At 35.3% G+C, this 57671-nt stretch carries 45 protein-coding genes, 2 tRNA genes, 3 rRNA genes and 1 pseudogene (2 of these 51 cut by a window edge); 16 read left to right on the top strand and 35 right to left on the bottom strand.

Going from position 1 to position 57671, the window contains the following annotated elements; all coding sequences use genetic code 11:
- The 4 genes in view from udk to scpA are tightly spaced (at most 22 nt apart) and all read left to right on the top strand, a layout consistent with a single transcriptional unit that may run on beyond the window.
- Positions 1-303, top strand: the end of a protein-coding gene (gene udk / locus BK054_RS09170) for a uridine kinase (protein WP_006257147.1). 306 nt of this gene lie to the left of the window's left edge; only the last 303 of its 609 coding nucleotides appear in the window; its start codon lies off the left edge, out of view; its stop codon occupies positions 301-303.
- Positions 304-320: 17 nt separating this feature from the next.
- On the top strand, positions 321-644 hold the full coding sequence (locus BK054_RS09165; RefSeq protein WP_006257148.1) for an FtsB family cell division protein: 324 nt from the start codon (positions 321-323) through the stop codon (positions 642-644).
- 22 nt (positions 645-666) lie between these two features.
- Positions 667-2037, top strand: coding sequence for a methylmalonyl-CoA mutase subunit beta (locus BK054_RS09160; RefSeq protein ID WP_006257149.1), 1371 nt, complete (start codon positions 667-669; stop codon positions 2035-2037).
- A 3-nt stretch (positions 2038-2040) separates the two neighbouring features.
- Positions 2041-4170 (top strand): methylmalonyl-CoA mutase, encoded by a 2130-nt coding sequence (scpA, locus tag BK054_RS09155; protein WP_006257150.1) that lies wholly within the window; start codon positions 2041-2043, stop codon positions 4168-4170.
- Between the two features lie 481 nt (positions 4171-4651).
- Here the strand turns inward: scpA and BK054_RS09145 are convergent, their stop codons facing one another.
- Complete coding sequence (locus BK054_RS09145) at positions 4652-5251, bottom strand: hypothetical protein (protein ID WP_006257152.1); 600 nt, start codon at positions 5249-5251, stop codon at positions 4652-4654.
- A gap of 201 nt (positions 5252-5452) precedes the next feature.
- Here BK054_RS09145 and BK054_RS09140 point away from each other — a divergent pair, with 201 nt between their 5' ends.
- Both BK054_RS09140 and BK054_RS09135 read left to right on the top strand, forming a co-directional pair.
- The gene (locus BK054_RS09140; RefSeq protein ID WP_006257153.1) at positions 5453-6700 is read left to right on the top strand and encodes a DEAD/DEAH box helicase; all 1248 of its coding nucleotides are present in this window, start codon (positions 5453-5455) and stop codon (positions 6698-6700) included.
- Between the two features lie 52 nt (positions 6701-6752).
- Complete coding sequence (locus tag BK054_RS09135) at positions 6753-7418, top strand: vancomycin high temperature exclusion protein (protein WP_006257154.1); 666 nt, start codon at positions 6753-6755, stop codon at positions 7416-7418.
- Positions 7419-7501: 83 nt separating this feature from the next.
- On the opposite strand, the gene BK054_RS09130 is transcribed toward BK054_RS09135, so the two are convergent.
- The 9 genes from BK054_RS09130 to recR all read right to left on the bottom strand — a co-directional run bounded on the left by BK054_RS09130 (position 7502) and on the right by recR (position 16729).
- A complete protein-coding gene (locus tag BK054_RS09130; protein WP_006257155.1) occupies positions 7502-8893 on the bottom strand; it encodes a hypothetical protein in 1392 nt (463 codons plus the stop codon).
- A gap of 21 nt (positions 8894-8914) precedes the next feature.
- The gene (locus BK054_RS09125; protein WP_006257156.1) at positions 8915-9850 is read right to left on the bottom strand and encodes a hypothetical protein; all 936 of its coding nucleotides are present in this window, start codon (positions 9848-9850) and stop codon (positions 8915-8917) included.
- A 7-nt stretch (positions 9851-9857) separates the two neighbouring features.
- A complete protein-coding gene (locus BK054_RS09120; protein ID WP_006257157.1) occupies positions 9858-10805 on the bottom strand; it encodes a DUF6175 family protein in 948 nt (315 codons plus the stop codon).
- Entirely contained in the window at positions 10795-11301 is a 507-nt protein-coding gene (locus BK054_RS09115) for a hypothetical protein (protein ID WP_006257158.1), read from the bottom strand. The genes BK054_RS09120 and BK054_RS09115 overlap by 11 nt, the downstream gene beginning before the upstream one ends.
- Before the next feature lie 45 nt (positions 11302-11346).
- Complete coding sequence (locus BK054_RS09110; protein ID WP_006257159.1) at positions 11347-11847, bottom strand: hypothetical protein; 501 nt, start codon at positions 11845-11847, stop codon at positions 11347-11349.
- Between the two features lie 427 nt (positions 11848-12274).
- The gene (locus tag BK054_RS09105; RefSeq protein WP_006257160.1) at positions 12275-12805 is read right to left on the bottom strand and encodes a hypothetical protein; all 531 of its coding nucleotides are present in this window, start codon (positions 12803-12805) and stop codon (positions 12275-12277) included.
- Positions 12806-13071: 266 nt separating this feature from the next.
- Positions 13072-15249, bottom strand: coding sequence for a ferrous iron transport protein B (feoB, locus tag BK054_RS09100; RefSeq protein ID WP_071307223.1), 2178 nt, complete (start codon positions 15247-15249; stop codon positions 13072-13074).
- Between the two features lie 24 nt (positions 15250-15273).
- A complete protein-coding gene (locus tag BK054_RS09095; protein ID WP_006257162.1) occupies positions 15274-15507 on the bottom strand; it encodes a ferrous iron transport protein A in 234 nt (77 codons plus the stop codon).
- A 601-nt stretch (positions 15508-16108) separates the two neighbouring features.
- Positions 16109-16729, bottom strand: a complete 621-nt coding sequence (recR, locus tag BK054_RS09090; protein ID WP_006257163.1) for a recombination mediator RecR — start codon at positions 16727-16729, stop codon at positions 16109-16111.
- Positions 16730-16895: 166 nt separating this feature from the next.
- Here recR and BK054_RS09085 point away from each other — a divergent pair, with 166 nt between their 5' ends.
- Positions 16896-18398 carry a sodium:solute symporter gene (locus tag BK054_RS09085; RefSeq protein ID WP_006257164.1) on the top strand — a complete coding sequence of 501 codons (1503 nt, stop codon included), beginning with the start codon at positions 16896-16898 and terminating at the stop codon, positions 18396-18398.
- A gap of 46 nt (positions 18399-18444) precedes the next feature.
- Here BK054_RS09085 and BK054_RS09080 read toward each other — a convergent pair whose 3' ends face one another.
- Positions 18445-18801 (bottom strand): CoA-binding protein, encoded by a 357-nt coding sequence (locus BK054_RS09080; RefSeq protein ID WP_006257165.1) that lies wholly within the window; start codon positions 18799-18801, stop codon positions 18445-18447.
- Positions 18802-19029: 228 nt separating this feature from the next.
- Here BK054_RS09080 and BK054_RS09075 point away from each other — a divergent pair, with 228 nt between their 5' ends.
- The 3 genes from BK054_RS09075 (at position 19030) to BK054_RS09065 (ending at position 23223) form a co-directional block, all read left to right on the top strand.
- Complete coding sequence (locus BK054_RS09075) at positions 19030-19740, top strand: OmpW/AlkL family protein (protein ID WP_006257166.1); 711 nt, start codon at positions 19030-19032, stop codon at positions 19738-19740.
- Between the two features lie 112 nt (positions 19741-19852).
- On the top strand, positions 19853-21175 hold the full coding sequence (locus BK054_RS09070; protein WP_006257167.1) for an MATE family efflux transporter: 1323 nt from the start codon (positions 19853-19855) through the stop codon (positions 21173-21175).
- Between the two features lie 95 nt (positions 21176-21270).
- Positions 21271-23223, top strand: coding sequence for a heavy metal translocating P-type ATPase (locus tag BK054_RS09065; protein ID WP_006257168.1), 1953 nt, complete (start codon positions 21271-21273; stop codon positions 23221-23223).
- Between the two features lie 40 nt (positions 23224-23263).
- Here the strand turns inward: BK054_RS09065 and BK054_RS09060 are convergent, their stop codons facing one another.
- The 10 genes and pseudogenes from BK054_RS09060 to BK054_RS09015 all read right to left on the bottom strand — a co-directional run bounded on the left by BK054_RS09060 (position 23264) and on the right by BK054_RS09015 (position 33170).
- On the bottom strand, positions 23264-23869 hold the full coding sequence (locus BK054_RS09060; RefSeq protein ID WP_006257169.1) for a hypothetical protein: 606 nt from the start codon (positions 23867-23869) through the stop codon (positions 23264-23266).
- Positions 23856-24296 (bottom strand): RNA polymerase sigma factor, encoded by a 441-nt coding sequence (locus tag BK054_RS09055; RefSeq protein ID WP_006257170.1) that lies wholly within the window; start codon positions 24294-24296, stop codon positions 23856-23858. The genes BK054_RS09060 and BK054_RS09055 overlap by 14 nt, the downstream gene beginning before the upstream one ends.
- An 80-nt stretch (positions 24297-24376) precedes the next feature.
- Positions 24377-25234: pseudogene (locus BK054_RS09050) on the bottom strand (TraB/GumN family protein).
- Positions 25235-25390: 156 nt separating this feature from the next.
- Positions 25391-25500: ribosomal RNA gene (gene rrf, locus BK054_RS09045) — 5S ribosomal RNA — on the bottom strand.
- A gap of 108 nt (positions 25501-25608) precedes the next feature.
- A 23S ribosomal RNA gene (locus BK054_RS09040) occupies positions 25609-28491 on the bottom strand.
- 151 nt (positions 28492-28642) lie between these two features.
- Positions 28643-28716, bottom strand: a tRNA-Ala gene (locus BK054_RS09035).
- 91 nt (positions 28717-28807) lie between these two features.
- Positions 28808-28881 (bottom strand) — tRNA-Ile (locus tag BK054_RS09030).
- Positions 28882-28960: 79 nt separating this feature from the next.
- Positions 28961-30478 (bottom strand): 16S ribosomal RNA (locus BK054_RS09025).
- The 16S, 23S and 5S rRNA genes sit together here with 2 tRNA genes alongside, the layout of an rRNA operon.
- 1104 nt (positions 30479-31582) lie before the next feature.
- Positions 31583-32125: a hypothetical protein gene (locus BK054_RS09020; RefSeq protein ID WP_006257173.1), complete on the bottom strand. Its 543-nt coding sequence runs from the start codon at positions 32123-32125 to the stop codon at positions 31583-31585.
- A gap of 49 nt (positions 32126-32174) precedes the next feature.
- Entirely contained in the window at positions 32175-33170 is a 996-nt protein-coding gene (locus BK054_RS09015; RefSeq protein WP_006257174.1) for an LLM class flavin-dependent oxidoreductase, read from the bottom strand.
- Positions 33171-33347: 177 nt separating this feature from the next.
- On the opposite strand from BK054_RS09015, the gene BK054_RS09010 reads away from it, so the two are divergent.
- Positions 33348-33689 (top strand): cupin domain-containing protein, encoded by a 342-nt coding sequence (locus tag BK054_RS09010; RefSeq protein ID WP_006257175.1) that lies wholly within the window; start codon positions 33348-33350, stop codon positions 33687-33689.
- Between the two features lie 111 nt (positions 33690-33800).
- A complete protein-coding gene (locus BK054_RS09005) occupies positions 33801-34742 on the top strand; it encodes an MBL fold metallo-hydrolase (RefSeq protein ID WP_006257176.1) in 942 nt (313 codons plus the stop codon).
- 55 nt (positions 34743-34797) lie between these two features.
- Here BK054_RS09005 and brnQ read toward each other — a convergent pair whose 3' ends face one another.
- The gene (brnQ, locus tag BK054_RS09000; RefSeq protein ID WP_006257177.1) at positions 34798-36123 is read right to left on the bottom strand and encodes a branched-chain amino acid transport system II carrier protein; all 1326 of its coding nucleotides are present in this window, start codon (positions 36121-36123) and stop codon (positions 34798-34800) included.
- A gap of 264 nt (positions 36124-36387) precedes the next feature.
- Here brnQ and BK054_RS08995 point away from each other — a divergent pair, with 264 nt between their 5' ends.
- Positions 36388-36915 (top strand): GNAT family N-acetyltransferase, encoded by a 528-nt coding sequence (locus tag BK054_RS08995; RefSeq protein WP_006257178.1) that lies wholly within the window; start codon positions 36388-36390, stop codon positions 36913-36915.
- On the opposite strand, the gene BK054_RS08990 is transcribed toward BK054_RS08995, so the two are convergent.
- Positions 36901-37215, bottom strand: a complete 315-nt coding sequence (locus tag BK054_RS08990; RefSeq protein ID WP_006257179.1) for a winged helix-turn-helix transcriptional regulator — start codon at positions 37213-37215, stop codon at positions 36901-36903. The two genes, BK054_RS08995 and BK054_RS08990, sit on opposite strands and share 15 nt — an antisense overlap.
- A 525-nt stretch (positions 37216-37740) precedes the next feature.
- On the opposite strand from BK054_RS08990, the gene BK054_RS08985 reads away from it, so the two are divergent.
- Positions 37741-38616, top strand: coding sequence for a helix-turn-helix domain-containing protein (locus tag BK054_RS08985; protein ID WP_006257180.1), 876 nt, complete (start codon positions 37741-37743; stop codon positions 38614-38616).
- 223 nt (positions 38617-38839) lie between these two features.
- Here the strand turns inward: BK054_RS08985 and BK054_RS08980 are convergent, their stop codons facing one another.
- The 11 genes from BK054_RS08980 to BK054_RS08935 all read right to left on the bottom strand — a co-directional run bounded on the left by BK054_RS08980 (position 38840) and on the right by BK054_RS08935 (position 55054).
- Positions 38840-39274 (bottom strand): FKBP-type peptidyl-prolyl cis-trans isomerase, encoded by a 435-nt coding sequence (locus BK054_RS08980; RefSeq protein WP_006257181.1) that lies wholly within the window; start codon positions 39272-39274, stop codon positions 38840-38842.
- 47 nt (positions 39275-39321) lie between these two features.
- Positions 39322-41067: a nuclease-related domain-containing DEAD/DEAH box helicase gene (locus tag BK054_RS08975; RefSeq protein WP_006257182.1), complete on the bottom strand. Its 1746-nt coding sequence runs from the start codon at positions 41065-41067 to the stop codon at positions 39322-39324.
- Between the two features lie 243 nt (positions 41068-41310).
- Positions 41311-42456, bottom strand: coding sequence for a cytochrome-c peroxidase (locus tag BK054_RS08970; RefSeq protein WP_006257183.1), 1146 nt, complete (start codon positions 42454-42456; stop codon positions 41311-41313).
- 28 nt (positions 42457-42484) lie between these two features.
- On the bottom strand, positions 42485-44014 hold the full coding sequence (locus BK054_RS08965) for a DUF6850 family outer membrane beta-barrel protein (RefSeq protein WP_006257184.1): 1530 nt from the start codon (positions 44012-44014) through the stop codon (positions 42485-42487).
- 12 nt (positions 44015-44026) lie between these two features.
- The gene (locus BK054_RS08960) at positions 44027-45259 is read right to left on the bottom strand and encodes a DUF4876 domain-containing protein (protein WP_006257185.1); all 1233 of its coding nucleotides are present in this window, start codon (positions 45257-45259) and stop codon (positions 44027-44029) included.
- A gap of 4 nt (positions 45260-45263) precedes the next feature.
- On the bottom strand, positions 45264-46160 hold the full coding sequence (locus BK054_RS18590; RefSeq protein WP_232234359.1) for a hypothetical protein: 897 nt from the start codon (positions 46158-46160) through the stop codon (positions 45264-45266).
- A gap of 150 nt (positions 46161-46310) precedes the next feature.
- Positions 46311-48008, bottom strand: a complete 1698-nt coding sequence (locus BK054_RS18585) for a TonB-dependent receptor plug domain-containing protein (RefSeq protein WP_232234358.1) — start codon at positions 48006-48008, stop codon at positions 46311-46313.
- A gap of 306 nt (positions 48009-48314) precedes the next feature.
- Positions 48315-49445 carry a cytochrome-c peroxidase gene (locus BK054_RS08950; protein ID WP_006257187.1) on the bottom strand — a complete coding sequence of 377 codons (1131 nt, stop codon included), beginning with the start codon at positions 49443-49445 and terminating at the stop codon, positions 48315-48317.
- A 16-nt stretch (positions 49446-49461) separates the two neighbouring features.
- Positions 49462-50979, bottom strand: a complete 1518-nt coding sequence (locus tag BK054_RS08945; RefSeq protein WP_006257188.1) for a DUF6850 family outer membrane beta-barrel protein — start codon at positions 50977-50979, stop codon at positions 49462-49464.
- Between the two features lie 10 nt (positions 50980-50989).
- Positions 50990-52213, bottom strand: a complete 1224-nt coding sequence (locus BK054_RS08940) for a DUF4876 domain-containing protein (protein WP_006257189.1) — start codon at positions 52211-52213, stop codon at positions 50990-50992.
- Positions 52214-52225: 12 nt separating this feature from the next.
- Positions 52226-55054 (bottom strand): TonB-dependent receptor plug domain-containing protein, encoded by a 2829-nt coding sequence (locus tag BK054_RS08935; protein ID WP_006257190.1) that lies wholly within the window; start codon positions 55052-55054, stop codon positions 52226-52228.
- A 270-nt stretch (positions 55055-55324) separates the two neighbouring features.
- Here BK054_RS08935 and BK054_RS08930 point away from each other — a divergent pair, with 270 nt between their 5' ends.
- Positions 55325-56329, top strand: coding sequence for a GlxA family transcriptional regulator (locus tag BK054_RS08930; RefSeq protein ID WP_006257191.1), 1005 nt, complete (start codon positions 55325-55327; stop codon positions 56327-56329).
- A 102-nt stretch (positions 56330-56431) separates the two neighbouring features.
- Positions 56432-57043, top strand: a complete 612-nt coding sequence (locus BK054_RS08925) for a DJ-1/PfpI family protein (RefSeq protein ID WP_006257192.1) — start codon at positions 56432-56434, stop codon at positions 57041-57043.
- A 233-nt stretch (positions 57044-57276) separates the two neighbouring features.
- On the opposite strand, the gene BK054_RS08920 is transcribed toward BK054_RS08925, so the two are convergent.
- On the bottom strand, positions 57277-57671 hold the 3' portion of the coding sequence (locus BK054_RS08920) for a hypothetical protein (protein WP_058699313.1). It continues 97 nt past the right edge of the window; 395 of the gene's 492 nt are visible here — the last part of the coding sequence; its start codon lies beyond the right edge, outside the window; its stop codon occupies positions 57277-57279.

The following is a 57671-nucleotide window of genomic DNA, read 5'->3' as shown; positions in this document are numbered from 1 at the left end:
GTAATGATCGTAGAAGGTATTCTTATTCTATGTCATCCAGAGCTACGCGATATGTGTGACATTAAGATATTCGTTCACGCAGATTCTGATGAGCGTCTGATTAGAAGATTAAAGAGAGATATAGCTGATAGAGGTAGAGATATGATGGAAGTGGTAAACAGATATCAAACAACTTTAAAGCCGATGCACGACCAGTTTATCGAGCCTTCTAAGGCATTCGCAGACATCATTATCCCTAATGATACCTATAATACTGTTGCTATCGATATTGTTCGTACAGTTATTAATGAAAAAATCGGTTAATTTACTATCTTTAGGCTATGAAAATAGTTGAGACCCTAAAAAATTATAAATATGTAAGCCTACTAAAAAATCCTTTTTTTTTAGTAGGTCTTTTATTTGTAATTTGGATAATATTTTTTGACAGTTCTTCTTTATTAGAACAGCGGGTTATAGATCAAGAGATTAACAAGCTGGAGGACAATAAGAAGTACTTCGAAAACGAAATAGCAAAAGATAGACAGGCTATCAAAGGTCTAAAAAGTGGAGACGCTACAGAAAAATATGCTCGTGAAAATTATTATATGAAGCGGGAGAATGAAGATGTCTTTATTATAGAGTTTGACACACTGTCTGCACAATAAGTTTCACTACCAACCAAAAATTATGACTAACCAATTATTCGAAGAATTTGAAAAAGTTTCTTCTAAGGCGTGGAAAAACCAAATACAGTTTGAGTTAAAAGGCGCTGACTACAATGAAACACTTGTTTGGGAAAGTTTAGAGGGAATTAAGGTAAAGCCATTCTATCACAATGATGCTGATCACCGTCCGATTCCTGTACAGACTAGTACCTCTCATTTTAACATTGTACAGAGGGTATACGTTTTTGATATTGAGAGATCGATAGCAAAGACGCTTGATACACTTAATAGAGGAGCTGAAGTGATCTACTTCACGATAGACAATCCTTCTATAGATGCTACAGAATTATTAACTGCACTACCAAAAACGCACCAATACTTCTTCGTATTTAACTTCCTAGATACTGCATATACTAGAAAGTTATCTACCTATGCTACTAGCAATGGATATCAGATAACAATCTTATTAGACCCTATACACCAACTAACAACTGATGGTAACTGGTACACTAACCTGAACAGCGACCTAAGTAATCTAAATGAATGTGTAGGTATAGCTAATAATGTAGCTATTCATGTGGATGCTACTGTGTACCAAAATGCTGGTGCTAATATGACGCAGCAGTTAGCATACGCACTAGCTCATCTAAATGAGTACCTCAACAGAGTAGAGCTAAAGAATACTCCTATTTATATAGAAACAGCTGTAGGAACCAACTATTTCTTCGAAATAGCAAAACTACGTGCACTTCGCTTACTAGCAGAGCTAGTAACTAAAGAATACAACACAGATGCGAAGATACACATCATCGCTATCCCTACTAAACGAAACAAAACATTATATGACTATAATGTGAATATGCTACGTACTACTACGGAGTGTATGAGTGCTGTATTAGGAGGTGCTGACTTGATTAGTAACTTAGCTTATGATGCTATCTATCACAAAGAGAATGAATTCGGAGATCGTATATCTCGTAACCAACTCTTAATCTTAAAACAAGAAAGTTATTTCGATGCAGTGGACAATCCTGCTGAAGGGGCATACTATATCGAATCACTTACTGCTCAATTAGCTGAGAAAGCATTAGAGCTGTTTAAATCAATAGAAAAAGCAGATGGATTAATCACTTCTCTAATCGAAGGAACAATCCAGAAAAAAATAAATGAAAGTGCTCAAAAAGAACAAGAGCTTTTCAACAATGGTAAAGAAGTCCTATTAGGTACTAATAAGTATCCTAATCCTCAAGATGTGATGAGTCACGACCTTGAGTTATTCCCTTTTGTTAAACAGAATCCTCGTAAGACGCTTATCGTTCCGATTATAGAGAAACGACTGGCAGAAAGCTATGAACAAAATAGATTAGAGGAAGAAAAATCAACTAAACAATAAGGCATGAAAAGAAAGGACTTACAACATTTGACTATAAATACCTCAACAGTGAGAACACAGTCAGAAGCATCTGACTTCACTACTGCTGAAGGTATCGATATAAATAAAGTCTACAGTAAAGCTGACTTAGATAAAGTAGAACACATAGGCTTCGGAGCAGGGTTTGCGCCTAACTTACGTGGTCCTTATGCTACCATGTACGTACGCCGCCCATGGACTATACGTCAGTATGCGGGATTCTCTACTGCGGAAGAGAGTAATGCATTCTACAGACGTAACTTGGCTGCTGGACAAAAAGGACTATCTGTAGCCTTCGACTTAGCTACTCACCGTGGGTATGACTCGGATCACGAGCGCGTAGTAGGTGATGTAGGTAAAGCTGGAGTAGCGATAGATAGCGTAGAGGATATGAAGATCTTATTCGATCAGATACCTCTAGGTGAGATGTCTGTATCTATGACGATGAACGGAGCTGTGCTTCCTGTTCTGGCTTTCTACATTGTAGCTGCTATGGAACAAGGAGTAGATAAGAGACTATTGTCAGGTACGATACAGAATGATATTCTAAAAGAGTTTATGGTGCGTAATACATATATCTACCCTCCTACTCCTTCTATGAAGATCATCGCTGACATCTTTGACTACACGAGTACTCATATGCCGAAGTTTAACTCTATCTCTATCTCTGGATATCATATGCAAGAGGCAGGTGCTACAGCAGATATTGAGTTAGCTTATACCTTGGCAGATGGACTAGAATATATCCGTACTGGACTTAATGCTGGTATGAAGATAGATGACTTCGCTCCTCGACTGTCATTCTTCTGGGCGATAGGAATGAACCACTTCATGGAAATCGCTAAGATGCGTGCAGGTCGTATGCTATGGGCTAAGTTGCTAAAACAGTTCGAACCTAAATCTGATAAATCACTAGCTCTGCGTACACACTGTCAGACCTCTGGATGGAGTCTTACAGAGCAAGACCCGTTTAACAATGTGGCTCGTACTGCTATAGAAGCTGCTGCGGCTGCGTTCGGTGGGACACAGTCTCTACACACGAATGCGCTAGATGAGGCTATCGCCTTACCAACAGATTTCTCTGCGCGTATTGCTCGTAATACACAGATATTCTTACAAGAAGAGACTAAAATATGTAAAACAGTAGATCCTTGGGCAGGTAGTTATTATGTAGAGAGTCTTACACAAGAGATCGCTGAGAAAGCGTGGGCGCTGATAGAAGAAGTAGAAGAGTTAGGTGGGATGACTAAGGCTATCGAAGCAGGTATTCCTAAACTTCGTATAGAAGAAGCAGCTGCTCGTAAACAAGCTCGTATTGATAGTGGACAAGATGTTATCGTAGGAGTAAATAAGTATCGTCTTGAAAAAGAAGATCCATTACATATCTTGGAAGTAGATAATCAGACTGTGCGCAAGGCTCAGATAGATCGTCTAAACCATATTAAAGCTACTCGTGATAATACTAAAGTAGCTGAAGCACTAGCTGCATTAACACAATCAGCTAAGACTGGAGAAGGTAACCTACTAGCTCTAGCAGTAGAAGCTGCTACACATAGAGCTACATTAGGAGAGATAAGTGACGCGTTAGAAAGCGTATTCGGAAGATTTAAAGCACAAATCCAATCTGTAAGTGGTGTGTATAGCAAAGAAATAAAAGATGATAAGAGCTTTAAGAAAGCTCGTGAACTAGCTGATAAATTCGCTGAAGTAGAAGGTCGTCGTCCTCGTATTATGATTGCGAAGATGGGGCAAGATGGTCATGACCGTGGAGCTAAGGTAGTTGCTACTGGTTATGCTGACGTTGGATTTGATGTGGATATAGGTCCGTTATTCCAAACGCCTGCAGAAGCTGCTAAACAAGCTGTAGAAAATGATGTACACGCATTAGGAGTTTCTTCTCTAGCTGCAGGTCATAAAACGTTAGTTCCTCAAGTAATAGAGGAGTTAAAGAAATACGGTAGAGATGATATTATGGTTATCGTAGGTGGGGTTATTCCTGCTCAAGATTACCAATTCTTATTCGATGCTGGCGCAGTAGCTGTATTTGGCCCTGGTACTAAAATCAGTGATGCAGCAATTACAATGTTAGAAATACTATTAGGTAATGATATGTAATCATCATATGGTTATAAAAAGTAAAAGCTCTTCAGTGATTCTGAAGAGCTTTTACTTTTTTATAATTCATCCGAATAAAAACTATATTCGTGATAAACAATGGACTTGTATATATCAGTATGACTAAAATTTTATACTGTATTATAGCCAAAATAATTGCAACTATAAATGGAGATAATAATACAGCTATCCACAACCATCTTTTTTTCATTGATACTTTTGCCAGACTATAAACGAGGTACTTTTTGTTAAGTTTATATAGGGTTAGAATAACAACACTTACCACTAATGTAAGCAATAAACAAAAAAGTATACCTGATGCCTCAACAAAGACACTAAGACCAAGTATAAAACTAACGATAACAAGGAAGTAGAATAATAGTACATAAACTACAGCGTAGAATAAGTCTTTCATAAAATAAATATAATACTAGTAGTTAGACTTTACAGTACTAATAGATTGTCTCCCTGATTATCTTCTTTAGAAAAGGCCTTTTATAGTATCTACTACATTATATTCTATCAATACAGATACTAAGCATATCACTACGATAACACTTAAGATATAGATAAACTTAAGCATCCATCCTAAATCTTCCATTACAAACTGTTTTGCTGTAAAAGTATCAGGTCTATCTCTATCGTAAGTAATATCGAACTCTTCTCCTACAGGGTTATAGTCTCGTAGAGCTATGTATTTTTCATTATAAGGGTACTCGAAGTCAGTATCTTCTAGTTCTGGTTTATTCAATTTATACTGCATAGGTTTACCACGCACTATTTTGTTGTCTTTAGTAGTGAACTCTACGATAAGAATCTCTTTTTTCACATCTCCTCTACGGCTAGTAGCTAGGTCTTCATCGAAGTTTAGGTATGATTCATATTGTACTATTTTAGCTGTTGTGGTTATCCCTGCATATTTTAAACGCTGATTAGTGGTGTAGACCTTAATCATTGCTAAAAGTAGTAATACAGGTATAAATAATAATAGATAAATCATATCCTGAATAGCTGCATATATAACTATGACAATCATAATAATTGCTGCAGGATAGTATATTTTTTCAAGTTGTCTGACCATAATAAAGTAATTTACATTACAATTTAATCATTTTTTTATTAATACGAAAAATAGATGCTTAGAAAATAGACTAGTTACTATACATACTGACAATAAAGAGCATTCCTCTACATACAATGCAAAAAGAAAAAGCTTATCAATAGCACTTCGTGTAATAAAAATAAAATAAAGTACCTTTGTATCCATAAATAGATGAAGTATATGACATTCGAAGACTTACAATTAAATAAGAATATATTACGTGCCATAGATGAGCTAGGTTACAAAGAACCTACTCCTATTCAACAAAAAGCAATCCCTTTTATCTTAGCTGAAAAGGATTTGATAGGATGTGCACAAACTGGTACAGGTAAAACAGCTGCCTTTGCAATGCCTATTATTCACTATTTACACAAACTTGGAAATACTAAAAAAGCAAAGAAAGCTAAAGTACTGATCGTAACTCCTACTCGTGAACTAGCTGTTCAGATAGGCGATAACTTCGAAAAATACGCTAAGTATACTAATGTGACGTATATCACACTATATGGAGGTATGTCTATCAAACCTCAAATAGAACAATTAAACAAAGGAGCAGATGTTATCATTGGTACTCCTGGTCGATTATTAGATCTATACAAACAAAAACATTTAGACTTAGATCATCTACACTTCTTAGTATTAGATGAAGCTGACTTAATGTTAGATATGGGGTTCATTGATGATGTCAAAAAGTTAATACAACTTACTCCTTCTAATAGACAAACCTTATTATTTTCTGCTACGATGCCACTCCCTATTAGAGAGTTAGCCCATGAATTCTTACAAAAACCAGAATATGTAGCAGTAGATCCTATTTCTTCAACTGCACAATCTGTTAAACAAAAAGTGTACTTCGTAGAGAAAGGTGACAAGAAAAAGTTATTATACCATATCATTCGTAACGAAAAGTTATCTGATGTACTTGTATTTACTCGTACAAAGGCAGGTGCTGATACTGTAGTAGAATCACTTAAAAAGAATGGTGTCAACGCTGAGCCATTCCATGGAGATATGTCACAAACAGCTAGACAAGCTGCTTTAGATAGCTTTAAAAACAAAGAAACAAAAGTACTAGTAGCTACTGATATAGCTGCACGAGGGATTGATATAGATAATCTACCTGTTGTAATTAACTACGACTTACCGAATATCCCAGAAACCTTTGTACACCGTATCGGGCGTACTGGTAGAGCTGGTAATGATGGAGTAGCTATCTCTTTCTGTGATAAATCTGAGAAGACCTATTGGGAGGCTATTTGTAAGTTCGGTAGATTACAACCAAAGATTGTTACGGATCATCCTTTCCCTTGGAAAGAGACTACTACTAAAGATGGTCAAACTCCTAAAAAAGATTATAGAAAAAAACCTGGTCAGAGCAATTCTCGTAAATCAGAAAACTCAAAAAAGAATAAAAAACGTTGGTATTAGTACTAACGTTTTTTGCTTTATATTTGATCTTAACAATTGCTATTATACAACTATGAAAAAGATCTTTAAATACACTTTCTACTTAGCACTACTCGCCTTATTCCTTATATGGTTTGCAAACTATAGAGTAACTAATACTACCAAAGAACAACTGTACAGCTCTGTTCATGAAATACCTCATAACAAAGTGGGTATGGTACTCGGAACTACTAAATTACTTGCAGGAGGCTATGTAAACTACTACTTCACCTATAGAATAGAAGCTACAGCAGCTCTCTATAAAGCAGGCAAAATAGATTATATCGTAGTGAGTGGAGACCACAGTCGCAATGACTATAACGAACCTAAAGATATGGAACAAGCCCTTATAGAACAAGGTGTTCCTAAAGAAAAGATATACCTAGATTATGCAGGACTACGTACATTAGACTCTGTCTATCGAATGCAAGCTATCTTTGGACAAGATAGTTTTACAATTATCTCTCAACCCTTTCACAATGAAAGAGCTGTCTACATAGCTAACCATCTTGATCTTAAAACAGTTGCTTATAATGCGCAAGATGTCTCTCGTAACTTTGGTTTTAAAACCATGCTTAGAGAAAAGTTCGCTAGAGTAAAGGTATTATTAGATAACCTAATCAATAAAAAACCTAAACACCTAGGAGCTCCTGTTCAAATAGGAGAAGGTATAATACAAGAAAGAGCTCAAGATAAATAACCTTGAGCTCTTTCTATAAAAACAAAGCCCCTGAAAGATCAGGGACTTTGTGCGCAAAAAAATATTAACAAAATACTCGAATGTTAATTAATTTGTCTAATTAACATACCTGGGTAAATGTTCTTAGCGTTACCAGAGAATGAAGTAGCTTTAATCTTTTGTACTTCACCTGCATTATTTGCAGCATTCTCAGCTTGTTCTACATCAGCCTCGAATCGGTTATCCCATATTTTATTTTTCTCAGCTTTAATAACTGTAACTCTTTTATATTTTGTAACCTTAGTTTCTGGATCTTCAGTTTTCTCTAATACTTCAAATTTATCACCAGCCTCTACATCTTCTTTCATACCAATGAATGCTGTAATCTCAGACTCAGTTGTAGCAAGAGGAGTTTTAGTACGGAAAGGCTCATATTTCTTCTGTAATTTAGCAATTACATTATCAATAGAACGAACAGCGGCACGCTCTACCAATTCTTTTTCAGAAACTTTAGAGAAAGTAGTAGATTGAATATCTGCCCAAGCAGTTTCTGTTCCTACTAATTTTAATTTAAACAATCCAGATTTGATAAACTGATCAGCGCTGTTTGCATTGTAGTATTTTGTATAGAATGTAGCTGCGGCTTCCTCAGTCCAATCTAATTGGAATAAGAATGCTGTCGCTTTTACCACATATCCTTTACCTGCAACAGAAGCTCCTGATTGTACCGCAGAGTTAGTAGTCGCAGCTGCTTTACCTCCAATTAATCCAGTAACAGCAGCAGTCGTAGCTGACAATTGTCTAGCCATTTCTTCTTTACTAATATAGTTAAAACGTACTCCTACTACGAATGTATTAGAAATTAAGTTCTCTCCTGCATCTTCTAACATTGCTTTACCTCTAGTTGATTTATCAGCAATATCTTTATCAAATACAGAAGCATTGTATAATCCACGTTCTTTGATCAGCTCCATATTATAAGGAGATTGAGTAGACGCATCATATTTACCTGCATTAAACCATTTAGCAACTAACTTATCTCCAACATTATTCTGAGCTAAGAACTTGATAAATTGAGCTGTTACTTTATCAGTACTAGTAGTATCTACCACACCTGCAGTGTTATCACTAGCTACACTCTTACCGAATTTACCTAGAGACTTACCTAACCCACCTTTTTTCTTACCAGAGTCTTCTTTTCCTCCAACAGCAGCAATCTCTGCTTCTGTTACTGGATATTGACTAGGTTTAAAAGAACGTAAAGACTTATCTAAGTTATGGTCATTAAACTTCTCTGGAAGAGGTGTTTTAAAGAATGTCTCTTTAATGATTTGTCCTTTTAAGTTTCCATTTCCATTAATACCGTGGTCATCCACGATGATAGTATATAATGAACTACGCATATAGTCATCAGCTACTTGTTTTTTATCTTGAGCAAAAGCTGCAATTGATGATACTACTAATGAAGCAGTAATCATAAATGTTATTTTATTCATATTAGTATTTTTTTTTGAGTATTATCTTCTTAAGACAACATAAGTGTCTCCTTTTCTTTTAGCAAATGCAGTACCAACAGCTTTCCATGCCTCGATTCTTTGTTGCTCTAAACTTACTGCATCATTGTACATTTTAATTTCAAAGTCTAGATCAGCTTTTACCTGTGCCTTCATCTCGCGTTGTAAAGCTATCGCAGCTGAATAACACTTAGATTCTGGGAAAATAGTTACTAAGTATTGACCAGCTTCATGTGCTCCATAAGCATCTTGCTGTGCATTCCATGCAGCCTTAGCCTTATTAAAGTTTTCCATACAAGCATGATCTACATACAACTGATAAACTTTTTCAGCAGCTTTCATACCTGCATCATAACCTTTACTACACTCTGGAATCGCTGTTAATAAAAACATCGCTTCTTCAAAGTTTTTTTGGTTAGCTAAGCTTTCTGCTTTCTTGATTATAGTAGTATAATTCCCATCATAGTATGCTATAATCTTCTTCTTACTATCTTCTATAAAAGCAACTACATCTTTATTCTTTGCATTTAGCTTTTTAAATGCATTGATATAAGCCTTAGTTTCACTCTCACCGACTCCTTTTAAGTTTACTGAAGTTGATGCAAATACCTTTTGCCCAAAAGAATCACCAATGAATAAATTCATCTCTAAGTCTAATACAAAAGATCTGGGTGGGCCAGGTAGTATATTCTTTTCTACTACATTAAACTCAGGTGTAATAGCGAACTGAGCATAACCATCTGAAGAGCCTAATCCATTAGCTGCAACTATACTTTTTAACTTAGTCTTTAATTGTCCCTCTGCTCCAGAGTATAAACCATCTGTCTGCTCAGGTATAGAAGCCATTAATGATATCTCACATTTATCTGTTTGACCATATGTAAACAAACTCGCGAATAACAATAAGGCTACAGATATTTTTCCTATAACTCTATTCATAGTGCTCTTATTTCTCTCCGATTACTAAAGCAGCTCTTCCTAATCCTCTGTTGATTAATTTAGCATCTAAATTATATGGTGCTTTCTTTAAGAAAGTTCTTAACTCACGAGCAAAACCATCGGTGTCCTGAGCCATACCATTAGCTTTATAAAGAGGAATACGTACACTCTCATATAAAGTCATTGTCTCTGTAGCATCTGCTTTACTAAAACGGTGATTAACTGTTTTCTCTGCTAACCAGTTATCAATAACCTCTGTTAACTCAGTTCCATCAAACTCAGTTTCTAAATCAACACCTGATCCATTGTCAAATACTAAAATATCTAGTGTTACCTCTCTTCCGTTTGTTAATAAGTCATCGAAGTGAGCTTGTAACTGATTAACGAAACTGTCCATATTCACTAATACAGCTTCTTCTAATAACACAGCTACATCAGCTGAGAAAGATGGTGCTCCAGTACCTTGAGCACCTGCTACTTGTTTACTTGTATAAGCATCTAAAGCTCTTAAGTTATAAGTAATAGACTTCTTAGGTCCTGTAGCATTGATAGTCCAATCTACCTCTAATATAATATCAGACTTAGCTGTACGTCTTACTCTATCTAATGGGCTTTCTGCTAATGCTGCACCAGAAGCTTTACTTGTAATCAAGTTATTCTCAGCATTAGTTTTATTAATAGCTTTCATCGTTGCAGATAAGTCTTTAAGAGGGAATCCTCTATCTGCCATTAGAATATTAATCTTAGAAATTACATTCATCAAATCAGAATGTAAAAGTGCTAATTTATAATCTGGAATATATTCTTCTACCCCTTGGTTATAATATACTTCCATTACTCTATTCTTTGTACACCATGAGTCAGAAGGAACCACCATTAAAGATGGTTTCTTAGCTTGTGCAAACATTCCTACACTCAAAAGGCATAGACAAATAGTCAAAAATTTATTTTTCATAGCTTTTTATTTTTACAATTTTATCTTTTTCAAGTTTTTTAATTATCTCTTTGCGAGCTACAGTTACCTCTACACTATAAGATTCATAACTGATTCCGTGTTTAACCACATTACTTTGAAATGCTGCTCTCTTTACAGAGGTATACTTTCTATTCTTACCTCCTTTTTTAAAGAATTTGTCGAAGTACTTTTTATACTTCTCTTCAGCATTAGGCTCAGTTACGATAGGTTTTACAGAACACTCTCTTTTATCCGTTACGATTCCCTGAAACATTACTGTTTTTATAGCCATCTCTTTAGCTTCAGCGATAACCGCACTCCTATTCTTACCAGTAGCATATACTTGTACTACTTCATTACCGTACATATCTGCACTCACACACTCTACTGTCTTACCAGTATAGAAGCTAGCCATAGTATTAGTAGGCTTGCTTTTACACGACAGAACTAAGAGTATTAGAGATAGTACGGATAACCGAATTACTTTATTGATCATCCTATTATTTTTTTAATTAGTAGTACCAGCGTACATATAAGTTGATTAGAATCCAGCAGATAAACTCTTAACGATACCTGCTACTTCTAAGTCTTTACGTAATAAATCTTTAGATACAGATACCACATATCCTACTTTGTATTCTTTTTTACTTACCTTGATTACTTCTGGAACTGAAGAAGAAATAGAAGCATATTTTAAATAAGGACTTTCTTTACCAAAGAAAGTATTGAAGTAATCTGCTTTTTCATGTTGAACTGAAGCATCTTTTATAAGAGGACGTTGAGAAACACACCCTACTCCATTCGCTGCAAAACCACGAAACAAAACTCCATGTACAGCATTTTTCTTAGCTTCTTCATTAGGAATTACAGCCTTATTACTGTACGTCCATATCTTTACTAAGAATGTTCCTTCACTTCCTGTACCTGCACACTCAATATCATATTTCCATTGAGCTGCTTCTTTTTTAGGATTAGAAGCGAAACTTATATGAGCAGAAAAAGTTAATACTGCACATACTAAAACAAGTAGATATCTATTCATTTTTTCAAAACTTTATATTATACAAATATTTTATCTTATATTTTTAACACAAATTTATACCATATAAATAAATAAATTACAAAAAACACTTATACTATTCAAACACATCGTATCAAAGCCAATAAAACCATAATCAAATGGGTGAAAGAATATTTTTTATGAGTAAACCATATAACTATTCACCTCTTTCCTTGTATTATTCAACTATATTATACAAAACAACTAAGAAGAATATCTACTAAATATTTGATTTACTTCATTACATAATTAAACAGATGAATAATAAAAATCTCAATACAGACTAATCAGCACATTATTCATGTACATTATGCACATTTTTTAGCTATATATTAAAAACAAATACCCCCTAACAAACATATTGTCTATTAGGGGGTATCCTATACCTTACTCACTTAACAAAGCGATGCTATAGCTTATCTTTTTGTCTCTTAAGTATCGCTTTCTGTTGTTTATATTCCGCTTTTCTATTATTCTTTGCTATCTTTCTTTTAGAATCATTGTCCTTATAGATGATTTCGATATTTTTAATATCTCTTTCATACTCTATCTCTAACATATCTAACTGGTGCTCTATATCATTCTTATAGCTTTTATTTTGATACTTATGATGAGATGCCTTATCCCACTTCACCTTCTGAGAGTCATTAAGGATAATATAAATATCCTGTCTAAAACTCCTTGCTAACTCTCTCTTTTTTAAACCTTTTTCTCTACCTGACAATGAACGGTCACGTCCTATCGCTTCAAACTCTCTGCCGATAGTACGTTTTCGTTCTATAATCTTAGTCCTTTGACTTTCTGTTAGTTTGTAATACTCTCCTTTATCTAATAACTCCGAAGCACTTACTTCATAATCTGTCTGTTTACTATTCTTAGGTGATTGTGCATATATACTAGTAAAGACTAGCAATGCTCCTAATACTAAAACTCGTCTCATAGCTCATTTTTTTAAAATTAAAAAATGACCTCTATCTCTATAAAGATCATTAGTCAAATAAAACAATTCGCATACAAGGTGACAAACATAAAGAGTTAATTCACATAAAATATGTACTTACACTAAGAGAACCTATATTATCCATCATATAATCTCGTGATTCGCCCAATAATAAAGTAATTCTATAATCATATAAAGAAAATCCCCTTCTCCATATCAAATGAAGAAGGGGATACTATAATAAATATAATTATACTCTTACTAAATTAGGTAAATAAATACCATAACTGCGCTACGACAAAACACACAATAACTCCAAAAAGAACTGGTAATAATGAAGCTATAGTAGTCCACTTCACACTATTCGTTTCTTTATATATCGTATATATCGTAGTACTACATGGATTGTGCAGTAAACTGAACAACATCAAGTTCACTCCTGTCAATGTAGTCCACCCTGCCATGTGCAAGATAGTCGCTATCTCTCCATCCGATACCTCAAACATCACACCAGCGCCTTCACCGATAGAAGCATCTCCTAATACCATAGCAGTCAACATTAATACCGTAGGAATAACAATCTCATTAGCAGGAATAGCTACGATATAAGCTAATAGAATAACTCCATTTAACCCTAAGAAGATACCGATAGGATCTAAACCTTGTATAGTCCATAATGCTATACTCTTATCTCCTATATCAATATTACAGATCAACCAAATAACTGCTCCTGCAGGTGCTGCAAATACAATAGCTCTCCATAATACAATAAGTGTTCTATCAATTAATGATGTATAGATCGTCTGTAATACTCTCGGCGGTCTATAAGGAGGCAATTCTAAGGTAAAGAAAGAAGCCTGCCCTTTTAGCATAGTCTTAGACAGCATCCATGAAGTAAAGAATGTAAATCCTATTCCTAATACCACGATTCCCACTACTGCAAGCGTAGAGATAGTATTAGACAAATACGATGGTACTAAGGCTCCGATAAAGATACTTGCCATCAATATCTGTGTAGGCCAACGACCATTACACAGCGAAAAGTTATTCGTAATGATAGCGATTAGCTTTTCTCGAGGACTATTAATAATACGAGTAGAGACCACTCCAGCAGCATTACATCCGAATCCCATACTCATTGTCAAAGCTTGCTTACCATGTGCTCCTGCCCCTTTAAAAAGTCGATCTAGGTTAAATGCTACTCTTGGTAGATACCCAAAATCTTCTAATAAGGTAAACAGAGGGAAGAATATAGCCATAGGTGGTAACATTACTGCTATAACCCAAGCTGTAGCTAGATATACTCCATCTACTAAAAACCCTGATAACCACCATGGAAAATGAAGACTCTCTGCTCCACTCTTTAATATAGGATATAACTCTTCTAATAACAATGTTGATAATGCACTAGATGGATAGTTAGACCCGATAATAGTCAGCCATAGAATACCTCCAAGCATCAATAACATAATAGGAAAGCCAAATCGCTTACTCGTCACTACATTATCGATCATTCGATCTACTCTGAACGCGCGCTGATTCATATCTGATTTTACAGTGCTCTTCACTGTCTTCGATACTTGAGTGAAGATAGCCCCAGCCACATTATCAGAATAGTCTAATCCTAGCTTCTCATGATAATGAGCTGCTAACGTTATCACCTCTTTTATATTTTCATTATTGACTTTAGTAGATAACGTTTGGTTCACTAAAGCGGACTGAATAGTAGTATCTTGTTGTATCAATCTCATCGCTAGCCATGACGGACTAGGCAAATCCGCATCTATAGCTAATAACTTAGAAGCTACCTGCTGTACTGCCTCATGAGATTCTCCAGATATACCAGATATTGTCTTATGCTCAGGCACATATTTACCTGTTGCTACTTGATCTATTGCTACTAATAAGTCTGTAATACCTTCTTTTCTTCTTGCAGAAGTAGGGATCACAGGTACTCCTAGATCACGAGATAACCCTCTCACGTCTATTTCTACACCATGGCGCTGAGCCTCATCCATCAGATTCAGACACACCACCACCTTATTCGTAATCTCCTGTATCTGTACTACTAAGCTAAGATGACGTTCTAGTCGACCAGCATCTACCACTACTACAGTGACATTAGGGCGACCAAATAAAATAAAATCTCGTGCTACCTCTTCATCTTCAGAAGTAGACATCAGTGAGTAAGTACCCGGAAGGTCGATTATCTTATACTTACTATCCTTAAACTGAAAGTTTCCTTCTGCACGTGTAACTGTTTTTCCTGGCCAGTTTCCAGTATGTTGTTTTAGACCAGTAAGAGCATTGAAGATTGTGCTCTTACCTGTATTTGGATTTCCTGCTAGAGCGATAGTATAATCAAACTTACCAGATGACTCCCCTAGTTTTTTTAATTCTGCTGTTGCATTAAGATCACAAATATCACAGGCTGATTGCGCCATAATTTTTTTCCCTTCTTTTATAATTTAATTAGCTAAAGTCACTAATACCATCTCTGCATCCTCTTTTCTCAACGAAATGATAGTATTATAGATAGAATAAGCTACAGGATCCTTTAGTGGGCTGATATTATGGATATATATTTCAGCACCAGGAACAAACCCTAAGTCTAAGAAACGCTGATGTACCTCCACAGGACATCCTCGCTTTATACCTTGTATAGTAGCTTTTTCTCCTTTAGCTAGTTCTGATAAATTCATTACAATTTTCTTTAGATGTGTAAAATTACAAAATTAGACAAGCCTAACAATTAATTTAGTGTTAAAACCTCTATATAAAAACATTCTAATTTAAGGTTATGAGTCTATTTATAAGCTAGAAAGCCAATACAGCTATCATAAACAAGCCTTTCATACTATCTTATTATAATACAATTTATTACTCTACCATTATACACATCATTACAAAGCTACTTTATATTCTACCATACTTATAGGGTAATGATCGCATAGTGGTCGCATTAAAAATAGCCAAAACTATGCGACCATTATGCGACCACAAGCCGACCACTATGCGACCACTGCCTGAAAAATAGGGTCACGTCCTACTATAGCTGTACAGATCTTGTTTATAATCCTGCTTTTAACTGTACACTTGTTTTTATAATCTTATGATCTACAAAACAACCTATATAAAGTTAGGATAAAGTATATTATTACTTACTAATCTCAATGTATCTATGCTCTAAAAAAACTTTTCTAAACGAGACAACGTGTATCTCAGACTTAAATCCATAAAAAAAGAGTAATTGGTATGAATTACTAATTACTCTTCTATGATTAACTTTTAAAAATTGTACTACTATACAGCCTTAAATGCATTCTCAAAAGGTACACGGTGTACTAAACTTCTACCTAAGGTCACTTCATCTGCATACTCTAACTCATCCCCTACTGCTATACCTCTAGCGATAGTAGAGGTGATGACACCCGTATCTTTTATCTGTTTATAGATATAAAAGTTGGTCGTATCTCCCTCCATAGTAGAACTCAACGCAAAGATGATTTCTTTTACCTCCCCTGCTTTTACCTTTTCTACTAGAGATTGAATATTTAACTGGCTAGGTCCGATACCATCTATAGGAGAAATCTTACCTCCTAGCACATGGTATATTCCTTTAAATATCTGAGTATTCTCTAACGCCATTACATCGCGTACATCTTCTACGACACATATCGTCTGGTGATCGCGTGCTTCGTTAGCACAGATATCACATAGCTCTGTATCTGATATATTAAAACAACTCTTGCAGAAGATAATATCTTTTCTAAGCTTTAATAGGGCTTCTGCTAAGTGTAGAGTTTGTTCCTCTGGTTGTTTTAATATATGTAACATTAGTCGTAATGCGGTACGCTTACCTATCCCAGGCAATTGTGATACTTCTTCGACTGCTTTTTCTAATAATTTTGAAGGAAATTCCATAACTGCAAAGATAAAAAATAAACTAATAAATAACTCTACTCCTCTAAACTACTACTAGACTTATGCACTCGCCCTATTCTATAATTGATAGCTGTAAAAGCAATAGTTGATATTTCTAAAAAAGAATTACTTTTGGATTCTAAGCATATAAAACAATTAACTTATTATGACTCCAATAACCATTATCACGATTATTATTATCTACTTCGGAATACTGATAGGTATATCTCATTATATCAGTAAAAAAGATAGTAGTAATGACGCATTCTTTAGTGCTAATAAAAATGCTAAATGGTATTTAGTCGCTTTTGGGATGATAGGGACAGCCTTATCAGGGGTAACCTTTATATCCGTGCCAGGAGAAGTAGGCTCTCCTAACGGTGAACAGTTTAAGTATTTTCAATTTGTTTTAGGTAATGCTGTCGGTTTTCTATTAACTGCCTCTGTTTTACTTCCTTTATATTATAAGTATAACTTAGTCTCTATCTATACCTATATAGAGAAGAAGCTTGGGCATTATAGTTATAAGTCTGCGGCTTCTATATTTTTGTTGAGTAGAACGATTGGTTCTGCATTTAGACTATACCTAGTCGTTATCGTATTACAGCGATATGTATTCGATTATTTCGGAATACCTTTCTTTGCTACAGTACTGATCGCCCTATTACTGATCTATGCTTATACTTATAAAGGTGGGTTAAAAACCATTATCGTTACAGATACGTTACAGACCTTCTTCTTAGTTGCCTCTGTTATCTTTACCATCATTTTTATCTGTCACAGTCTAGACCTTTCGGCCGTAGAAGCCTTCGAAACCATAAAAAACAGCAATTATTCTAAGATATTCTTCTTTGAGGATTTCATCTCTTCTAGATACCATTTCTTAAAGCAGTTTATAGGAGGAATATTTGTAACGCTAGCGATGGTAGGATTAGATCAAGATCTTATGCAAAAAAATCTAAGCTGTAAGAACATCAAAGAAGCACAAAAAAACATGTATTCTTTCACAGCTATCTTTGTGGTGATTAACCTATTCTTCTTAGGTGTAGGAGCATTATTATACATCTACGCAGAGAAGAACGGCATCCAAGTACCACTAGATCTAGCTACTGGTAAGCCTAGAACAGATTTACTATTCCCAGAGATTGCTTTTAACTATCTAAATATAGTACCTGCTATCATATTCTTATTAGGGTTGACAGCGGCTACATTTGCTACTACAGACTCTGCTCTGACGGCATTGACTACCTCATTCTGTATAGACTTCTTGCACATGGATAAGAAGAAAGACGATGCGTCTAATGTATGGAAGAGAAAGGTAGTACACCTAGTGTTCTCTTTATTAATGTTCTTAGTGATTATATTATTCAATGCTATTAACGATGCCTCTGTAGTAAGTATGATTTTCAAGATAGCCTCTTATACATACGGACCGCTATTAGGCCTTTTTGCCTTCGCCATTCTATTTAATAATAGAACTGTCAAAGATAAGTTAGTACCTATTATATGTATACTAGCGCCGTTTTTGACGTTATGGTTGAGTAACAACTCTGCTACTTTATTAGGTGGATATGTTTTTGACAATGAGCTAATACTTGTCAATGGATTAATCACAGTACTATTATTACTCTGCACTAGTCAAAGCAAAGCATTAAACAAAATAAATTAAAACAATAAAGGTCTTATGCATTCATAAGACCTTTATTGTTTTATCCCTAGAACTGCTCAGTACGTAGTAGTACTAATGTACAGGCTTCTTCAGACTTAATACCAGCATCAGATAGTTTCTGAACAAACTCATTATTCTCCGTACCCGGATTAAAGATTACACGTCTAGGCTTTAGTTTAATAATCTCATCGTAGTACTCTACTTGCCTTGCAGGATTAAGATATAAGGTCACTGTATCGATATCTTCTCCTGTGTACCATTTAGTATGGATATTGACATCCTCTACCATTCCTTCTCTTAGTCCATGGGCTATTACCTCATGTCCATATTCTCTAAGCATCTTTATTGCTTTATTAGAATACCTTTCTTCTTTTAAAGAAGCACCTACAACTAATGTTTTCATAATTTTTATATTTTTAACAGATTAATCACACAAATACATAAATTAAACCATAGATATATCAAAACATATTATATTTAGAAGCTAATCTACTTAGTTTAATAAATTATATTTTATAAATTTAGCTAATATTTAAACTTTTTTTACAACAAAAAGTATATAAATGATAAAAGTCATATTTCAGATATAAATTTAACAGTAATTTTACTCTAGAAATTTAAAATCTCAATTATGAAAAAGTTACTACTTTCAATTTTAGGAGCTGCATTATTCGTAAGCGGTTCTACATTCGCACAAGAAACGACTAGTGCACCTGAGAAACAAGATTATAAATGGCAAATGCGTCTACGTGGAGTAGGTGTTATTCCTCATAACAGAGCAGATATCGGAATCATCGGTGGACAAATCGATGTAAATAACAACTTTATTCCTGAATTAGATTTCACTTACTTCTTTACAGAAAACTTAGCTGCTGAGTTAATCTTAGGTACTACTAGACATACTGTAGGAACTATTGGGTCAAGTTTAGACAACCCAATTACTCAAGGGCCTAGCACAGCTAACGTAGATTTAGGAAGTGTATACTTATTACCTCCTACATTAATGTTCCAATACCACCACAAATTTGGTGAAGTATTTAAACCTTATGTTGGGGTTGGGGTAAACTACACTATTTTCTATAACGAAAAATCTGGTGTAGCGAAAGATATAAAATATGACAACAAATTTGGTTGGGGTTACCAATTCGGTTTTGATATTGATTTAACAGAGAAATTCTTTATCAACGTTGACTTCAAAAAGTTATTCTTAAAAACAGATGTTACTGTTGATGCTACTAACTTAGTGGCTCCAGGTGTAACAGGTGTTGATCAGTTAAATATTCCTGCAAAAGTAAAATTAGATCCAATGTTAATTGGTTTTGGTGTAGGAATGCGTTTTTAATTATTTAATGAGACATTTTTTTTTACCAGCCTTCTATGTACTGCATAGGAGGCTGGTTTTTTATTGTCTATTATTTAACCGACCTTTGCAACTTTATTGAAAACAATAAGATATGCAAACTACAATCAGTTTTAAAGAAATTAATAAACTAGCTATACCCGCTATTTTTGCAGGGGTATCAGAGTCTTTAATTTCTCTAACTGACATCGCCATCATCGGTAATGTAAAAGAAAATAGTGTAGAGGCATTAGGTGCTGTAGGCTTAGTAGGTTCTTTTCTATCTGCGATAATATGGATCGTAGCACAAACTAAAACTTCTATATCTGCTACCGTATCTCAACATCTAGGAGCCAATAGAATATTCGCTGTAAAGACCCTAGTACCACAGGCTATACTGTTTAACTTTTGTCTTAGTGTTCTGCTATTCATATTCACTACTTTCTTCGTACACGAAATCTTTATCGCTTATAATGCAGAAGGCTTATTACTAACCTATGCTAAAGAATATTACTTAATACGTGCTTGGGGATTTCCGCTTACTCTAATTACCTTCGCTCTATATGGGGTTTTTAGGGGATTACAGAATACAATGTGGGCAATGAAATGTAGCTTAACTGGAGCTATTATCAATGTTGTATTAACGTACTACTTTGTCTTTGGTATAGAGGGGATATTGCCCGCTATGCATATCAAAGGGGCAGCTTATGCTAGTGTGATTGCACAGACGATTATGTTACTTATGGCATTCTATTACTTCTTTAAGCATACTCCTTTTAACCTAAAAGTAAGAAGAACGATTAACCCTTCACTAAAGCCATTAATCATTATGAGCTTTAACTTTATTATTCGTACAGCAACACTTAATGTAGCTATATATTTAGCTAATGCTTATGCCACAGGTTATGGCAAGAGTTACATCGCAGCACAAAGTATACTGATGAATATCTGGTTATTCTTCTCTTTCTTTATAGATGGCTATGCAAGTGCTGGTAATGCAATGTCAGGAAGGCTAGCAGGTGAAAAAAACTACCAGACGATGTGGTCACTCTCTAAGAGTATCAGTAAATACGCTATTATTATTTCACTGATCTTAATCGCTATCTGTGCGATTTTTTATAGACAAATCGGCTTACTCTTCAATCAAGATCCTGAAGTTATCAAGGTATTTATAAGCGTGTTTTGGTTAGTTCTCTTTATGCAACCTATCAACTCTCTTGCTTATATCTTTGATGGAATCTTTAAGGGAATGGGAGATGCTAAAGTACTTCGCAATAATTTACTGTTTGCTACCTTCTGTGGGTTCATCCCTACTCTATTACTGTTTGATTATTTAGATTTCAAATTATACAGTGTGTGGATTGCTTTCGGAGTGTGGATGTGCTGTCGTAGCTTCCCTTTAATGTACTTATTTAAAAAGAATTACGTAGATAAGTAAGCAATGCAACAGCATTGCAAACATGGCTTGACATTATTTATAATGATTATAAGGTGGTACATTTGCTTTAAACAAAAACAAAAAATCATCAAATTATGTGTCAAGAACATTCAAATCATAATCACTCGCATAACCATAGTGATCATAATCATGGACACGACCATGATCATGACCACAGCCACGGAGGAGAAAACACGAAGCTCTTTGTTGGCTTCAGTTTAGTTATGTTTTTTATAGGAGTCTTTCTTGCTAATATTATAAAAGCAGATTGGTTTATCAACAATAATACACTGAGGTTATCTTGGTATATCGTCGCTTATCTACCAGTAGCATTCCCTGTTCTAAAAGAAGCTGTGAAGTTAGGAGGCAAAGGAGATTTCTTTAATGAGTTCTCATTAATGGGAGTAGCTACGCTAGGTGCTTTCTTTATAGGTGAATACCCTGAAGGAGTAGCTGTAATGATATTCTATACCATCGGTGAAATATTCCAAGAGAGCGCTGTAAATAAAGCTAAAGGTAATATCAAGGCTCTACTAGACATACGCCCTAATGAAGCAACAGTATTTAGAAACAATGAATACACTGTTGTCAATCCAGAACAAGTAAGTATCGGAGAGATTATCCAAGTAAAAGTAGGTGAAAAGATTCCATTAGATGGAGAGCTATTAACGGACAAAGGTAGCTTTAATACTTCTGCCTTAACAGGTGAAAGTAAGCCAAGTACTTACGAGAAAGGAGAAACTGTTCTTACTGGGATGATTAACTTACAGAATGTAATCGAGGTTAAAACAACAAAGTTATATCAAGATAGTTCTCTTGCTAAAATCCTTCAAATGGTACAGGAAGCAAGTGCTCGAAAGGCTACAACAGAACTTTATATTAGAAAATTTGCTAAAGTATATACTCCTATCGTATTCTTTCTAGCTGTAGCTTTGACGATTATCCCTTATTTTGTATTAGGAGAAGGATATGAGTTTAAAACATGGTTAGAGCGTGCACTAGTATTCTTAGTAATTTCTTGTCCTTGTGCTTTAGTAATCTCCGTTCCATTAGGATACTTTGGAGGAATCGGGGCTGCTTCTAGAAACGGTATCTTGTTTAAAGGATCAAATTACTTAGAACTAATGGCTAAATTAGACATCGTAGTAATGGATAAAACAGGTACACTTACAGAAGGAGTTTTTAAAGTTCAAAAAGTAGAAACTACAATTGAACAGACAGAATTTGTAAGTATTGTGTCAGCTATTGAAAAACAATCTACACACCCTATTGCGAAGGCAATTGTAGAAGCTTATCCTACTTCCAAAACTGCAGAAGAGGTACATGAGATATCTGGAAAAGGATTAATGGGTAAAGTAGATGGCAAAGAAGTACTAGTTGGTAATACAGCTCTTTTAAAGCACTATAACATTAATTACCCAACAGCGATAGATGATATCGTAGAAAGTATCGTTATCGTTGCTATAAATAAAGAATACAGTGGATATATAACAATTGCTGATCAGATTAAAGTTGACTCTAAGGATGCAATCAAGCTGATGAAATCTCTTGGAGTGAAGAAAACTGTAATGCTAAGCGGTGATAAAAATACTATCACTCAAAAAGTAGCCAAAGAAACCAATATAGATCTAGCATTAGGAGGTTTGCTACCTGAAGGTAAGGTAGAGCAAGTAGAAAAGCTTAAAAAAGAACATCCTAATATGTCTATCGCATTCGTAGGAGATGGAATAAATGATGCACCTGTACTTGCGCTAAGTGATGTAGGTATTGCAATGGGAGGATTAGGAAGTGATGCAGCTATAGAAACAGCTGATGTCGTGATACAGACTGACCAACCTTCTAAGATTGCTACTGCAATGCATATAGGTAAAGAAACACGTAAAATAGTCATTCAGAATATTACACTAGCCTTAGTGGTTAAAGTCATAGTACTTATACTAGGTGCAGGTGGAGTAGCTACGATGTGGGAAGCTGTATTCGCAGATGTAGGAGTTGCCTTACTAGCAATCCTTAATGCTGTTAGAATTCAAAAGATGAAGTTTATATAGCTTAATACAAACAAAAATCCCGATAGTAATCGGGATTTTTTTATTCTTGTTCCTTAAACTGATTTAAGGTATCTTCTATCTGTTTCAGGTATTGTCCATATAGTTTTTTAATCCAATACTTGGCAATAAAATAAATTAGAACAACCATAATAATAGACACTATTCCTAAATACTTTAAAGCATGTAAATCACCTCCCAAAATAAGATCTAATTGAGATGAAGGAGATACAGCTAAAAGCAATAGAATACCAAAAGGAATAAGAGAATAACAAAAGTTCTCATACATTTGAATATACAACTTAACATTGTAATAGCTATCATATAAACTGTCTCTACTGTTTAATTCCAAAGAAGCAGATGTTTTATAAAAGCGATACATCTTCAAAATATAATATCCTGTAATAAGTACAAATATTCCATAGAATAGATAAAAACCTCCTATTCTAGTATCATCTATACGTAACAAACGAGGAGTAAAAGCTATAAAAACAATACTCAAAACCTGTATCCAAATCTCTTTTTTGACATTCCCTCTTATCTTGTCTAATGGTAAACAACCTACTTTTTCATTAAGCTTCTCAGACGCTACTATATCATTAGGCAGTTCCTGTTCCTGCCATGACTTCTTTAAATCATCTAAATTCATAGCCTTGATCTTTAATAATTTCTTGTAATTTACTTTTTGTTCTATTGAGTTTTACCCTAGCATTTCCTTCAGAAATACCAAGATTTCTTCCTATATCTTGATGAGAGAATCCTTCTAAATACAAAAATACGAGTGCCTTCTCTACGTCATTTAATAAATAGATAGCCTTATACAAATAGTGTACTTGGCTTTCTATATCCATATCAACTTCACTTGATTGCATACTTTTCATTTTCTCATCAAAAGCTTCATTTCGTCCAACTACTTGCTTAGCTTTCTTAAAATAAGTAATAGCTGTATTTAAAGCCACTCTATACATCCAAGTAGAGAATTGACTCTGCCCTTGAAAACGAGTATAAGACTTCCACAATTGTAAAACAATTTCTTGATACAAATCGTTTTGATCCTCTTGGTTATCCATATACATCTTAGATACTTTATATAAAATACCTTTATGCTTTTCAATTTGATCTAGAAAAGTTCGTTCTAAAATCTTGCTCACCTTAACTAATTATAAACAGCTTTTACTTGATATCCTTCTTTTTCTAATAACTTCAGAACTCCATACTCTCCACCAAGATGTGCGCTTCCTACAGCAAATACTGTTGACTTCTCCTTCATTATTTCTGGCATCTTAGCTACCCATTTAATATTTCTATTATCTAATAAGTCTTTCTTAAACTCAATTGGTACAAACTTAGGGTCTGTTCCAAACTCATACAATGCTTCAATATCCTAATCTAAGAAAGATTGCTTCATCTCGTTATAATTCTCCTTATATGCGTTAACTTCTTTAAATTGATTGACCAATTCTTTAGGAGAATACATACTTTCCATCACTTTCTGTTGATCAATGAAATATTCTAAACCAATTATTGATTTATTAGCTTGCAATGCTTTCTCAAAAAGTTCTAAATCATATCCTTTAACTTCACATGACACTAACTTAGACATCATTAATCCAACTAAAGCTATAGTTGAAAAGTTATTTACTTGCTCTAGTTCTAAATTATATTCTTCCTTCAGAATAGCCCCAAACTCAGCTAACTCTTCCTGGGACAATTGAGAAGATAAAGATTGCTCTGAAACAAACATTTTTTGCATATATGCCAATTCAACAGGATCACTAAAGTTAACCTCTAAAGTTAATTGCTCTGCGCTATCTAAAGCTTTTTGAACTTTGTCACTAATAATTAATTCATCCTTGCACAAAATGTGAAATGTACCTAAAACATAAGAAGGCTTGTTCAAGCCCTTTCCAGAAACTTCCCATAATAAACTTTTCTCTGATACATTAATATCTTGGGCAATACACTGAAAACTAACTAAAACAAATAATAAAATAAAAGAAAATACACGCTTCATAATTATATAGTATTTATAGGGTTATAATATACATAGTAAGTATAAAATAGAATGAAACGTTACAAAAAAAGATTACTTTTTTATAAGTTCTTTTAAAAGGAATAATATACAAACAAAAAAATCCCCAACCTCATACGAGATTGGGGATTCTATAAAGAAAGGCGGCGACATACTCTCCCACTGGTTAGCAGTACCATCTGCGCTAGCGGGCTTAACTTCTCTGTTCGAAATGGGAAGAGGTGAGCCCCGCTGCAATAACCACCTTAAATCGGTTGTTACACAATTAGCGTAACTAATATTTTTAACTATATTGATATTTTTAACTTAACTATACTTTAGAAAGTTGCCCTCCCCTTGAATTAACAAGGGGAGATTCACATAAGCTTACGGGTTATTAGTACTACTCGACTTTGACATTACTGTCTTTACATCTATAGCCTATCAACGTTGTAATCTCCAACGACCCTTTAAAGAAATCTCATCTTGTGGTGGGTTTCGCACTTATATGCTTTCAGCGCTTATCCCTTCCCAACGTAGCTACTCTGCGATGCCCCTGGCGAGACAACAGATGCACTAGAGGTTGGTCCAATTCGGTCCTCTCGTACTAGAATCAGATCCACTCAAATTTCTAACGCCCACAGTAGATAGAGACCGAACTGTCTCACGACGTTCTGAACCCAGCTCGCGTGCCACTTTAATGGGCGAACAGCCCAACCCTTGGGACCTTCTCCAGCCCCAGGATGTGACGAGCCGACATCGAGGTGCCAAACCCCCCCGTCGATATGAGCTCTTGGGGGAGATCAGCCTGTTATCCCCGGCGTACCTTTTATCCTTTGAGCGATGGCCCTTCCATGCGGAACCACCGGATCACTATGCTCTACTTTCGTACCTGTTCGACTTGTTAGTCTTTCAGTCAAGCTCCCTTATACCATTGCACTCTACGCACGGTTACCAAGCGTGCTGAGGGAACCTTTAGAAGCCTCCGTTACTCTTTTGGAGGCGACCACCCCAGTCAAACTACCCACCAAGCAATGTCCTCCGCATCGCGGAGTTAGATCTCAAATAAGCAAAGGGTGGTATTTCAACAATGACTCCACAACGCCTAGCGACGCCATTTCACAGTCTCCCACCTATCCTACACATCACTTATCCAAGAACAATACTAAGCTATAGTAAAGGTGCACAGGGTCTTTTCGTCCCACTGCGGGTAATCGGCATCTTCACCGATACTACAATTTCACCGAGCTCATGGCTGAGACAGTGTCCAGATCGTTACACCATTCGTGCAGGTCGGAACTTACCCGACAAGGAATTTCGCTACCTTAGGACCGTTATAGTTACGGCCGCCGTTTACTGGGGCTTCAATTCAATGCTTCTCCGAAGATAACATCTCCTCTTAACCTTCCAGCACCGGGCAGGTGTCAGGCCCTATACGTCATCTTACGATTTTGCAGAGCCCTGTGTTTTTGATAAACAGTCGCCTGGACCTTTTCACTGCGGCCAGCTTGCGCTGGCGACCTTTCTCCCGAAGTTACAGGTCTATTTTGCCTAGTTCCTTAGCCATGAATCTCTCGAGCGCCTTAGGATACTCTCCTCGACTACCTGTGTCGGTTTACGGTACGGGTACTAATAATCTAAGTTTAGAAGCTTTTCTTGACAGCCCTTAGGCACACTATCTCGTTGTCCGAAGACTCAAAGTACTATCGCATTTCTCCAAGTCTGACGCATTTTACTATCAAACCTATAGGTACGTGCTTCAACGAACTATTCCGTCAGTTCGCGGTGCTTTCATCACTGTGTCACTCCATCACAATTATCAGTAGTACGGGAATATTAACCCGTTGGCCATCGACGTCCCCCTTCGGGTGTGCCTTAGGTCCCGACTAACCCTCAGCTGATTAGCATAGCTGAGGAAACCTTAGTCTTACGGCGGGGGTGTTTCTCGCACCCCTTATCGTTACTTATGCCTACATTTTCTTTTCTAAAAGCTCCAGCAATTCTCACAAATCACCTTCTGCGCCGTTAGAATGCTCCCCTACCACTCACGCAACTAAATGCGCAAATCCATAGCTTCGGTAGTATACTTATGCCCGATTATTATCCATGCTCGATCGCTCGACTAGTGAGCTGTTACGCACTCTTTAAATGAATGGCTGCTTCCAAGCCAACATCCTAGCTGTCTGGGCAATCAAACCGCGTTTTTTCAACTTAGCATACATTTGGGGACCTTAGCTGATGGTCTGGGTTCTTTCCCTCTCGGACATGGACCTTAGCACCCATGCCCTCACTGATGACTATCATTACTTAGCATTCGGAGTTTGTCAGGAATTGGTAGGCGGTGAAGCCCCCGCATCCAATCAGTAGCTCTACCTCTAAGTAACTATCGATCATCGCTGCACCTAAATGCATTTCGGGGAGTACGAGCTATTTCCGAGTTTGATTGGCCTTTCACCCCTACCCACAGGTCATCCGAAAACTTTTCAGCGTTAAACGGTTCGGTCCTCCATTTAGTGTTACCTAAACTTCAACCTGCCCATGGGTAGATCACACGGTTTCGCGTCTACCACTACTGACTTAAGCGCCCTATTAAGACTCGCTTTCGCTACGGATCCATGACTTAATCACTTATCCTTGCCAGCAACGGTAACTCGTAGGCTCATTATGCAAAAGGCACGCCGTCACCCCACAAAGGGGCTCCGACCGCTTGTAGGCGTATGGTTTCAGGATCTGTTTCACTCCGTTATTCACGGTTCTTTTCACCTTTCCCTCACGGTACTGGTTCACTATCGGTCTCTCAGGAGTATTTAGCCTTAGCGGATGGTCCCGCCAGTTTCAATCAAGGTTTCACGTGCCCCGACCTACTCAGGATACCACTATTCTTATCTTCTCTTACTTATACGGGACTATCACCCTCTTTGGTTTACCTTTCCAGGTAATTCTAATTAAATCCGCAAGAAATCTCGTGGTCCTACAACCCCAAAATTGCCGTAACAACTTTGGTTTGGGCTTTTCCGCGTTCGCTCGCCACTACTTACGGAATCACTTTTGTTTTCTTCTCCTCCGCCTACTTAGATGTTTCAGTTCAGCGGGTTCGCCTCCATATTGGATAGTATGTCTTCAACATACTGGGTTGCCCCATTCGGATATCTACGGATCAATTCGTGTGTGCCAATCCCCGTAGCTTTTCGCAGCTTATCACGTCCTTCTTCGCCTCTGAGAGCCTAGGCATTCCCCATACGCCCTTATTTTGCTTATGTGCTTACAATTCTTTCGAATCGTACTTTCTATATATTTCTATATCTTTTTTATTCTTTCTAACTGTTTTGTTAGTTAAGTTTTATCAATATGTCAATGAACTTGTGGCGAATCGCCACTGATAATTAAACCAGCTTTGATATTATGCCGTAGTGGAGAATATCGGAGTCGAACCGATGACCTCCTGCGTGCAAGGCAGGCGCTCTAGCCAGCTGAGCTAATCCCCCATATCTAGTGTTTGGTTAACAGCTTACAGTTAACAGTAACTTTTGGGCGGTTAGTTTAACCTCTAGTATTTCCTTTGAATTAGTAATTTAGTAGTCCCGGGCAGACTCGAACTGCCGACCCCTACATTATCAGTGTAGTACTCTAACCAGCTGAGCTACGAGACTCTGTATTACTTAATTCTTTATTCTTTTTTTGGTATTAACAGCGAGAGTAAAGTATCATACTTCTATAATTATTCTCTAGAAAGGAGGTGTTCCAGCCGCACCTTCCGGTACGGCTACCTTGTTACGACTTAGCCCTAGTTACTAGTTTTACCCTAGGCAGCTCCTTGCGGTCACCGACTTCAGGTACCCCCAGCTTCCATGGCTTGACGGGCGGTGTGTACAAGGCCCGGGAACGTATTCACCGGATCATGGCTGATATCCGATTACTAGCGATTCCAGCTTCATAGAGTCGAGTTGCAGACTCCAATCCGAACTGAGACAAGCTTTGGAGATTCGCATCCTGTTGCCAGGTAGCTGCTTTCTGTACTTGCCATTGTAGCACGTGTGTAGCCCAGGACGTAAGGGCCGTGATGATTTGACGTCATCCCCACCTTCCTCACGGTTTGCACCGGCAGTCTTGCTAGAGTCCCCGCCTTAACGCGCTGGTAACTAACAATAGGGGTTGCGCTCGTTATAGGACTTAACCTGACACCTCACGGCACGAGCTGACGACAACCATGCAGCACCTTGTAAATTGTCCGAAGAAAAATCTGTTTCCAAATCTGTCAATCTACATTTAAGCCCTGGTAAGGTTCCTCGCGTATCATCGAATTAAACCACATGCTCCACCGCTTGTGCGGGCCCCCGTCAATTCCTTTGAGTTTCATTCTTGCGAACGTACTCCCCAGGTGGGATACTTATCACTTTCGCTTAGCCACTCAGTCCGAAAACCGAACAGCTAGTATCCATCGTTTACGGCGTGGACTACCAGGGTATCTAATCCTGTTCGCTCCCCACGCTTTCGTTCATCAGCGTCAATAAATACGTAGTAACCTGCCTTCGCAATTGGTATTCCATGTAATATCTAAGCATTTCACCGCTACACTACATATTCTAGTTACTTCCATACTATTCAAGTTAAGCAGTATCAATGGCAGTGTCTTAGTTAAGCTAGGAAATTTCACCACTGACTTATAAAGCCGCCTACGAACCCTTTAAACCCAATAATTCCGGATAACGCTCGGATCCTCCGTATTACCGCGGCTGCTGGCACGGAGTTAGCCGATCCTTATTCTTACAGTACCGTCAAGTCCCTACTCGTAGGGAGGTTTCTTCCTGTACAAAAGCAGTTTACAATCCATAGGACCGTCATCCTGCACGCGGCATGGCTGGTTCAGAGTTGCCTCCATTGACCAATATTCCTCACTGCTGCCTCCCGTAGGAGTCTGGTCCGTGTCTCAGTACCAGTGTGGGGGATCTCCCTCTCAGGACCCCTAATCATCGTTGCCTTGGTATGCCGTTACCACACCAACTAGCTAATGATACGCATGCCCATCTTATACCGATAAATCTTTATTATCAATACGATGCCATATCGATAAACCATGGAGCATTAATCCGAATTTCTTCGGGCTATTCCCCTGTATAAGGTAGGTTGCATACGCGTTACTCACCCGTGCGCCGGTCTCAAAAAAGCAAGCTCTTTCTACCCCTCGACTTGCATGTGTTAGGCCTGCCGCTAGCGTTCATCCTGAGCCAGGATCAAACTCTTCATCGTATATTTTTAATTTCGTAAATTAAAAAAGTATAATTCCAAATCTTGCGATTTGCCTTACTCTCTTATTTGTATGCTGTCAATCCAATATGTTTATGAACGTTGTCTTCTTATTTCTAAGTCTCACTTGTTTTTCAAAGCGAGTGCAAAAGTAAAAACTTATTTTGAATTAGCAAAACTTTTCTAGAAAATATTTTTCTTTATTTTTTCACTCAACTCCCGTTTTTACTGAAGCGGACTGCAAAGATACTACCTTATTTTTTACTTATCCAAATTTATTTTTGTAAATTTTTTAAAGCTTATTTTTTAGTCGCTCTTGCTTCAATTTTTGTTTATGATCGTCTGCCTCTAGAGTCGTTATTACTTCTCTAATGCGGATGCAAAAATAGTATCTTTTCCCTTACTTCCAAACTTATCTTTGTCTTTTTTTAAAGGTTTTTAAAAAGTATTTCATAACTCATTATTATACCACCTTTTACGATCGAAAGTTTTTTTATCTTTTTTTAAAGGTTATAGCGTTATGGCGTCTCTATACTATATATACGTAAAGAGCAGTACTTAATATTGTACTCTATTATATATATGTAATAATTGAGAATATGCCTTCTTATGCCCTTTCTGTCTACTTCTAAATGTTACTTTATCCTATATAAAGGTGTTTTATCTACTTTTTTGTAGTTGATCTACTTATATAGGTATGCTTTTTTAGAAGAAAAGTCCCTTATTATATGGCTATTATCTTGTTTCGAAGAAAAACAGATGTACTTTTTTTATTCTCATATTGAGCAATTATCCTCACAAACAATTATATACCAGCAAGTAAAGTAAATTACCACTATTATCTTTCTAAAGCCAAAACACTTCTGTATCCCAGTAATAGCAAGCCTTTATGCCTACTTCTTCAACACCGCTTCAACATTTCTCCAAGATTGCTCTATCTGAGCACCTCTTTCTTGAAGCAATATTGAAGAGGTCTTGTCGCACTCTTGAAGAGGGGGCTTAAAATATAGTAACAAAAAAGCCCTAGACTATATGATCTAGGGCTGCGGGTAATACATTCTTTAATGAAAAAAGCTCTTACCTACTGACAAGAGCCTTACTCTATAATTATTTCTTTTCTTTAAAGGATTCAAGCATTGAAGTCATCACGCTCTCATATTTCTTCTTTTTAACCATAGTAGTCCAGCTCACTATTTGATAGTATCTATCTTTTCCTTCTATACAAGCTAGTTTATAATGAACGAGAGTCCCATTTAAATCTCCATCATAACTAGTCAAATAAGCAGGTAGTCCATTCACACTAGTCTGTTCTAGTTCTGTATCTTGTTTTAAATTCAAACTAGAAGCGATAGAAGAATTCGCTAATTCAGCATAAACTTTAAAGTTAGGAGCTGGATTGCCATAAACCTCTTCAACAATCTCTTTAAACTCTACCTTATTATCTTCCACTATCACTACATAGAAATCATCCTTTTTGTTTTCCATTTGAAGGACGGCATCTTTATTCAGATTTTTAGCAAGAGAGAGTTCACTAGGAACCTCAATCGTCCCCAAATCACCAATATTTACTTCTTTTGGCACTGTAGACTCACTACAAGAAATCAAAAAGAAAGTAAATAAGCTCATCATTATAACAATACTTCTTATCATCGTTATTCTGTTATTTTAAATATTATAGGATTGTAAAGGAACAAAACTTTTATTTGTTTTTCATAATCTCTGAAAACAATTCAACACTTCTTATGCGTTCCTCTACTCCATAGATCGGAGTAGTGATCATAATCTCATCAACCTCAATCGTATTAAAGAAATCTGTTAAACCGCTTTTTATTCCTTCTTTGTCTCCTATAAAAGAGAAAAATGTTTTTTGCTTTACAATGAACTCTTCATAGTCTGTCCAATTGCCCTCCATAGATTCACAAGGTCTCTGAAGAGGTTTTCTATCATTTCTAATAATTCCTAAAAACATTTTATAAAATGATGTAGCTAGTTGTTCAGCTTTTTCATTCGTATCTGCAACTATTGCATTCACACAAGGCATAAAATAGGGTTTATCTAATTGTGCAGATGGTACAAAATTCTTTCTATAAATATTAGCTGCTTGTAATAAATGATCTGGAGCAAAATGACTTGCAAATGCATACGGCAAACCTAACTCAGCTGCTAAATATGCACTATCTGTACTAGATCCTAGTATCCACATCGGTATATCACATCCTTCTCCAGGAAATGCTCTTACCTTAGCTCCTTCATTTACTTTAAAAAAACGCTTTAGCTCCTCTATCTGTTGTGGGAAAAAATTAGCTGCATGTACGTCATTACGTCTCAAAGCAAGGGCTGTAGCCTGATCGGTACCTGGTGCCCTACCTAATCCAAGATCTATTCTACCTGGATATAACGCCTCCAAGGTTCCAAACTGTTCAGCAATAACTAAAGATGGATGGTTTGGTAACATCACCCCTCCTGAACCTATTCTCAATGTAGATGTCCCTCCTGCCAAATATCCAATCAAAACAGATGTGGCGGAAGAAGCTATATGTGGCATATTATGATGTTCTGCCAACCATAGTCTATTAAAGCCAACTTTTTCAATATGTTGTGCTACTTTTAAAACATTCTGTAAAGTTTCAGTCGTTGTTTTATCCTCACCTATAATCGCAAGATCTAAGAATGAGAATGGTATATTATGATTCATATAAAAATTCAATTAAAATGATATGACACAAGATAACATTAATAAACAGAATGCTATTCGCTGTTATAAAAAATTAACACCATGAGTTATATTAACTTATTAATAAGCTTATAAACAATAATTTATACCAATAAAAAATCGTAAATTTATAACACTAATCATTACTTAAATAATATGATGCACATACAGAACTTATTAGAGCAGATAGAGTATGGTGAGAAGAAACCAGCTATCAAAATACTAGTGGATAACGACTTTTCTAAAGAAATCAGAATTGTATTCAAAAAAGGACAAGAGATGAAAGAACATAAGACATCCTTCCCTATAGTCGTGGAAATCGTAAAAGGAGCGATAACATTCGGGGTGGAAGGAAAGCCTTATGACTTAAAAGAGGGACACTTAATCGCGCTAGAACCTAATATCCCACATGACCTAACAGCTCTAGAGGATAGCATAGTACGACTAACCTTACATAAATCTGATCAGGTCACAAGAGTGATGAATGTCATCAAGGACTAAGTATAGTTATCTTCTACAAGTATTACTACGCCAATACCTGCTAAAATATATTGCTTATTAGATAACAAAGAATCCTTATAAGTACAGTAAATTTGCACAAATCAGAAAAAAATGAAAAAAATAATATCTAGCATACTGTTACTATCAAGTACATTCTGTCTGGCACAAAATCTAGAAATTATCCCATTAGGAGTCTATGGCGGTGGAGATGAAAGCAACTTATCGTCTTATCTTATCGGAGTAGAAAACACAAATAGCTATATCGCTCTAGATGCTGGTACTATACATAGTGGTATCAATAAAGCAATCGAAGAAAAAACATTCTCAGCAGATAATGGTACGATACTACGCGACTATATCAAAGGGTATTTTATATCACATGGGCATCTAGACCATCTATCAGGACTGATTATAAACTCTCCTGAGGATTCTTCTAAGCCTATATATGCGTTACCATTTGTCATTGATATTTTTAAGAATAACTATTTCACTAATGCTTCATGGGCTAACTTCGGTAATGAAGGAGAAAAACCTATACTAGGTAAATACAAATATACAAGAGTAAAACCAGCACAATCCTTCAATATAGAGAACACTTCTCTATCTGCTGAAGTATTTGAACTTAGTCATGTAAATCCACAGTTAAGCTCAGCTATATTAGTAAGAAATAATGATGAGTATGTACTCTACTTCGGAGATACAGGAGCTGATAGAGTAGAGAAAACGACTAAACTTAACTATATCTGGGAGTACATAGCACCTCTAATCATTAATAAGAACCTTAAGACTATATTAATAGAAGTATCTTTTCCAAATAGCCAACCTGAAGATAAACTATTCGGACACTTAACACCCAAACTGTTAAATGAGGAATTAGGTAATCTAGCAAATCATGTAGGTAAAGAAAACTTAAAAGATTTAAATATAGTTATTACACATCTAAAACCTAGTGGGACAGCTATAAATACTATCAAAGAAGAATTAGCTAATCAAAACGAATTTAAAATCAACTATATCTTCCCTGTACAAGGGCAAAAAATAAAGTTACAATAACCAAAAAAGCCGTCTGCGTAGACGGCTTTTTTGGTTATATACTATATCCTTATCATTAATTTGATTTTTGTTTAAAGAACATCTTGTCTACAATAAACACAAGAAAGAATGCTACTAACGATGGAATCAACCAAGGTACGTCATAACTACTCAATGGCAATGACTTAATAAATTCTGCAGATGACTGAGAATACTCTATAAAGTCATATTTAAAAGCAATAAAAGAGCTAAACTGAATCAATGCTACAACTGTAGTAGTTAAGATTGCTCCAACGAAAGGAGCTTTTCTAGTCACAGATTTACCAAAAGCCACCATATAAATGATCAATGTCAATGTAATAGGATATATGATTCCTAAAAATGGGGCTGCATAATCAATAATACTATCCACTCCTTTGACTGCTAATACTGCAGAAGAAATACAAGTAACTACAACCACAAACTGATAACTAAGTTTTCCTTTCGTTAATTGGCTGAAGAAGGTACCAGTAGCACACACTAACGCAATCGCAGTGGTCAAACAAGCTAAAGCTATACATAATGATAATGCCAGAGTCCCTTGACTACCTAATACTCCATTAGAGATATGCAACAATAACTCTGTTCTCTTTAAATCATCTGTAATAGGGTAACCTGAGGTTGCTCCTAAGTATACTAATCCACCATATATGAATAATAAACATGAGATAGCAACAACACCTGACATATAAGTAACCTTTGTTTTCTCTTTAGAACTCACATAGCCAGCAGCCTTCACTGCAGAGATGATAATACCAGCATAAATCACTGATGCTAATACATCCATAGTCTGATATCCCTCAGCAAATCCAAGTCTAAATGGATCTGGATAAGAAGTATTAACTAACTTAGAAGTATCTAAAGGATTGACTATACCAATCACTACCATCGCTACCAAAAGAACTAACAACATAGGTGTCAAATACTTACCTATAATATTAACTACCTTAGACGGAGATATCGAAAGTAACAACGTAATCCCAAAGAAAATAACAGAAGACCATACTGCACTAAAATCAGGAAAGACAGATAATACCCCTATCTCAAAGGTTGTTGCTGCTGTACGAGGAATAGCAACCAATGGTCCTATACTAAGAATAATAGCTGTAGCTAATACCCATCCTAATGTACTATTGATCCGTTTACCTAAGTCTGTAAATTCGTCTCCAGAAATCAATACAGCAACAATTCCTAAAAAGGGTGCTAGTATTGCGGTGATAGAAAACCCTGTAACAGCCGAGGTCCAAGAACCTTCTGTAAACAATCCAATAATAGGAGGCAAAATTATATTTCCAGCACCAAAAAACATGGCAAACAATGCAAAACCAATAGTTACTGCATCAAAGATGGATTTTTTATTCATTCATTAAATTTTAGGTAGTTAACATTTGTTTTATTCTATAGTAAAATCAGTAAAATTTCTTAAAATTTGTACTTAAAAATAACATTCAATATCTTTAGTTTTACTTAAGAGGAGCACAATATATAAAATAATAATCGGCTTAGATATATACATACCAATATTTTACACCATATTCATTTAGATTCAGTGATAATTTAACACCTTCTAGAATATGTTAAAAAAAACAACACCAATAACCGAATTAGAAACAAAAAAAACTAAAAAATGATTCTTTTTACTACCAATAACTTAAAAATAGAAACAATTCAATTAGGAGAAGACTTAAATGACCTATTAAAGATTCATAACTGTCCTGACACAATGAAATGGATTCCATCTAGGGCAAATCACTGGGATTCTGATGCTTTAAGAAATAAATATGCAAAAAACGATCTCCTCTATTCTCAAGGATTAGGAATCTATAAAATTTCTTTAACTCATAACTCACGAACTAATATAATAGGAGAAATACTCCTCCTTAAATACACAGACCAAGAAGAAAAAATAGAGATAGGGTACATTATATATAAGGATTATTGGCAAAAAGGTTATGGTACAGAATTACTACATGGTATAGAACTCTTCATTCAACAAAAATATGCTTCGAAAATCCTTATCGCGCAACTCTATGAGAGTAATATATCCTCACGTAAGCTATTAGAAAAAATGAATTATTCACTTATAGATAGACAAGAACTGGATAACAACACCTACAAGTTACTCTACCAGAAAGAAATCTTATCTACTCTGTAGGGCATGATACAAATTATCAAATACTGGTATCACTAGTCTAGCTCTCTCTGTAAGAGAGTACTCAATATGCAATGGCTTTTGATTAATTATACTCTTAATTAAGAAGCCATCCTCTTCCAACTCTTTTAAAGCTACAGAGACAGATTGTTTATTAGCACCTTCTAATAAACGCATATAATCTCTAAACCTCCTAGGCTGCTCTTCTGTAATATGAATGATATGAACTTTCCATTTGCCACCAAGCGTTTTTATTAGTTCTTCTGCTGGGCACTTAGTAGTTTTCTCATCGTTGTTAACCATAATTCATATTTATTTAGTTACAAAGCTACACAATTCCCTTTATAATGGAAAAACTAGTGTAATTGATATTCTTTTAATACTACAGAATATTAAAATATAACATCACTTCCAACAATTTCTCATTTCAGACTAAGCAAATGGTCAAAAAAGTCTCATTTTTTGCTTTATTATTTTATCATATAAATTACAAAATAATATGTTTCAAATATTAAATTATAATCAATCATATGTAATAAATCGTAAAAATAAAATACTCATATATATAAATCAAATGAATAAATAACAATTTTAAAACACAATAAATATAATAATCAATTTATTTTAAGTAAAAAAGACAATAAAAAACACTTTTTACACAACATTGATATATTTCATATTATTAATTTTACACTAACAAAACATCAACATATTATTAACATAAAATTTAAATATGATTAGCCATTTAAAAAACACGACTTAGTATAAACCTAATACACAAAACTCACACTCCCCAACCGAGTTTGCGTATTAAAAATCACCTACATCATGACAAGCACAGCATCAAAGATCGTAATTCCAACTAAAATAGTGGAATTTAAGAATCCACCTAAAGATGATTTTATCATTTTTCAACAAGGGGACGAAACAAAGAAAATATCTCCATATAACAAAAGGAGTTATTACAAACTTTCTTATTTAAAATCAAAGAGTAAATTCTTTGATGGAAATAAAGTGATTGAGTTAGAAGGTCCATCATTATTCTTTTCTAACCCGGTATCTCATTATACATTCGAACCAGTATCAGAAAAACCGGAAGGATACTACTGTTTATTTAACAGCAGCTTCTTAGGCTATAAAAGTCACTTATTAAAAAGCATTCTTGCCCACTTACACGAGAATCCTATTTACCTTTTAACGCCACAACAAGATGAGTTTATTTCTTATGTATTTAAGAGAATTGAAGAAGAAAACAATCAAAAGTATGCGCAGAAATACGAATTAATGCGTAACTATATTGAAATCATAATACATCAAAGCAATAAACTAAATGCTACTTATACTGTAGACCAGAGTGTAAATGCACCACAAAGATTGTGTTCAAAATTCTTAGAATTATTAGAAAAGCAATTTCCGATTGAAAAAACAAATACAGTAATCAAATTGAAAACGCCTAATGATTTTGCAAAAGTGCTGAATGTACACGTAAATCATCTCAATCATACTTTAAAGAAAACAATAGGAAAATGTACTAGTGACTGTATCCAAGAGAGACTATTAATAGAGTCACAAAAATTACTAAAGTCTAAACCATGGAGTGTAGCTGAAATAGGCTATTGTTTAGGATTTGAATACCCAACGTATTTTTCTAGCTTTTTTAAGAAATATACTTTACTTACTCCTAATCAATATCGCAAAAATTAAATAATGATACAAAGATGTTTGAATTGTTTTACAATCAATTGAATAACTCAACTTAACTTTGTGGAAGAACATAGAAAACAACTTTACTAAAAATTACAATTGCAGAAAACTGCAAAAACACATTGCTTATCTTCAAGCTAAAAAAATGAAGAATAGTAGCCCTAAATCTTTTTTATTGTTAAAAAAGCCACCTTTTAGAAGGTGGCTTTTTGTTTTGTCACTATTAAAGTTTATTTACTAATTCTACTTCAAATACAAGAGTGCTATAGGGACCAATCTCTTTACTAATATGCTCTTCTCTATAAGCGTATTCTGGAGGTGTGACCATTCTAAACTTAGTGCCTATTGGCAATAATGGAACAACCTGTTGATAGGCTAGAATTAATTTGCTCAGGTTGAAAGAAGCGGTCTTCCCTCTAGCAATAGAACTATCAAAAACTTCTCCATTGATATTAGTACCATGATAATGACATTCTATGCGATCAGAAAGTTCTACTTTGTCCCCTTCACCTAATGCTATAATCTCATAAGCTACACCTGAGGGCAATAAGATCACTCCGTCCTTCTTTACATATTCTTCTAAACACTTAGCTCCTTCTTCTTTATTCTTCTGTTCTAACTGCTCTTTCCTTTTTTTTAATAACTCTGCGACACTCATAAGTATTACTCTATTTTAAACTTACCTGCAAAAATAATAGATAATTTCTATCCTTCATGCTCTTTATAAGTATGTAATTGCCAAATACTAAGGTTATCCATAGCACGTGTACATCCCACATACCATTCATAAGGAGTTAGTTTATTCGGTTTATCCACTACAAGAATAACATTCTTACGTTCTAATCCTTTAAACTTAACTGCTGTAGTATACTGGAGTTTCTTAGGCTTTAATGTAAGATTCTCAACTGTAAGCTCCTCCATTCCTAATTCTAGAATTAAATCAGCAACGTTATTACGTCTCTGCCACACTTTACTTTGTACCAACACAATTACATCCTCAGCGTTTAATGAAGAACTAGGGTCATTAATACTGCGTATCACTTCTTCCATTGCTTCTTTAATCGTCACTTGGTCATAGAATGAACGCAATTCAATTTCATCATACTCTTTCTGATGCACACTCACCTCATCCCAATCATCAGGATGCGTTTGAATATGTTCTGAAATCTGACGAATCTGTGACTTCTGTGCACTTCGTCGTATTTTGTGTAATTTAAAATGAGTAAAATACTCTTTCAAGAAATAAGCATAATCAGAAACATCACGTCCAAAAAGAGAGAAGCTTTGGTCTAGATCATAAAGAAGCATAATATTCCCTTGTTTCATTCCATTATGATTACCACATAACTTATGCATCATTAAGTGAAGATTACGATCAAACAAATCTTGTGCTTCGTCTACAATCATATAATCATAATTAGGAAGCTTATCTATTTCTTCTAAATGAGTAATCGTCTTTCTAATATAGTCTGCAAATTTCTCTGGTTCTATATATAAAAGATCACGCTCAGTAACACCAGGTAAATACTTCATCACAAACTGTGTGAATGTAATGCAGTCTATACGAACATTACTCGCCTTAAACCTCTGTGCATTATAAGCACATAACAAAGAGTTCCAGCACAAATAAATACCGTGTCTTCCCACCTGCATCTCACTATACGCCATCGCCATAGTAGTCTTACCTGTACCTGGCGCTCCTTCTATCATTAAACGCGGGTTTTCAGAAAGAGAGTACAGTATCTCTAAGTTTCGTTCTTTTAGCCATTCTAACGAATTTCTAGATTGGAAGACATTGGTATCCTGAATCATTGGACTGAATGTATTCACAATATTATCCAATTCTGCTTTCGATAGATTATTAAATCTAATAGGGTGTGTATTCTCTAATTTCTGCTTAGAATAATCATAGATATGTAATAGAAATTTCTCTATATTCTTATATCTATTGCGTCGAGTGTAGTCACTAAATATAAGATTCTTATCATAAATAGTATTCTCAATAGCAATTTTAGTAGTTGGAAAGGCCACTGCTTCACAGAATAATATATGCTTAAAGCTAGGGAACACTTTATTCATCAAAGTGTATTTATATCCCTTCACTTGTTCAAAAGGGTTTTGGTTTAGCCACTTCTTACGCTTACCATCCTTAAAACAGAAACGTCCTTGGTCAACAAAAATATTCCCCCCTTTTACTTCTAAGACAATAATTCCAAATTTAGAAACAATGATAAAGTCAAGCTCAGCGTCCGCTTTAGCCCTTTTTATCTTAGAGTTATCATGAAAAGGAAGTTTCATACTATACCATACATACCAATCATGAGGGCTTTTAGACAGGGATTCTACAATATCTCCATATATTAAAAACTCTCCATAAGGAACCTTGTTCCCATTTATAAAAAGTTGCTCGAGCTCATCTAGAGGGTACTCCGGATAAATCTTTAAAGCCATGACTCTACATTTTTTTGATGAACATCTAAATTACGCCTTTTACCTCAACTCTACTCTATATTCTACAATTAAAAAAGGATAAACTAAAAATAGCTTATCCTTCTATAACATTTACATTTAAATTATGAAAAACTCCCTCTTCATCTTCATTATTCTATTGCAAAAATAGACCTAGAGAATGTCATAAGATATCATTCAAAAAATAAACGACTATTTATTTCTAAATAGTCGTTTATAAATATATTATTCTGTTGGAAACTCAGGTCTTCTCATCTTAAATCTACTTCCTGATAGAGATTCTAAGAATGCTACTATCGCTTTTGTTTCTTCTTTCGTTAACTCTAAAGGTTTCATTAAAGGATCTGTTACAGGATATAAAGGATCTTTCGCTTTTTGTTCTGCTGTAGGATCTATCATGTGCATACCACTATTATACATATTTACGATTCCTTCTAGATCGTCAAATAATCCATTATGCATCCAAGGTCTAGTGTTTAAAAGATCTCTTAAACCAGGAGTTTTAAACTTCCCTACATCATTAGGATCTTTCGTTACTTCATATCTACCTAGATCTTCAAACTTGCGTTTATAGTAAGTCAATCCAATATTGTGAAAAGACTCATCTGTCAAGTACTGCCCATGATGACAATTCATACATCTCCCTTTCGTTCTAAACAAATGCATACCATAAATTTCTTGGTCATTAAGCGCTTTATATTTACCGTCTATAAAAGCATCTACTCGGCTAGGCTGACTCTTAATTGTCTTTTGAAACGTAGCTATAGCACCTACAATACGGTCATAGGTAATCTTCTCATCACCGAAAGCTTCTTTAAAATAAGGTTTATACCCTTGTACTTTACTCAATTTGGCGGGTAAATCTACTACGTCCATTGCCATTTCGTTATGAGCAGATAATGGTCCATTAGCCTGTTCTTCTAAACTATTAGCTCTACCGTCCCAAAAATAAGAAGTACGCTCTGCAGTATTATATAACGAAGGGGTATTACGTGCTCCTTTTAAGTGATCATGTCCAAGTCCCACCATACGTCTATCTGTCCATCCTAATTCAGGATCATGACATGAACTACACGATATCTGATTAGACTTTGACAATTTAGGATCAAAGAATAACATACGACCTAAAATTACTTCAGGTTTCGCTTGTTCTGTAAAATAGTCGTTATCACGTTTAATACTTCCCATCTCACTCCATTCCACACCTTCATCTATAGTTGGTGCCGGCCATTGTGAAATAGGCTGCTTATAGCTTTCTATTATTTTTTGATACTCAGGGTTGTCGCTTCCTAAGAATCCTACAAACTTTGGACTAAAACTAAATAATCCAAAAGCTAAGAATCCAGATAATAAAATAACTACCTTTTTCATTGTTTATTTGTTGTTAGTTAATAACTGCTTAGAAAATAACTCCTAGAGACATTCCTATATAGTTATTTGTTTTGTTTATATTATACTTTGTCTGTTCATACTGAATCTGAGCAAACATGGCTGGTATATTACTAACCTTCACATCATATCTGGCTGTAATACCATAAGTCTGATAATTAGCAGTCTGAATCGCTAAATCATGTTGTACCCATTCTGTCATAGCAGGGCTCTTATACGATGTTACCAAATTCACAGTATCCTCCTTAAGATTACGCACTCTAAAATAAGGGCTTACTGTTATGATATTAGATTGATTCAATTGTCGCATATAATCAACTTCTAATCCATAATGTAAATATGTGAATCGCTGTCTAGCCTGAGTATCTCTTCTCTTTTCTTCTGTCTGTTCTACTGTGAAAGAAGGTGAAACTACTAATCTACTAACATCTGTACTATATTGATAAAATAAAGACGTATACACATCACTTCTTACAAACTTATACAGATCTTGCTCTCCTATCTTTCTCTCTAACTTTTCTGTTTTAGAATAAAAAGACTCAATTCCTCTTGATTCACTTAGTAAGTAATTAACTTTTGCTCCTAAACGATGTTCATCTAGATCAATATATTTAATTCCTCCTATTGTATATTTTTTAGTTTTAAGTACAGACATTTCTTTTGAAGGACTACTTCCAAAGTTCTTCTCAATATCAAACTGCCCAAACGAACCTTGTATCAAAAAGTCCTTACCTTTATTCTTAGCTATAGTTCCTCCTACCTCATATCCTGTTCCCTCATAAATCATCTTCATATCTACAGCAGAACTAAAGTAATAATTATAAGCTCCTAAACCTGTCAGGTGATACGCTATGGGCTTCCCTAATAGACTGACAAACTTAATTGTACTATTCTGAGTATATTTATTCCAATTTGCATACACTCCTAATTCGTAGTCCTTATAAACATTATAGTTTACTCCAATGCGCAAATTTAAATCTGAAGAGGTATTCTTAGGTCTTGGATCTATTTCTCTATAACCACTTTTGGCCTGATAACTAACTTCTCCTCCTACTGTCCACTTATCAAATTGTCTAGCCATCCCCCCTGCAAACTGATAAATTTCTTGCTTCATGGTACCTCCTATAGAATCACCTAACACATAAGGTCCTAGGATATGTCTGTCAAGATTCTCATTCCACTTCATATTCTTTTGCTTCTGAGTATTATAAGAAGCGCTTCCCCATAGGACAGTATTATTCTTTAATCGTTGATAAGAAGAGGTATTAACCTTAAAGGCATCTAAGCCATCTCCATCCTGTACCAAATAAGCATCCTTACTGTCTGATAGATAATTCAGACTTAATTCAGAAAAAGACAAAGGACTATACGATGTCATGAAAGCACGATTAGCAAAAAAGTCTTGTCCGAATACGATATTCATATCCCGTTGAGCTAGTCTACTTTCGTATAAATTAGAATCTGTTCTATCCTGAGCTTGAACCTCAACACAAAATAATACACTAATTATCGCAACTATATTTATATATGTATTTTTCAATGTACTCTTATTTTATTTATGATGTATTCCGTCTTTTAGAGACATCTCTGACTGAGGAACAAAATCAACTGAAGAATTATTAGTATCCTTATACACATTGCGACCTTGCTCATTAGGTCCTAAGACTTTTCTTCTGATAGTCTTTCCATAACGCGCTTTATCAGATTCTGATGTTGCACAGTATGAATAGCCGCTATCTAAAGAAGGAGCAGTCACTAGACGTTCAAACTTATCAGGAATACTTCCATTAACAGCATCAATAACCCACGTATTAGGCATTTTATATCTGCTGAACTTCTGTTCTTTCCCTGCAGCTGTCAAATAACTATAATCAAACTTATAATTGGCTAACCAAGTATCTGCATTCTCTCCTTCAGGAAAACGAGCTACGATATATCCTGTCTGTCCACGGTCATGCATAGCGAACATACTAAAGTTTAACTTCGTATAGATCATCATCACATTAGGTACATTAGGATTATCTGGTTGTACATTCTTAGGGTTTTCAGTAATAGGAAATTCAAAATCAGCATTAGATAAATCAGCCCCTGGTACATTGGCTAAGTTATGATTCTGAGCATTATCTGCTATTACAATAAAGTCTCCTGGCTCTACTGGGTACTGTGTACCGTTACCTGGTAACATCATTACAGATTGTAAAACGAAAGCTTCGTTTAATACATCTGGTGTTTCTTTGTTATCTCTAGTCGTCAAAAACTCAGATTGAGCGATCAATAATCCATCTGCATAAAGTACTCTATCAGTATTATTAACTAGTTTAAAGTATTTACCTGTTTGGTATGCTTTTAATTCTGTCGTTTGTAATCCAGCAAAGAATATTTCTTCAAAGATAAAGTCATCGTTAAGTTGTTTGACAAATAAATTAATTGTCATATTTACTATCTGATCTGTCACATCTAGCATTTCGCTTTTACTTCCTAGTCCTACTTCTTCTTTATCTTCTAATACACCTATTCCTTCTGCTGACATTCTATAAGCCCCCACAGGTAGAGCTACAGAGAAATAAAGAGAACCTACTGCTTTCTCCACTATTCTTAAACCTGTATTAACTTCAACAAACTCTACTTCTAATTCTTTTATTTCTTTAATACCTTCTACTTTAAATGCCATAGAAACAGTCGAATTCTGATTACTTCCAAGCGCATTATCATCTGTCAAACACGAGCTCATTAACAAGCTCATTGTCATCATCAATCCGTATAAAAATATATGCTTTAATCTCATTATCTTAAATATTGAAGTTTATTTCCATTCCAAAGTAAGGTCCGCTATCATCTTTTCTATTTACATTCACTCCATTATATGTATATGAAGAATAGTGTGTGAATAATCGATTAACGAACATCGATGCCTTTACTGATTTATATATTCTCTTTGATATTTTAAAATTAGCATTAAATGTAAATGGTCTTCTCTCCTCCATACCATCTGTCTTAGAAACAGGTCTAACTAGATGTTGTAGTAATGGATCATTTGCACTTTCTTCCGTATAAGGATGAACTACATTATCTATTCCCATATATGCATAAGGAGCAGCAACTCTATTTAGATTTAGGTTTCTTCTAAACACATCTCCCTGTAAAGAGGCAGATATATTCATATCTAAGCTAGGCAAATAAGTATCTACAACCACATTGTACACTAGAGATGATCTTCTATTCCCATTGTCATCTGCATAAATACCTGTGTATAAATACTGTTGTCCATTTACAGAGATACCCGGTCTCCAAAGAATAGAAGCGCTATTAGAATATGTCGTTTTAAACCATGCTCCATTTAAAGTAATACGAGTATTAATCCCTTCAAAACGAGGTGAAGAATATCCAAACTCTATTCCTTCTTTTAATGTTGAGCTTCCATTTTCAGTATGTGTATACTGCATCATGTCCTGTCTGTATGAATATGGCGATTGATCTAAATCTGGCTTGCCTAACTCATCATTCCACACTATATCTTTAGACTCGTATCGCTTATACTCAAACCCCATAAACTGAGTCATATCTCTAAACCCTGTTGTCATCTTCTCATCGAAGTAAGTGATATAAAACTTGTGTTTTTTATATTCTAAATCTAAACGAATCTCTTTCTTCGTATTCTTCGCGCCTATCAAACTATGGTTAGCCAAAGGCATTCTGTAAGTATAGAACTGTGCGTATGCATTATTCTGTCTTAGGATCTAGGTAACTTACTTGCACCATATCGAAGTAACGATCTTGTGGATATAGAAGAGCTAAAGTAGGTTTGTTTATACAGTTCTCCATATCCTACTGTAATATCAGTCTTTAGATATTCCCTGTCCCATCTTTAGCTTAGGAAGTCCCCATTGGAAGTTGACACGTGGCTCTGCAAATACCCTATCACTAATGCTAAACTCTTTTCCAACACCTAATAATTTAGACATTCTAACTCCTGCATATAATTGTAAGTGATGTTGACCTAAGTCATATTCCATACGATCACCTATATAAGCAGCTAATATCTGAGAAGCTGGTACTTCGTTAAAAGGACGAGGACGTTTCATAGTCCCTACAGAAGGAGGTAATAAAGGATCGAATAACTCTCCTCTACCGTTGTTCTTTGAGTATCTAAAGTCCATCCCTACTTCTCCATGATGTTTAATCCCAAAAGTAGAAAAACCTAATTCTGACTGTAACTTTGTGTTGATATTTAAAGGACGGCCTTCTGTCTTAGATGTTGCTATGTATGATGTTGGTAAAAATACACCTTCGTTTTCTCCTGTTTCATTTCCAACAGGAATAGCTACACGTCCATTCTGCTGTATAAAGATAGTCTCCTTAATATCTTCTATTCCTTGAGATACATAAGCATTCAAGGTTATATTCTTGAATAAAGCTTCTTTGCCAAAGTCAAGTTTTAGATTGTTACCTAATGAAAAGTACTGCTTTTTATTCTTATAACTATCTGTTCTATCATAACCTGTATCTGGATCAAACTTATCGTTATCAACAGTACCACTATAATCAAAATTTGCTTTCCAACTCAGATCATATCCTCCTACTACAAATGTTCTATCTGATCTCAATGATGATGATACTCTCTTATAGTTCTGAAGGACATCTGTAGGATCGTTCTTAGCATCCAAGAAATCTACACTTGCATTCAGTTTCCATCCTGTCTTAGTATCTATTCCTTTCCCTACATAATACAGTTTGCTAAAACCATCTACTTTAAAACGAGCTTGTAGTGGTGTATACCCTATCTTTCTATTTATCTTAATCAGACCTGAACTCAAATCTCCATAGGCAGCCGTAGGTATACCGCGAATAACCTCAACACTTTCGATATCATTAGTTGCCAAACTACGCATATCCACTCCTATATGAGAAGTCTTAGCTCCTCCTACAGATACCTGCATATCCGCATTAGTATTAATAATATTATCATCTACCATAAACTGTACCCCTAGAGCTCCAGTAGCGTATTTCTCTCCTGGATTATTCTCTCTAATTAAAGCAGCATTTGCTACCGTAAGTTTAGGATCCTTTGCTTGCCCTCCTGGTAATAATTCCATTAAATCAGCAAAGCTTGATGGTTGTAAATGCTCCATCGCTTGACGATTAATCACAGAAGTAGAAGTAAGCCCTTTACTCTCTGTAGCAGTAATGACCATTTCTTCTAATATATTAGAAGTAGCTGTCAATGTAATAGGTAATGTCTGACTTTGAAGTAAATTAACTACAGTAGAAGAACTTCCATAACCAATATGAAAGACCTCAACAGTATAAGTATCAGCTTTCAAATCAAAAATAGCAATACCTTGATCATCACTAACTTTTAACTGTGACTCTTTTGTTCCAGTTACCTGAATACTAGCATTATTAATATTTTTATTTTGAGCATCTTGCAATACGATCTTCAATTGCAACTTAGAAGATTGTGCAAAAACAGAAGAACAGAACAAGACTGTGAAAGTAACAAGTAGAACTTGAATAACTTGATATAAGCGTGTCATTGAATAACTTAATTAATCGGATGCCAAAAGTAGTCAACAAAACCTATATCTTCCAAGTTATTTAGACTTGATTCAAATTAATTCTATATATCTATTTAAGAATGAATGTAAATAAGTTTAAATCTTTATTTTATACAATAATTAAACACAATCATCAAATAAAAACATAATATTACATACAATTCATCAGCACATTATAAGTTACTTCGATATAAATAGTATACTTTATACTACTAATAATATAAAAAGGCTTCTTTAGAACTAACTCTAAAGAAGCCTTTTACATTTAATTAAAGTAAATAAGCGTTACTTCGTTGGAAATATAGGACGTTCCATTTTATAGTAACTTCCTGACATTGATTCTAAAAATGCTACAATAGCTTTTATTTCTTTTTCATTTAATTTTAATGGTTTCATCAGTGGATCTGTTAGAGGAAAGAGCGGATCTAATGCTTTCTCTTCCTCTGTAGGATCTATCATGTGCATCCCACTATTATACAGATTCACTATTCCTTCTAAGTCATCCATTAACCCATTATGCATCCATGGCTTAGTCACTAATAGGTCTCTTAAAGAAGGAGTTTTAAATTTCCCTACATCTTCTGCTTTTTTGGTATGTAAGTACAGTCCTAAATCTTCGTACTCTCTCTTATAATATGTCAACCCTATATTGTGAAAAGACTCATCAGTAAGATATTTCCCATGATGACAATTCATACATCCTGCCTTAGTTCTAAATAAGTGCATTCCATATATCTCTTGTTCTGTTAGGTACTGATACTCCCCTTGTATAAACTTATCGAAACGACTAGGCTGACTTTTGATTGTCTTTTGAAAAGTAGCTATTGCACCCACTATTCTTTCATAAGTCACTTTATCATCTCCGTAAGTTTCTTTAAACAAGGGGTTGTACTCTTTATACTTGCTTAACTTCGCAGGTAGTGATTTGACATCCATATCCATTTCGTGATGAGCAGATAAAGGTCCCATCGCTTGCTCTTCTAACGTTAATGCTCTACCATCCCAAAAGAAAGAACTACGCTCAGCAATATTGTATAAAGAAGGAGTATTCCTAGCTCCTAATAAATGATCATTCCCCAGTGATACCTGTCTATGGTCTGTCCATCCCATTTCAGGATCGTGACAAGAGCTACAAGATATCTGATTAGACTTTGATAACTTAGGGTCAAAGAACAGTGCCTTACCTAATACCACTTCTGGCAAATCTTGTGTCTCATAGTATAATGTATCTACCTCTATTGCCCCAAACTCTTTCCATTCTACACTCTTATCTATTATCGGACTAGGCCAATAGCTTATAGGTCTTTTATATTGATCCGTAATCTCTGTGTATTCAGAAACTGATCTTACTTCGAAATTAGTGTATCCTATGAATAGTAATACCGCCCCAATAATAACACCTACCTTTTTTTTCATCTATCTTCTCTCTCTTTTAAAACGTAATCCCTAAACTCATCATCACACTACTGTTGTTTTGAAACTGCTTATAGTTTTGGAAATAATACTCTCCACCTACAAATACATCTATTACTTTCGGCAAAGCAAAATCATAACGAACCTTAAAGCTTCCTTCCCAATACTCTGCTATCTGAACAGCATAATTATTCAACAGCATTTGATTTATAGCATTGCTATTTCCATAATTAAAAGCAGCCTTTTCTTTAGCAGTTTGTCTTACCTTCCAATTAGACGCTACTGTCAATAGACTTCTATCTTTAAATGTGTACATCCATTGTAAATCTGCCCCTATATAGGTATACTGAATATCTGTTTTAGAATAAGGTTTTTTATAGCGTTCTACCTCTTGAGTTATTCCTATATAAGGTAAGATACTATACACACTATTTAAAGTTTCATACTTAAATACTCCACTTAATCTAAGATTCTTATTCTCGTATTTATATTGTTCTTCTTGTCCTATCTTTAAATAGTTTGTAGCACTCACATTGACAAACAAATTCTCTGTACCCTTTCTCGTCTTCATGTTCCCATCTAAGCGAACACCTAACTGAGTAGCCTGTATATCAAATAACTTCCCTACAGAGAAGAAATGTTCTATATCTTTAACTTTAGAAGCTTGCAAATCATCAAAATCAGACAATAACTTCTCAAAGCTAAACATATTCATTCCTACTGTAGCAAACCACTTCTTCTGATAAGTATCATATACTTGTAGAGAACCGCCATACCTCCAACCATCATAATAAGCCTCTCTTCTTTTTCCTTTCAATAGATTATTGAAGTTTCCCATTCCACTCATCTCATATATCACAGGAAATCCAGTAGGACTATAAAAGTCCATCTTGTGTTTCTGTGTATATTTCTCTATTGAGGTATTTACCCCTATAGTAAAGAGCTCCTCAAATACTCTACTCACCCCTATATTCCCTCCTAATCGAGCAGAGAGATTCTTAGGTCTAGGATCTATATTACGGTATTCCATCTTCGCTTTATAAAAACCAGAGATACCGATATTGTACTTTCCTAATCGTTGGGCATAACCACCAGCGATATGATAATCTTCATACTTAATATCTCCTCCTACGCTATCAGCTACCACATACGGAAATATTAAGTCGTAATCTGCACTCTCATTCCACATTACATCTCTACGCTTACCCTGTTGATAAGTAGCACTGCCCCACACAGCACTATGCTTATCTAATTTATGGTAAGCATTCGCTTGAAAAGACAAATCATCTCTGTTTTTGCCCTCTTGAGCTAAAGTTGTTTCATTCTTACTATTCTGCTTTGCGATTTCGAAAGAAGTTAAACTGTACTTTCTATAGTCTAAATAGTGAGATGGATTGACATAAATAGGTTCTTCAAAATGACGTATTACATCTTGCTTCTCCTTTACTTTTATTGCCAATGAATCTGACTGCTGTCCATATCCCCATACAGTACTCAACAATGACAACAGACATAACCCAAAATGAAAGTGCTTCATACTACACTAATTAATATTTAAATAATGACGGTCTTACTGCTGGTGCAAAGTCAACTGTCGAATTATTAGTATCTTTTAGAACATTGTTCCCTGCTGCATTTTTACCTATTACATGTCTTCTTACAGCCTTACCATATCTTCCTTCATCTCCTACATGTTGTGTGATATAAGTATATCCCATATCTACTGATGGAGATGTCACATTCCACATATACTCATCTGCAATACCTAAGTTTACAGCATCTACTATCCATGAGTTTGGAATTTTAATAGCAGAATCTACACTTGGATATACTTCTCCTCCGAATATCATTTCGTACTCATAATCATATATATTATCTACTACTAACTTCTCCGTTGTCATTCCCTCAGGCATTTTTACTAAAGCATAAGCATAACTTCCTTGAATATTAATCACTAATTCATCGTGAATCGTAATCATTTTAGCAGCTTTTAACCCTACTGCATCATGTACTCCATCTCTAAAATTCTGAAACTCTGCGTTAGTCAAATCAATTGAGTTGCTGTTAAATTCTTTATGGTTAATAGCATTCTCTGCAAAGATTACCGATTTGCCTGGCTCTACTGGGTGGTCTTTTCCTTTACCTGGGAACTGTAAAATAGCTCCAGCAGACAATGCCTCACTCATAATATTAGGTGTATAATCTTGCTTATCGTTTGTCATAAACTTAGATTGTACAAATAACATTCCGTCTAAATACAATACCTCATCAGAGTTATTTGTTATTTTGAAGTATTGGTCATCTGTATACTGAAGTCCTTGTGGTGTCTTAGTCCCTGCGAAAAATACCTCTTCTATTACAAAACCTGTACTACTTGTTTTAAATACGATATCGATAGCCTTAGTCATTTCTCTACCCGAGATCACTACACCTTTAATAAAGTTACCTACTTTACTCTCCTCTACTACACCATTTACCTTATGTGTGATTACACCTTCTACTGTGATATCATAAGTACCTGTAGGAAGTGCTTTCTGTATTTTCTTATCTCCTTCATATACTAACTCTGTTTTCTTATTAGAGTTTAGTTCTGTCAACTTGATAGTCATCTGTTTTATCTCTTCTATCTTCGCACCTTGAGGATCATTAATCCAGAATGTTACGAAAGTCTGCTCATCCCCTGTCATATTGCTATTGTCATCAGAAGAACAAGCATTAAAACCTAATACCACTAGTAGTAAGCATAATGATTGTAAAAGTCGTTTTATCATTTTTATAAGTATTTATAGATTAAAATTTATTTCCATTCCGAAGTAAGGGTCTCTTAGTCCCTTTCTATTTACCTTAGTCCCATTCACAGAATATGGAGCATAGTAGGTAAATAACTTATTAGCGAACATAGACACTGTGATCTGCTTGTTTCTAAAACTCTTAGATAGCTTTAAGTTCACATCCATCAGCATAGGTGTTCTCCTAGATTTATCTGCATTGCTATGTTGTGGGATTACTAATTGTTCTAATAATGTTCCCTTTGCCTCTTCTGCATCATAAGGTCGTAATTCTCCATCTACTCCTACATAGTAGCTAGGCATTCCATTCATCGGTTCATTCTTTGCTAAGTAGTACCAGTTAAACTGAAATGAAGTAGAGAATTGTAAATCTAGTTTAGGGATATAGGTATCTAATAATAGATTACTATTTAGCTGTTCGTATTTGCTCTTAGGTTCCATTTCATCGTATAGTCCTAGGTACGGATAAGGCTTACCATTCACATTTGCATTAGAGTTACCACGTCTATAAGTTGGCAAACTATTGCCCTGTTTAGTTCTAAACCATGCCCCATTAATTGTAACACGAGTATTAATAACAGGAATTCTATTAGAAGTATACTGAAACTCTATTCCTTCCTTATCTGTTCTACTACCATTACGAGAGAAATTGTATAAGAAGTTTTCATTAAATTGTTCAAAAGGAAGATCCTCTTTATTCGGTACACTTGTGATATGATCATGATCTATACTAGAAGTATCATATCTCTTATAATCAAAGATTCCATACTGGTTCATCGTTCTAAACCCGTTGCTCATTCTTTCTTTAAACACCGTAAAAGTCAGCTGATGAAAACCCCAATTCAAATCTAACCTAGCCTCTAGCTTATTGTTTAAGGCAGGAGTCAATGCTTTGTTCTGTGGGTCAAAAACGCTCGTTTTATAATTAACTGTACGATAATCAGGATTACTGTGAAAATAGTTTAACTGCTGAACGTCTCTATAATATTTCTCAGGATAAAGAAGATTTAGGTCAGGGAATAATCTCTGCTGTCCCCATCCTAACGTTAAGTCTACTTTTGCTTCCTTATTCGCTACTACAAAAGAGGGCAATGTCCATTGTACATTCACACGTGGATCGATATACATCTTTCCACTCATAGTGAAATCATTAGACAAGTTTTGCATAATAGATCCTCTCGCACCTAATGCTAATGTTAGACCGTGTTGTCCAAATTTCGCAGAAGAAATATGCTCTGCAAACAAAGCCGTCGTTACATAAGCAGGAATATCCTTATATGCTCTATTTCTATAAGTAGATTTAGGATCTAAAGGCTTATAGATATCATAGACCTGACCTCTACCGTTATTCTTACTATACTGCCAATCAATACCAGCACGTATATCTGTAGAAATAGCAGACATCTTATAACGAAATGCACTCACTACCTTAGCGAAGATATCTAGTGGCTTACCATCTACTACACTCTCTGCAATATAATTAGCCGTAGGAAAAAAACCATCGTACTCACCATCCACAGTAGAAAGTGGTAGTGCTGTAGCTGCCTCTAGCTGTACAAACTTTGTCTGGTTAATCTTATCGAAACGTTGATTAAACGTAGTCTGTAATTCTATACTTCTAAAGAAAGATTCATTTCTACTCTCATAAGTCACTATATTACTCAGACTATAGAACTGATTATCCACTTTATATTTATTCGCACCTGTCAGGTCAATATCTGGATCAGACTTAGCGTCATCTATAGACCCTGTATAACTTAGGTTAGATAGCCAAGAGAACAATCCTCCATTGTTTAAATTCTTATCCTTACTCACACGTACAGTACCTGTCACACGCTTATAACTCTCTAAATCATTGCGAGGTTCTGGTTTAGCATTTAGATAATCTAACCCTACATTTACCTTAAAGCTACTATCCTTAGATTCAAAACCTTTATTAACCGCAAATAGTTTACTATATCCATCTGCTTTAAAACGTGCTTGCCATTTAGAATATCCACTCTTCTTCGTGATCTTTACTACACCAGAAGTAAGGTTACCATATTCTACAGAAGGGATTCCTCTTATGATTTCTACTTTCTCTATTTGGTCTGTTGATATTGTACGCATATCAACACCTGAGCTAATATTGATATTCTTATTAACACCTGACGAAACATTATCCATATAGCCATAAGTATACTGAAGGTTTGCACCCGAGTTCAATTGTGCTCCATCTACTACAAATAAAGTCCCAAGAGAAGAAGTGTCATATTGTTTATTTCCAACACCCCTTATATTAGAGCTTACTCTACCTACTTCTCTCAGCTGTATTTTATTGACACCGCCTAGGTACGGATCTTGTGCTCTACCCCCTGGTACTAATTCCATTAAGTCAGCAAAACTAGAAGGCTGTAGATGTTGCATAGCTCTTCTATTAATCACAGAAGTACTCGTAAGTCCCGTTCCTTCCTTAGCTGTAATCACGACTTCTTCTAATTGATTCGTTTCAGCTTTTAAGACAACTGTAAGGTTATTGTGCGTTAAGGTATTTAGCTTTTGACTATAAAAAGAATAACTGATGTGCTGTACTTCTAAAAGATAGTTATCAGGTACTAGTTTAAAAGTTACTTCACCTGCCTCATTGGTAAGTTCTAAGACAGACTCCTTATCACTTTTTAGCATCACCACCGCTGTAGGAATAGCCATTCCATACTCATTCTGCACTTTGATAGAGATAGGAGAACGAGTATTCTGCCCATAACTGAGAAAGTGAATGAATAACGATAAGATAATAATAGTTAGTTGGGTTGGTCGTGTGATAATAGTAAAGTGTTTGAGCATCACGACTGTATTATGTTTTATGGGACAAATGTATAATCTAAAATCATTCTAAACAATATTATTTAGAAGTAATTTAAATAACAAAACTCAAAATACAGTCAAACAAGCTTTTAACTGACAAAAATTAACATTTAAACTCAAATCAATCTAAATAAAACAATGACTCATTCCTTAATATATCTTCAATTATGGCAGAAAAAGTACGTTATGTGTCATTTATACATCATAAAGCCTTCTTACCTTTGTCTTATCATTAAACATGATAGCAGTATGAATACCCCACTACATCATATCGGATTTCTATTATTACCTCAAGTACAGCTACTGGACTTCGCAGGGCCGAGTGATGTATTCAATACTGCTAATCAAATCATGGTTCGCACAGCTACATCCGCACTTACTCAATATCAAATCCACTTAATCTCTGGAACAGTAGACAAAAGTGTACTTACTAGTGCAGGCATTAGTGTACAGTGTGATTATACCATTTATGACCAGCATATTCCTTTAGATACATTACTCATCGCTGGATCTAAAGCAGACCTAACGCATGAGTATGATCCAGCTGTGTTACATTGGATAAAGGGAATACAACCTACTGTAAAGCGTATAGGTTCTATCTGTATAGGAGCTTTTTTACTAGCCAAAACAGGATTACTAACCAATAAAAAAGTAACTACACACTGGCAATATGCTAAAGTGCTCCAGGAGACTTACCCTTCTATTCGACTGACCTATGATCACTTTTATATCAAAGATGACAATATCTATACTTCTGGAGGAATTACTTCTGGTATAGACTTAGCTCTAGCCTTAATAGAAGAGGACAATGGATATACCCTAGCCTCTGATGTATCACGATATCTAGTAGTGAATCTAAAAAGAACAAACACACAAGAACTCTATAGTACATTAATACCCGCTGATATAGAACTAACTCCTTTAGTTAGAAAAGTAAAACAGTATATCACAGATCATCTAACTCAGCAAGCAGTGACTATTGCAGAACTTGCGGATCATGTCTATATGAGTGAACGCAACTTTTCTAGGGTATTTAAGAAAGAAACAGGAATGACTCCAGGGGCTTTTAATGACTGTGTGAGAATAGAATATGCTAAGCGTCTATTAGAATCTACAACATACTCTATAGTAGAAATAGCTACTCAAATAGGATATACTTCTGATCATGTATTTAGGAAAGTATTTGTCAAACTAGTCAAAGTCACTCCTACTCATTATAGAAGTGTGTTCCAATCTACGAGAATTAACCTTTAGCATTTAGTTTCCCAACTAAATAATCACGAATAACCTAAGACAATACCGATATCGAAGCCAGTCTTCGACAGATCCTCTATTGCCTTTTATCAACAATAAAATATGACAACAACAAACCGCCCCCTTAATGTAGCCTTTATTATTTTTGATCAAGTAGAAGTACTTGATCTAAATGGTCCATTAGATGTATTCGTCAAAGCTAATGTACTTAAACCCAACAGTTATAATCATTACTTAGTCTCTGCTACGAAAGAAGTGGTCAAAACAGAAGCGAACACTACACTAATAGTACCTCAATACAGCTTCGAAGATTGTCCTACACCTGATATCATATTGTTACCAGGAGCTAACCCTGACATCGTCATGAACTATCTACAAGACGAGTATTTTCAGAATACCTATACATCTTGGATAGTGAATCAACATCAGCAAGGTGCTCTGTTATTTACAGTCTGTACAGGTAGTCTACTGATGAGTAATACGGATGTATTCGATGGCTTAGAGATAACGACACACTTCATGGCACTAGAGGCTCTTAAACAAGCTACCCCTAAAGCCAAGATAGTAACTGGTGTGCGCTATGTAGATCAAGATACTGTATTGACTACTGCAGGTATCACAGCAGGTATAGATGGTGCTCTATACTTAGTCAGCAAACAGCTTGGTGAAGAAATGGGACAAACTATTACCCAATTATTTGAATACAAATCATAAAACCAAAAGGCGACTTAATTACTAAGTCGCCTTTTATAGCTTATCAAAAAAACGAATCCAGTCATGAACAATAAAACAATCATGATAACAGTCGAATTAAAATGACTGCCTTACAGTTTCTAATTTTCTTCTAGAATATACCCATTAATTTTAGCAGTATTGATTTGTACATCTAAGACATAATTCTGTAAATCAATAATCTACTCAACAATAGATTCCCTTCTACAATCTTTCTAACAATTAAACTTATTCTTAAAGAACTGTTTAAACAACTTCGCTTCTTCTTTTTGAGAAATAGGTAATTCATAGCCTCCAGTGAAATTCACTATTTTTGTATTAACCTCTGGTACTTCAAATTCTATAGTACTCTTATCATTAAAAGAAAAAGAGAACACAACACCTAACATGATCAATTTAGCTTTTTTTAAATTCATATTCGTAACAAAGATCGGATCTCCATAGGTAGTTAATTCAGAGTCTATAGGTACGATGATAATCTCTCCTGTTCCCTTGTTAAAAGCGATCATATAGCTATAATAGGTAGTACGACTCGCGACTACATAATTAGAATGCTTACTAGTCTTACCATACACTATTGTATACTCTTCTACATCGTCTCGATTAAGTG

Origin of the sequence: Myroides sp. ZB35 (assembly GCF_001865835.1) — a bacterium.
Classification (GTDB): domain Bacteria; phylum Bacteroidota; class Bacteroidia; order Flavobacteriales; family Flavobacteriaceae; genus Flavobacterium; species Flavobacterium odoratimimum.
This window is presented reverse-complemented; position numbering and strand designations above follow the sequence as displayed.

What these genes read in the sequence shown, in the direction of transcription:
- BK054_RS08970 (WP_006257183.1), bottom strand. Translation starts at nt 42,456, where the DNA reads ATGAAAAAGGTAGTTATTTTATTATCTGGATTCTTAGCTTTTGGATTA.
- BK054_RS18585 (WP_232234358.1), bottom strand. Translation starts at nt 48,008, where the DNA reads ATGACACGCTTATATCAAGTTATTCAAGTTCTACTTGTTACTTTCACA.
- BK054_RS08975 (WP_006257182.1), bottom strand. Translation starts at nt 41,067, where the DNA reads ATGGCTTTAAAGATTTATCCGGAGTACCCTCTAGATGAGCTCGAGCAA.
- BK054_RS09120 (WP_006257157.1), bottom strand. Translation starts at nt 10,805, where the DNA reads ATGAAAAATAAATTTTTGACTATTTGTCTATGCCTTTTGAGTGTAGGA.
- recR (WP_006257163.1), bottom strand. Translation starts at nt 16,729, where the DNA reads ATGGAATTTCCTTCAAAATTATTAGAAAAAGCAGTCGAAGAAGTATCA.
- BK054_RS09165 (WP_006257148.1), top strand. Translation starts at nt 321, where the DNA reads ATGAAAATAGTTGAGACCCTAAAAAATTATAAATATGTAAGCCTACTA.
- BK054_RS09085 (WP_006257164.1), top strand. Translation starts at nt 16,896, where the DNA reads ATGACTCCAATAACCATTATCACGATTATTATTATCTACTTCGGAATA.
- BK054_RS08995 (WP_006257178.1), top strand. Translation starts at nt 36,388, where the DNA reads ATGATTCTTTTTACTACCAATAACTTAAAAATAGAAACAATTCAATTA.
- scpA (WP_006257150.1), top strand. Translation starts at nt 2,041, where the DNA reads ATGAAAAGAAAGGACTTACAACATTTGACTATAAATACCTCAACAGTG.
- BK054_RS08960 (WP_006257185.1), bottom strand. Translation starts at nt 45,259, where the DNA reads ATGAGATTAAAGCATATATTTTTATACGGATTGATGATGACAATGAGC.
- BK054_RS09135 (WP_006257154.1), top strand. Translation starts at nt 6,753, where the DNA reads ATGAAAAAGATCTTTAAATACACTTTCTACTTAGCACTACTCGCCTTA.
- brnQ (WP_006257177.1), bottom strand. Translation starts at nt 36,123, where the DNA reads ATGAATAAAAAATCCATCTTTGATGCAGTAACTATTGGTTTTGCATTG.
- BK054_RS09160 (WP_006257149.1), top strand. Translation starts at nt 667, where the DNA reads ATGACTAACCAATTATTCGAAGAATTTGAAAAAGTTTCTTCTAAGGCG.
- BK054_RS09145 (WP_006257152.1), bottom strand. Translation starts at nt 5,251, where the DNA reads ATGGTCAGACAACTTGAAAAAATATACTATCCTGCAGCAATTATTATG.
- BK054_RS09020 (WP_006257173.1), bottom strand. Translation starts at nt 32,125, where the DNA reads ATGATAAGAAGTATTGTTATAATGATGAGCTTATTTACTTTCTTTTTG.
- BK054_RS09010 (WP_006257175.1), top strand. Translation starts at nt 33,348, where the DNA reads ATGCACATACAGAACTTATTAGAGCAGATAGAGTATGGTGAGAAGAAA.
- BK054_RS09005 (WP_006257176.1), top strand. Translation starts at nt 33,801, where the DNA reads ATGAAAAAAATAATATCTAGCATACTGTTACTATCAAGTACATTCTGT.
- BK054_RS08935 (WP_006257190.1), bottom strand. Translation starts at nt 55,054, where the DNA reads ATGCTCAAACACTTTACTATTATCACACGACCAACCCAACTAACTATT.
- BK054_RS09105 (WP_006257160.1), bottom strand. Translation starts at nt 12,805, where the DNA reads ATGAGACGAGTTTTAGTATTAGGAGCATTGCTAGTCTTTACTAGTATA.
- BK054_RS09140 (WP_006257153.1), top strand. Translation starts at nt 5,453, where the DNA reads ATGACATTCGAAGACTTACAATTAAATAAGAATATATTACGTGCCATA.
- BK054_RS09070 (WP_006257167.1), top strand. Translation starts at nt 19,853, where the DNA reads ATGCAAACTACAATCAGTTTTAAAGAAATTAATAAACTAGCTATACCC.
- BK054_RS09095 (WP_006257162.1), bottom strand. Translation starts at nt 15,507, where the DNA reads ATGAATTTATCAGAACTAGCTAAAGGAGAAAAAGCTACTATACAAGGT.
- BK054_RS08980 (WP_006257181.1), bottom strand. Translation starts at nt 39,274, where the DNA reads ATGAGTGTCGCAGAGTTATTAAAAAAAAGGAAAGAGCAGTTAGAACAG.
- BK054_RS09075 (WP_006257166.1), top strand. Translation starts at nt 19,030, where the DNA reads ATGAAAAAGTTACTACTTTCAATTTTAGGAGCTGCATTATTCGTAAGC.
- BK054_RS08985 (WP_006257180.1), top strand. Translation starts at nt 37,741, where the DNA reads ATGACAAGCACAGCATCAAAGATCGTAATTCCAACTAAAATAGTGGAA.
- BK054_RS08930 (WP_006257191.1), top strand. Translation starts at nt 55,325, where the DNA reads ATGAATACCCCACTACATCATATCGGATTTCTATTATTACCTCAAGTA.
- BK054_RS09060 (WP_006257169.1), bottom strand. Translation starts at nt 23,869, where the DNA reads ATGAATTTAGATGATTTAAAGAAGTCATGGCAGGAACAGGAACTGCCT.
- BK054_RS08990 (WP_006257179.1), bottom strand. Translation starts at nt 37,215, where the DNA reads ATGGTTAACAACGATGAGAAAACTACTAAGTGCCCAGCAGAAGAACTA.
- BK054_RS08945 (WP_006257188.1), bottom strand. Translation starts at nt 50,979, where the DNA reads ATGAAGCACTTTCATTTTGGGTTATGTCTGTTGTCATTGTTGAGTACT.
- BK054_RS08950 (WP_006257187.1), bottom strand. Translation starts at nt 49,445, where the DNA reads ATGAAAAAAAAGGTAGGTGTTATTATTGGGGCGGTATTACTATTCATA.
- feoB (WP_071307223.1), bottom strand. Translation starts at nt 15,249, where the DNA reads ATGGCGCAATCAGCCTGTGATATTTGTGATCTTAATGCAACAGCAGAA.
- BK054_RS09015 (WP_006257174.1), bottom strand. Translation starts at nt 33,170, where the DNA reads ATGAATCATAATATACCATTCTCATTCTTAGATCTTGCGATTATAGGT.
- BK054_RS09110 (WP_006257159.1), bottom strand. Translation starts at nt 11,847, where the DNA reads ATGAATAGATATCTACTTGTTTTAGTATGTGCAGTATTAACTTTTTCT.
- BK054_RS09055 (WP_006257170.1), bottom strand. Translation starts at nt 24,296, where the DNA reads ATGTATATGGATAACCAAGAGGATCAAAACGATTTGTATCAAGAAATT.
- BK054_RS09080 (WP_006257165.1), bottom strand. Translation starts at nt 18,801, where the DNA reads ATGAAAACATTAGTTGTAGGTGCTTCTTTAAAAGAAGAAAGGTATTCT.
- BK054_RS09130 (WP_006257155.1), bottom strand. Translation starts at nt 8,893, where the DNA reads ATGAATAAAATAACATTTATGATTACTGCTTCATTAGTAGTATCATCA.
- BK054_RS09065 (WP_006257168.1), top strand. Translation starts at nt 21,271, where the DNA reads ATGTGTCAAGAACATTCAAATCATAATCACTCGCATAACCATAGTGAT.
- BK054_RS08940 (WP_006257189.1), bottom strand. Translation starts at nt 52,213, where the DNA reads ATGATAAAACGACTTTTACAATCATTATGCTTACTACTAGTGGTATTA.
- BK054_RS08925 (WP_006257192.1), top strand. Translation starts at nt 56,432, where the DNA reads ATGACAACAACAAACCGCCCCCTTAATGTAGCCTTTATTATTTTTGAT.
- BK054_RS09115 (WP_006257158.1), bottom strand. Translation starts at nt 11,301, where the DNA reads ATGATCAATAAAGTAATTCGGTTATCCGTACTATCTCTAATACTCTTA.
- BK054_RS09125 (WP_006257156.1), bottom strand. Translation starts at nt 9,850, where the DNA reads ATGAATAGAGTTATAGGAAAAATATCTGTAGCCTTATTGTTATTCGCG.